The 55978-nt window shown below is 67.8% G+C and carries 54 protein-coding genes and 1 pseudogene (2 of these 55 running past the window's edge); 29 read left to right on the top strand and 26 right to left on the bottom strand.

All coding sequences use genetic code 11. From position 1 onward, the window contains the following. A protein-coding gene (locus tag AC6CHL_RS18270) for a sugar phosphate isomerase/epimerase family protein (RefSeq protein WP_498295670.1) crosses the window boundary here: on the bottom strand, positions 1 to 382 show its start. The gene continues 671 nt to the left of window position 1, outside the view; the window shows 382 of its 1053 coding nt (coding positions 1-382); the start codon lies at positions 380 to 382; the stop codon falls past the left edge of the window. 95 nt (positions 383 to 477) lie between these two features. Here AC6CHL_RS18270 and AC6CHL_RS18265 point away from each other — a divergent pair, with 95 nt between their 5' ends. The 4 genes from AC6CHL_RS18265 (at position 478) to AC6CHL_RS18250 (ending at position 3459) form a co-directional block, all read left to right on the top strand. Further along, positions 478 to 1485: a LacI family DNA-binding transcriptional regulator gene (locus tag AC6CHL_RS18265; protein ID WP_498295668.1), complete on the top strand. Its 1008-nt coding sequence runs from the start codon at positions 478 to 480 to the stop codon at positions 1483 to 1485. A 156-nt stretch (positions 1486 to 1641) separates the two neighbouring features. After that, on the top strand, positions 1642 to 2019 hold the full coding sequence (locus AC6CHL_RS18260; RefSeq protein ID WP_498295667.1) for a hypothetical protein: 378 nt from the start codon (positions 1642 to 1644) through the stop codon (positions 2017 to 2019). After that, entirely contained in the window at positions 2016 to 2303 is a 288-nt protein-coding gene (locus AC6CHL_RS18255) for a hypothetical protein (protein WP_498295665.1), read from the top strand. The genes AC6CHL_RS18260 and AC6CHL_RS18255 overlap by 4 nt, the downstream gene beginning before the upstream one ends. 130 nt (positions 2304 to 2433) lie before the next feature. Further along, complete coding sequence (locus AC6CHL_RS18250) at positions 2434 to 3459, top strand: AI-2E family transporter (protein WP_498295663.1); 1026 nt, start codon at positions 2434 to 2436, stop codon at positions 3457 to 3459. A 27-nt stretch (positions 3460 to 3486) separates the two neighbouring features. Here AC6CHL_RS18250 and AC6CHL_RS18245 read toward each other — a convergent pair whose 3' ends face one another. Beyond that, positions 3487 to 5466 (bottom strand): hypothetical protein, encoded by a 1980-nt coding sequence (locus tag AC6CHL_RS18245; protein WP_498295661.1) that lies wholly within the window; start codon positions 5464 to 5466, stop codon positions 3487 to 3489. 151 nt (positions 5467 to 5617) lie between these two features. On the opposite strand from AC6CHL_RS18245, the gene AC6CHL_RS18240 reads away from it, so the two are divergent. Beyond that, entirely contained in the window at positions 5618 to 5833 is a 216-nt protein-coding gene (locus AC6CHL_RS18240) for a hypothetical protein (RefSeq protein WP_159496031.1), read from the top strand. On the opposite strand, the gene AC6CHL_RS18235 is transcribed toward AC6CHL_RS18240, so the two are convergent. Both AC6CHL_RS18235 and AC6CHL_RS18230 read right to left on the bottom strand, forming a co-directional pair. Next, positions 5834 to 6895: an MBL fold metallo-hydrolase gene (locus tag AC6CHL_RS18235; RefSeq protein WP_137190002.1), complete on the bottom strand. Its 1062-nt coding sequence runs from the start codon at positions 6893 to 6895 to the stop codon at positions 5834 to 5836. Positions 6896 to 7007: 112 nt separating this feature from the next. Then, positions 7008 to 7577: a TetR/AcrR family transcriptional regulator gene (locus tag AC6CHL_RS18230; RefSeq protein WP_498295660.1), complete on the bottom strand. Its 570-nt coding sequence runs from the start codon at positions 7575 to 7577 to the stop codon at positions 7008 to 7010. Positions 7578 to 7742: 165 nt separating this feature from the next. Here AC6CHL_RS18230 and AC6CHL_RS18225 point away from each other — a divergent pair, with 165 nt between their 5' ends. The 6 genes from AC6CHL_RS18225 (at position 7743) to AC6CHL_RS18200 (ending at position 12062) form a co-directional block, all read left to right on the top strand. Then, entirely contained in the window at positions 7743 to 8249 is a 507-nt protein-coding gene (locus tag AC6CHL_RS18225; RefSeq protein WP_498295658.1) for a GNAT family N-acetyltransferase, read from the top strand. A 74-nt stretch (positions 8250 to 8323) separates the two neighbouring features. Continuing rightward, positions 8324 to 8773, top strand: a complete 450-nt coding sequence (locus tag AC6CHL_RS18220; RefSeq protein ID WP_498295657.1) for a DUF1801 domain-containing protein — start codon at positions 8324 to 8326, stop codon at positions 8771 to 8773. A 54-nt stretch (positions 8774 to 8827) separates the two neighbouring features. Beyond that, positions 8828 to 9346, top strand: a complete 519-nt coding sequence (locus tag AC6CHL_RS18215; RefSeq protein WP_498295655.1) for a DUF1801 domain-containing protein — start codon at positions 8828 to 8830, stop codon at positions 9344 to 9346. 146 nt (positions 9347 to 9492) lie between these two features. Further along, complete coding sequence (locus AC6CHL_RS18210) at positions 9493 to 10686, top strand: metallophosphoesterase (RefSeq protein WP_498295653.1); 1194 nt, start codon at positions 9493 to 9495, stop codon at positions 10684 to 10686. A gap of 27 nt (positions 10687 to 10713) precedes the next feature. Beyond that, positions 10714 to 11646, top strand: coding sequence for an alpha/beta hydrolase (locus AC6CHL_RS18205; RefSeq protein ID WP_447596201.1), 933 nt, complete (start codon positions 10714 to 10716; stop codon positions 11644 to 11646). A 2-nt stretch (positions 11647 to 11648) separates the two neighbouring features. Beyond that, positions 11649 to 12062 (top strand): hypothetical protein, encoded by a 414-nt coding sequence (locus AC6CHL_RS18200; protein WP_038689800.1) that lies wholly within the window; start codon positions 11649 to 11651, stop codon positions 12060 to 12062. A 10-nt stretch (positions 12063 to 12072) separates the two neighbouring features. Here AC6CHL_RS18200 and AC6CHL_RS18195 read toward each other — a convergent pair whose 3' ends face one another. Beyond that, positions 12073 to 13482 carry a DUF2867 domain-containing protein gene (locus tag AC6CHL_RS18195; RefSeq protein ID WP_498295651.1) on the bottom strand — a complete coding sequence of 470 codons (1410 nt, stop codon included), beginning with the start codon at positions 13480 to 13482 and terminating at the stop codon, positions 12073 to 12075. A 30-nt stretch (positions 13483 to 13512) separates the two neighbouring features. Beyond that, on the bottom strand, positions 13513 to 13827 hold the full coding sequence (locus AC6CHL_RS18190; protein ID WP_016922200.1) for a metalloregulator ArsR/SmtB family transcription factor: 315 nt from the start codon (positions 13825 to 13827) through the stop codon (positions 13513 to 13515). Between the two features lie 414 nt (positions 13828 to 14241). Between AC6CHL_RS18190 and AC6CHL_RS18185 the strand changes: the two genes are divergently transcribed. The 6 genes from AC6CHL_RS18185 (at position 14242) to AC6CHL_RS18160 (ending at position 19002) form a co-directional block, all read left to right on the top strand. Further along, complete coding sequence (locus AC6CHL_RS18185) at positions 14242 to 14685, top strand: hypothetical protein (RefSeq protein ID WP_498295649.1); 444 nt, start codon at positions 14242 to 14244, stop codon at positions 14683 to 14685. A 99-nt stretch (positions 14686 to 14784) separates the two neighbouring features. Next, positions 14785 to 15219, top strand: a complete 435-nt coding sequence (locus AC6CHL_RS18180; RefSeq protein WP_038689788.1) for a pyridoxamine 5'-phosphate oxidase family protein — start codon at positions 14785 to 14787, stop codon at positions 15217 to 15219. Between the two features lie 11 nt (positions 15220 to 15230). Beyond that, positions 15231 to 15971, top strand: a complete 741-nt coding sequence (locus AC6CHL_RS18175) for a DUF72 domain-containing protein (protein WP_498295647.1) — start codon at positions 15231 to 15233, stop codon at positions 15969 to 15971. Further along, the gene (locus AC6CHL_RS18170; RefSeq protein ID WP_498295645.1) at positions 15964 to 16692 is read left to right on the top strand and encodes a DNA-formamidopyrimidine glycosylase family protein; all 729 of its coding nucleotides are present in this window, start codon (positions 15964 to 15966) and stop codon (positions 16690 to 16692) included. Before AC6CHL_RS18175 ends, AC6CHL_RS18170 begins: the two co-directional genes overlap by 8 nt. Positions 16693 to 16887: 195 nt before the next feature. Then, the gene (locus tag AC6CHL_RS18165) at positions 16888 to 17559 is read left to right on the top strand and encodes a class I SAM-dependent methyltransferase (RefSeq protein WP_038689782.1); all 672 of its coding nucleotides are present in this window, start codon (positions 16888 to 16890) and stop codon (positions 17557 to 17559) included. A gap of 204 nt (positions 17560 to 17763) precedes the next feature. Continuing rightward, the gene (locus AC6CHL_RS18160) at positions 17764 to 19002 is read left to right on the top strand and encodes an MFS transporter (protein ID WP_038692427.1); all 1239 of its coding nucleotides are present in this window, start codon (positions 17764 to 17766) and stop codon (positions 19000 to 19002) included. A gap of 275 nt (positions 19003 to 19277) precedes the next feature. Here AC6CHL_RS18160 and AC6CHL_RS18155 read toward each other — a convergent pair whose 3' ends face one another. From AC6CHL_RS18155 to mqo, 11 genes are all read right to left on the bottom strand, one after another. Next, positions 19278 to 19997 (bottom strand): GntR family transcriptional regulator, encoded by a 720-nt coding sequence (locus tag AC6CHL_RS18155; RefSeq protein WP_038689779.1) that lies wholly within the window; start codon positions 19995 to 19997, stop codon positions 19278 to 19280. Positions 19998 to 20089: 92 nt separating this feature from the next. Beyond that, the gene (locus tag AC6CHL_RS18150; RefSeq protein WP_038689777.1) at positions 20090 to 21457 is read right to left on the bottom strand and encodes an SLC13 family permease; all 1368 of its coding nucleotides are present in this window, start codon (positions 21455 to 21457) and stop codon (positions 20090 to 20092) included. Positions 21458 to 21543: 86 nt separating this feature from the next. Then, on the bottom strand, positions 21544 to 22464 hold the full coding sequence (mdcH, locus tag AC6CHL_RS18145) for a malonate decarboxylase subunit epsilon (RefSeq protein ID WP_498295642.1): 921 nt from the start codon (positions 22462 to 22464) through the stop codon (positions 21544 to 21546). Continuing rightward, positions 22461 to 23318, bottom strand: coding sequence for a triphosphoribosyl-dephospho-CoA synthase MdcB (gene mdcB / locus AC6CHL_RS18140; protein WP_498295640.1), 858 nt, complete (start codon positions 23316 to 23318; stop codon positions 22461 to 22463). The genes mdcH and mdcB overlap by 4 nt, the downstream gene beginning before the upstream one ends. Then, positions 23315 to 23965 (bottom strand): malonate decarboxylase holo-[acyl-carrier-protein] synthase, encoded by a 651-nt coding sequence (gene mdcG, locus AC6CHL_RS18135; RefSeq protein WP_498295639.1) that lies wholly within the window; start codon positions 23963 to 23965, stop codon positions 23315 to 23317. Before mdcG ends, mdcB begins: the two co-directional genes overlap by 4 nt. Further along, a complete protein-coding gene (gene mdcE / locus AC6CHL_RS18130) occupies positions 23958 to 24662 on the bottom strand; it encodes a biotin-independent malonate decarboxylase subunit gamma (RefSeq protein WP_498295729.1) in 705 nt (234 codons plus the stop codon). Before mdcE ends, mdcG begins: the two co-directional genes overlap by 8 nt. Before the next feature lie 2 nt (positions 24663 to 24664). Then, a complete protein-coding gene (locus AC6CHL_RS18125) occupies positions 24665 to 25573 on the bottom strand; it encodes a biotin-independent malonate decarboxylase subunit beta (RefSeq protein ID WP_498295638.1) in 909 nt (302 codons plus the stop codon). Next, positions 25570 to 25890, bottom strand: a complete 321-nt coding sequence (mdcC, locus tag AC6CHL_RS18120; RefSeq protein WP_038689767.1) for a malonate decarboxylase acyl carrier protein — start codon at positions 25888 to 25890, stop codon at positions 25570 to 25572. The genes AC6CHL_RS18125 and mdcC overlap by 4 nt, the downstream gene beginning before the upstream one ends. Positions 25891 to 25901: 11 nt before the next feature. Further along, positions 25902 to 27545, bottom strand: coding sequence for a malonate decarboxylase subunit alpha (gene mdcA, locus AC6CHL_RS18115; RefSeq protein ID WP_498295637.1), 1644 nt, complete (start codon positions 27543 to 27545; stop codon positions 25902 to 25904). Positions 27546 to 27876: 331 nt separating this feature from the next. Beyond that, a complete protein-coding gene (locus tag AC6CHL_RS18110) occupies positions 27877 to 30069 on the bottom strand; it encodes a TonB-dependent siderophore receptor (protein WP_498295635.1) in 2193 nt (730 codons plus the stop codon). Between the two features lie 762 nt (positions 30070 to 30831). After that, entirely contained in the window at positions 30832 to 32529 is a 1698-nt protein-coding gene (mqo, locus tag AC6CHL_RS18105) for a malate dehydrogenase (quinone) (RefSeq protein WP_038689762.1), read from the bottom strand. Positions 32530 to 32736: 207 nt separating this feature from the next. Between mqo and AC6CHL_RS18100 the strand changes: the two genes are divergently transcribed. The 4 genes from AC6CHL_RS18100 to AC6CHL_RS18085 all read left to right on the top strand — a co-directional run bounded on the left by AC6CHL_RS18100 (position 32737) and on the right by AC6CHL_RS18085 (position 36148). Then, positions 32737 to 33855, top strand: a complete 1119-nt coding sequence (locus AC6CHL_RS18100; RefSeq protein WP_081797250.1) for a PAAR domain-containing protein — start codon at positions 32737 to 32739, stop codon at positions 33853 to 33855. Next, positions 33840 to 34343: a hypothetical protein gene (locus tag AC6CHL_RS18095; protein WP_038689760.1), complete on the top strand. Its 504-nt coding sequence runs from the start codon at positions 33840 to 33842 to the stop codon at positions 34341 to 34343. The genes AC6CHL_RS18100 and AC6CHL_RS18095 overlap by 16 nt, the downstream gene beginning before the upstream one ends. A gap of 189 nt (positions 34344 to 34532) precedes the next feature. Continuing rightward, positions 34533 to 35660 carry a PAAR domain-containing protein gene (locus tag AC6CHL_RS18090; protein WP_498295632.1) on the top strand — a complete coding sequence of 376 codons (1128 nt, stop codon included), beginning with the start codon at positions 34533 to 34535 and terminating at the stop codon, positions 35658 to 35660. Beyond that, complete coding sequence (locus AC6CHL_RS18085; protein WP_498295631.1) at positions 35636 to 36148, top strand: hypothetical protein; 513 nt, start codon at positions 35636 to 35638, stop codon at positions 36146 to 36148. Before AC6CHL_RS18090 ends, AC6CHL_RS18085 begins: the two co-directional genes overlap by 25 nt. A gap of 29 nt (positions 36149 to 36177) precedes the next feature. Here the strand turns inward: AC6CHL_RS18085 and AC6CHL_RS18080 are convergent, their stop codons facing one another. Both AC6CHL_RS18080 and AC6CHL_RS18075 read right to left on the bottom strand, forming a co-directional pair. Then, positions 36178 to 36762 carry a hypothetical protein gene (locus AC6CHL_RS18080; protein ID WP_498295630.1) on the bottom strand — a complete coding sequence of 195 codons (585 nt, stop codon included), beginning with the start codon at positions 36760 to 36762 and terminating at the stop codon, positions 36178 to 36180. A 309-nt stretch (positions 36763 to 37071) separates the two neighbouring features. Then, positions 37072 to 37977 carry a LysR family transcriptional regulator ArgP gene (locus AC6CHL_RS18075; RefSeq protein WP_137188886.1) on the bottom strand — a complete coding sequence of 302 codons (906 nt, stop codon included), beginning with the start codon at positions 37975 to 37977 and terminating at the stop codon, positions 37072 to 37074. Between the two features lie 135 nt (positions 37978 to 38112). On the opposite strand from AC6CHL_RS18075, the gene AC6CHL_RS18070 reads away from it, so the two are divergent. Next, positions 38113 to 38748, top strand: a complete 636-nt coding sequence (locus AC6CHL_RS18070) for a LysE/ArgO family amino acid transporter (RefSeq protein ID WP_038689752.1) — start codon at positions 38113 to 38115, stop codon at positions 38746 to 38748. A gap of 664 nt (positions 38749 to 39412) precedes the next feature. Further along, entirely contained in the window at positions 39413 to 41386 is a 1974-nt protein-coding gene (locus AC6CHL_RS18065; RefSeq protein WP_498295628.1) for an alpha/beta hydrolase family protein, read from the top strand. Positions 41387 to 41456: 70 nt separating this feature from the next. On the opposite strand, the gene AC6CHL_RS18060 is transcribed toward AC6CHL_RS18065, so the two are convergent. Both AC6CHL_RS18060 and AC6CHL_RS18055 read right to left on the bottom strand, forming a co-directional pair. Further along, complete coding sequence (locus AC6CHL_RS18060) at positions 41457 to 43232, bottom strand: peptide MFS transporter (protein WP_448133223.1); 1776 nt, start codon at positions 43230 to 43232, stop codon at positions 41457 to 41459. A 225-nt stretch (positions 43233 to 43457) separates the two neighbouring features. Next, entirely contained in the window at positions 43458 to 44609 is a 1152-nt protein-coding gene (locus AC6CHL_RS18055) for an acetyltransferase domain-containing protein (protein WP_498295626.1), read from the bottom strand. 223 nt (positions 44610 to 44832) lie between these two features. Here AC6CHL_RS18055 and AC6CHL_RS18050 point away from each other — a divergent pair, with 223 nt between their 5' ends. The 4 genes and pseudogenes from AC6CHL_RS18050 to AC6CHL_RS18035 form a co-directional block, all read left to right on the top strand. Beyond that, entirely contained in the window at positions 44833 to 46803 is a 1971-nt protein-coding gene (locus tag AC6CHL_RS18050) for an OPT family oligopeptide transporter (RefSeq protein WP_498295624.1), read from the top strand. A gap of 135 nt (positions 46804 to 46938) precedes the next feature. Continuing rightward, a complete protein-coding gene (locus AC6CHL_RS18045; protein WP_498295623.1) occupies positions 46939 to 49002 on the top strand; it encodes a dipeptidyl-peptidase 5 in 2064 nt (687 codons plus the stop codon). Positions 49003 to 49305: 303 nt separating this feature from the next. Further along, on the top strand, positions 49306 to 50550 hold the full coding sequence (locus tag AC6CHL_RS18040) for a DUF819 family protein (RefSeq protein WP_448133226.1): 1245 nt from the start codon (positions 49306 to 49308) through the stop codon (positions 50548 to 50550). A 185-nt stretch (positions 50551 to 50735) separates the two neighbouring features. After that, positions 50736 to 50876: pseudogene (locus AC6CHL_RS18035) on the top strand (DUF819 family protein); the annotation flags it as partial. A 259-nt stretch (positions 50877 to 51135) separates the two neighbouring features. Here the strand turns inward: AC6CHL_RS18035 and AC6CHL_RS18030 are convergent. The 5 genes from AC6CHL_RS18030 to AC6CHL_RS18010 are packed head-to-tail and all read right to left on the bottom strand — an operon-like array spanning position 51136 to position 54179. Continuing rightward, positions 51136 to 51621: a hypothetical protein gene (locus AC6CHL_RS18030; RefSeq protein ID WP_498295621.1), complete on the bottom strand. Its 486-nt coding sequence runs from the start codon at positions 51619 to 51621 to the stop codon at positions 51136 to 51138. Positions 51622 to 51666: 45 nt separating this feature from the next. Next, entirely contained in the window at positions 51667 to 51927 is a 261-nt protein-coding gene (minE, locus tag AC6CHL_RS18025; protein ID WP_017355894.1) for a cell division topological specificity factor MinE, read from the bottom strand. A gap of 2 nt (positions 51928 to 51929) precedes the next feature. After that, positions 51930 to 52739, bottom strand: coding sequence for a septum site-determining protein MinD (minD, locus tag AC6CHL_RS18020; RefSeq protein WP_038689737.1), 810 nt, complete (start codon positions 52737 to 52739; stop codon positions 51930 to 51932). A gap of 35 nt (positions 52740 to 52774) precedes the next feature. Further along, entirely contained in the window at positions 52775 to 53569 is a 795-nt protein-coding gene (gene minC / locus AC6CHL_RS18015) for a septum site-determining protein MinC (RefSeq protein ID WP_463600574.1), read from the bottom strand. A gap of 13 nt (positions 53570 to 53582) precedes the next feature. After that, positions 53583 to 54179 carry a GNAT family N-acetyltransferase gene (locus AC6CHL_RS18010; RefSeq protein WP_038689735.1) on the bottom strand — a complete coding sequence of 199 codons (597 nt, stop codon included), beginning with the start codon at positions 54177 to 54179 and terminating at the stop codon, positions 53583 to 53585. A 137-nt stretch (positions 54180 to 54316) separates the two neighbouring features. Between AC6CHL_RS18010 and AC6CHL_RS18005 the strand changes: the two genes are divergently transcribed. Continuing rightward, positions 54317 to 55507: a sensor histidine kinase gene (locus AC6CHL_RS18005; protein ID WP_038689733.1), complete on the top strand. Its 1191-nt coding sequence runs from the start codon at positions 54317 to 54319 to the stop codon at positions 55505 to 55507. Positions 55508 to 55518: 11 nt separating this feature from the next. After that, positions 55519 to 55978 carry the 5' portion of a response regulator gene (locus AC6CHL_RS18000; protein WP_038689731.1) on the top strand. 182 nt of this gene lie beyond the right edge of the window, so the window shows 460 of its 642 coding nt (coding positions 1-460); it begins with the start codon at positions 55519 to 55521; its stop codon lies off the right edge, out of view.

Below are 55978 nucleotides of genomic sequence, written 5' to 3'. Positions count from 1 at the left end.
GGCTGGCCTTGGCCGCCAGCAGCAGCTGTTCCACCGCCCAGGCCTGGCGGGCGGCCGGATCGCCGCGCTTGTCCGGCGGCGCGAAGCCGTCGAACAGGCTGTCATAGGCCGGATGGACGGCAACCAGCTGCCCCTGCAGGTGGGTGGACAGCTCGGTGATCTGCAGGCCATGCCCGGCCAGCATGCCGGCGACGTCGTCGCAGTAGGCCTGGCTGCGCGCCGCCTCGGCCAGATCGAACAGGTGGGGCGCGCTGGTCGGTACTTGTACGCCAGAATAGCCCAGCCCCGCGGCCCAGCCGGCCAGCGTGTCCAGCCGATCAAAAGGAGGTGTGTCGCCGATGAACTGCGCCAGGAACAGCGCTGGACCCTTGAGCGTTTTCAAGAGGATTCGCCCTCGATGCAATCGATTGCATTATCCTAGCAGGGGCATTCGAAAGAGCCGTTGTGCACTGCACAGCGGAAGGAAGAGGTAACCCCATGGCCACCATCTACGACATTGCAAAGCACGTCGGCGTCTCGGCCGGCACGGTGTCGCGGGCGCTGTCCCGGCCGGAGAAAGTGCTGCCGGCCACGCGCGCGCGCATCGAGCAGGCGGCCGCCGCGCTGGGCTATGTCCCCAACACGGTGGCCAGAACGCTCAAGACCCAGCGCAGCGGCAAGATACTGGTCACCGTGCCGGACATCGCCAACCCGTTCTTCGCCCAGATCCTGCAGGGCGCGGAGGACGCGGCGCAGGCCGTTGGCTACGCCGTGCTGTTGGGCGATACCCAGAACCTGCCCGAGCGCGAGGAACGCTACGCGCAGATGCTCCGGCGCAACGAGGCCGACGGTCTGATCGTGCTGGGGCATCGCCTCCCGCCTACGGCACGTGACATCGTCCAGCAGCAGGGCAGTGCCGCGCCGGTGGTCAACGGCTGCGAGTTCGATCCCGCGCTGGGCATTCCCAGCGTCCACATCGACAACGCGGCTGCCGCGCGCGCGGTGATGGACCACTTGTATGGCCTGGGACACGAACGCATCGCCGTGGTCGGCGGGCCGCCGGACAATCCCCTGCACCAGCAACGGCTGGAAGGGGTTCGGGCCGCCGGCAAGGCGCGCGGTCGCCTGCGTCACCTGAGCGTTGTGCCGGGTGACTTCTCGGTGGAGTCCGGCCATGCGGCCGGGATGGAACTGCTGGCCCGCGCGTCGGTGCCGACGGCGGTGTTCTGCTTCAGCGACCAGATGGCGCTGGGCGTGCTGGCGGCCTGCCGGGATCTGGGCATCGGCGTGCCCGATGACCTGTCCGTCGTCGGCTTCGACGACCTGGCGTCGTCGCGTTACCTCACGCCCCCGTTGACGACCATCCGGCAACCCATGCGGGAGATCGGCGCCCGCGCGGTCCACCTGCTGCTTGCCATCATCGAACGTGTTGATGTGCCGCTTCAGCAGACCCTGGAATTCAGCTTGATGGTGCGGGGCTCGACGGCTGCGCCGGTGAGCAGGTAATGGCAGGGGCCCAGGCGCGGTAGAGCCACCCCATGGGTGGCTGCTGTTCCGACCTGCACCACGTGGAGCTACCCGTGGGGCGGGGGCAGCACGATAAGATCACTCGAACAGCCACTACGGAACGGTGTGCAATCCCATGGAGAGGAGCGCAGAGCGATGGCACGACAGGTTGCTGCTTTCCTGACCCTGCTGGCCCTGTCACTGGCGGCCGCGTATTTTCTGCAGATTGCGATAGTGGCCAAGGGCCGGTTCGAATTCGGCGTGGCGGACATCGTCTCGTGCGAATCCGGACTGCTGTTCGCAGTGGCGGCAGGCTTGATTTCCAGGCGCTATGGTTTCGCCGTGGTGGTCGGCGTGACGTACGCGGCCTTCTGGGCATCGGCGATCTACCACCTGAATACATCCACCGGCGGCGGTTGGGTCTTGGAAATTCTTTCGGTGAACGCAGTGAACATTGCCGCATCGGTGCTCGCCGGTATCGCGGGCGCGTGCCTCGGGGTATTCCTTCGCAACCGCAACCGGGCGCGACCGTGAGTAGCCTGAAGCGACGCAGCGCTGCGCTTGGATGGAGCCTGCTGCTGGGTTGGATCGCCCTGCCGTGGCTACTGGCGCGGGCGGACCACCTGGCGTTGTTTGCGCTCCATCAGCTGTACCACCTTCCGCTCGCGGCGTGGATCGGCGCACCTTTCTTCCGTGCCGACAGCGAGGTGATGTTCGTTGTGCAGCCTGCGGGTCGGGTGTTGATAGGCCTGTTCTACCTGGCGATCGGCGGTGCAATCGCGCTGGTCGGCCAACGACGGAAAAAGCGCACCGGGTGACCACCTCGCAGGTAGCCTTGGCCGCCGGCGGGCAAGCGCGCTGCGCATGCCGGGTGGTGGGTCACGTGCGGGTCACCCGCCCTGCCATCGGCATCCACTACCATGGGCCGACCCCGCCGGATGCTCCCCCATGTCCCTTGTGATCCCCACGTTACCCAGGCCCCCCACCGCCCGCATCGCCGCCTGGTTGCTGATGCTGCTGGGCATGTGGCTGGCGTTGAAGCTGGGCCTGGTGGTGACGCTGCTGTCGGGCCTGCTGGTGTTCCAGCTGACCCACGTGCTGGCATCGGTGGTGGAAGGGCGGCTGCGGCCGGGGCGGGCGCGGGCCATCGCGGTGATCGTGCTGGCGGCGGTGATCATCGGCGTGCTGGTGTTGGCCGGCATCGGCGTGGCGGCGTTCTTCCGCAACGAGACCGGCGGCCCGGACGTGCTGCTGGCGCGCCTGATGGACATTCTCAATACCTCGCGCCACCAGGTGCCGGCGCTGCTGCAGCCCTATATTCCGGAAGACCTGACGGCGCTGCGCGCGGCACTGAACGACTGGGCCGCCGAGCACCAGCGCCAGTTGGGCGTGGCCGGCACGTCGGTGGTGCAGGTGAGCGTGCGGGTGCTGATCGGCATGGTGCTGGGCGCGATGATCGCGCTGTACGACGAACTGCCGCTGCCGAAGATGGGGCCGCTGGCGCAGGAACTGATCGGCCGCACCTCGCGGCTGGCTACTGCGTTCCGCCAGGTGGTGTTCGCGCAGGTGAAGATTTCCCTGCTCAACACATTGTTCACCGCGATCTTCCTGCTCGGCGTGCTGCCGCTTTTCGGGGTGCACGTGCCCCTGTCCAAGACCTTGGTGCTGATCACCTTCCTGGCCGGTCTGTTGCCGGTGGTGGGCAACATCATCTCCAACACCGTCATCACCATCGTGGCGCTGTCGGTGTCGTTCTACGTGGCCGTGGTCGCGCTGCTGTACCTGGTGGTGATCCACAAGCTGGAGTACTTCCTCAACGCGCGCATCGTCGGCGGCGAGATCCAGGCACGGGCCTGGGAGCTGCTGCTGGCGATGCTGGTGATGGAGGCGGCGTTCGGGTTGCCCGGGTTGGTGGCCGCGCCGGTGTTCTATGCGTACATCAAGCGCGAACTGCTGGACCAGCGCTGGATCTGAGCGCGACCGCGCAAACCCTGGGCGGCGCTACCGCCGGGTGATTTTGCTGCGGCGGTAGTCGGTGCGGTTGGCCTGGAAGCGGGCGATGCTCTGGCCCAGTTCGTCCAGCGCCCCGGCCGGCAGCCACAGCTGCTGGGTGCCGCGCGTCATCGCCGTGTACGCCGCACGCACCGGGTTGTGCGCGTAGCCCCGGCCGAAACCGGTGCGGAAGCAGCACATCGACATCGCCACCACCGCGAACTCGGTGTTCTTGGCATGCTCCACCAGCAGCAGTTGCAGCGTGGCGTCGTGGAACTCGGCCAGGCGCTGGCCCAGTTCGATGAAGCGGTCGCGGTTGTAGCCGCGCATGAACATGCGTGGGATCTGCGGCATGTCCTGCTCGTTGCATTCGGCCAGCAGCGCTTCCCAGCGCTGGCTGCTGCCGCCATGCGAGGTCATTTCGCGGTAGGCCTCTTCGCCGCGGTTCACCTCGCGGCCCACGCTGGTCAGCGTGTCGGGGTGGATGCCGAACGGGATGCCGGCGGCAGCCAGGCGCTGGGCTTCTTCCAGCAGCCGCCATGGGTTGCCGTAGACGCGCGCACCGTTGCCGGGAACCTCGTCCCAGCGGGTGTAGGTTCGGGTCAGCGTGGGCTGGTCGGCCGAGCCTTCGAACGGCCCGTCGAAGAAGCCGGTGGCGTCCAGCGCCACGGTCTCGTTGACCAGTTGCTCCACCAGCCGACCCTGGCGCACGGACTGGGCGATCTCCAGCTTCATGCCGGTGGCAAAGCGCGGCGCACGTCCCACCAGGCGCTGATTGGGGTCGCCCAGGCTGATCACCGACCCTTCGTAGCCGGACAGCAGGCCTTTCCAGGCCGGGCTCATGTCGTGGCCTTCATCGATCAGCAGCGTGCCCCACAGCGTCGGAATGCGCGCGCGATGGAGCGCCAGCCACTTGCCGATGTGGTCGACGTTGAGGCTGAGCAGGGGGGTCTTCTGCACGGCCGGGTCGAACATGCAGCGCCACACGTGCTCGGCGGCGGCGATGTAGGGGCCGGCATCGATCATCGCCCACGGCAACGCGCGGGCGAAGTGGCGCGGCTCCAGCCGCTCGGCGGGGGAGCGGCACCATGCGGCGATGCCGTCGAAGGCCACGCGCAGCACGCTGGTGGGGGCATGGTTGCCGATCGGCTGCAGGCCGATGCGCTGGGCGATATCCCGGAACGAGGCCTTGCTGATCTGGAAGGTCGGGCGGAACGCGGTGCCCAGAATGCCCTGGCGGAACGCGGCGCCGGCGATCTGGTTGGCGAAGCTGATCTGCGACAGGATCTCGATCGGCAGCGCGCCACTCAGCCGGCGCCGGAATGCCTGCACCTGGCTGGGGCGTGGCGCGATGTAGGTGTAACGCCGGGTCGCGCTGTCCAGCAGCTGCAGGATCAGGTGGGTCTTGCCCGCGCCTGCATAGGCGTCCAGGTCGATGTGTTCGTCATCGTTGGCCACGATCGCGCGCAGTGCACGGGCCTGCTCGGCGGTGTAATCGTGGGTGCGCTCGACATAGGCCGGTGCCTGCGCACTATCGATTCCGACGTCGTCGGGTTCTTCACCGGCGGCGTCGGTATAGAAACGGATGGTGTGCGGCTCCAGGGTCGTGCGGCAGGCCGCCTGGAACGGGTCGACCGGGTAGTCCGTCGGCGACATCCGGCAGAACTCGGCCACCACCGCGTCCGGGCCCAGCACCACGCTCTGTGCGGCCAACGCCTGCAACGCGTCGTTGAGCTGGCCAGGCATGCCGGCGGCCACGGCCTTGAACTGGGCATCGGCATCGTCGGGCTGCGCGGCAAACAGCGCGCAGGCCTGGTCGATCAGGCGGGTCAGCGCGGCGCTGTGATGGGCGCGCCCCTGGCACAGCGCTGCGGCGAACAGGCCGGCACGCTCCAGCGCGCTGGCCGGGATCTGCCCCACATCAAGGAACGCGGCAAGCGCTGTTTCGCTCAGCGGCAGGAAATACACGGGTTGGGTCGGCAGGGGCATTGCAGGGGCAGTCGGACGGCTGCCGGCACGGTAGCAGATGCACCCCGGCTGCGCGTGCAACCGGGGTGCGTTGGCTTATGCTGCGGCAGTGCCCGGCACCTGCCCGGGTCGCCGTGCCCCTTCCAGCATCACCCGGATCAAGGACCTGTCCATGTTGTTCTTCCTGCTGTTGCTGGCCATCACTGCGGTGAGTTTCTGGATCGTCTTCCTGGGCGGCGCCGAGCGCGTGCAGGGGCTGTTTTCGCTGCTCAGCTTCGACCTGGTCGACCTGTTCACCGAACCCCTGACCGTGCAGCAGGTGCGCCTGTGCACGGCGATCACCTGGTGCATCGCGGTGGTCATCATTGCGGTGGTCGGCCTGCGCTGATCACATCGCGCTGCCCACCGGGGTGATCCGGCGCGCGTCCTGTTCGGCCTTCACCTGGCGCCACCACGGCGTGCCGGGCTGCGGGGCGTCCAGGTCCAGGCGTTCGCCCATGCCCGGCGTTGCCAGCGGAATGGCGCGCTGCCGCGCCAGGGCGCTGACCCGTTCAAACGGCTCGTCCCACTGGTGCAGGGCCAGGTCGAAGGTGCCGTTGTGGATCGGCAGCAGCCAGCGGCCCCGCAGGTCCTGGTGGGCCTGCACGGTCTGCTCGGGCTGCATGTGCACGAACGGCCACTTGGCGTCGTAGGCACCGGTTTCGATGAAGGTGACGTCGAACGGCCCGTAGCGCTCGCCAATCTGGCGGAAGCCGTCGAAGTAGCCGGTGTCGCCGCTGAAGAACAGGCGCAGGCCGTCATCCAGGATCACCCACGACGCCCACAGCGTGCGGTTGCCGTCGCGCAGCCCGCGGCCGGAGAAGTGCTGGGCAGGGGTGGCCGCGAAGCGCACGCCGTCCACCTCGGTTTCCTGCCACCAGTCCAGCTGGCGCACGCGGTCGCGCGGCACGCCCCAGGCGATCAGCCGGTCGCCCACGCCCAGCGGGGTCAGGAACACATCGGCGCGGCTGGCCAGGTACTTGATGGTGGCGCGGTCGAGGTGGTCGTAGTGGTCGTGCGAGAGCAGCACGCCACGGATGGGCGGCAGGTCGTGCAGCGCGATCGGCGGGGCGTGGAAGCGCTTGGGGCCCATCCACTGCACCGGCGAGGCACGCTTGGAGAACACCGGGTCGGTCAGCCACCAACCGCCGCGCAGCTTCACCAGCAGGGTCGAATGGCCCAACCGGTACAGGCTGTGCTCGGGGGCACTGGCCAGCTCGGCGGCGGTGATCGCGCGCACCGGTGGGGGCGCGGGTGGCGTGGTGCCTGCGGGGCGGTCGAACAGGAATTCCCACAGCAGCTTGAGCGTACCGGTCACGGTTTCCTTGGGCTTGGGGGCAACGTTGGTGAAGTGGCCGTCGTGCATCTGCGGCGACTGGTCATTGGGGGCGATAGGCACGGTCAGGGTCATCCCGATAAGTACGGTGAGGGAGAAGGCAAGGGCAAGCAGGGGGAGGGTTCTCATGCGGTGCCTTCTGGTTTATGAGTGTGTACGCACTCATTTAATGGAGGAAAAAACGGGTTCATCGTTGGATGCCTTTCCAGAACATGTCGAACCCGGCCTGCTGCAGCGTGGCGGCGTGTGCGGGGTCGGCCGCCATCGCCTCCAGCGTGGTTTCCAGCAGGTTGATCAGCACCCGGCCCAGGTAGAACGGCAGCCGTTCGGGATCGATGTGGCTGGCCAGGCTGGTTTCCAGCGCCTGCAGCATGCTGCCGAACAGGCCCGCGCATTCGCTGCGGGTGTGCGCGCTGATGCGCTCGGACACCTTGAGCTGGCGCAGCGCCATGCGATCGATGGGGTAGGTCGAGCCCCATGCGATCAACGCATTCCAGGCATGCAGCACCAGGTCGCGGGCGTCGGCCTGGTCCGGGAAGTCCGCGCCGAGCACCATGGCCAGCCGGGTTTCCAGACGCACGAACAGCGCGTTGAGCAGCGCGTCCTTGGTCTCGAAGTAGGTGAACACCGTGCCTTCGGCCACCTTGGCCGCCCGTGCGATCTGCGCCGTGGACGCGCCAATGCCCTGCGCGGCCACCAGTTTGGCGGTAGCGTCGAGGATAGCGTCGCGTTTCTGTTCGCTGAGCGGGCGGGCCATGGGATTGAGTAAATGAGTGCTTGCTCATTTATAGGCGCGCGACCTTCCCGGCGCAAGTGCTGGCGGCCGCGCTGGCGGGTTTTGTTCAGCCACGCCGGTCCGGGAGCTTGATCGGCCGGTGGCCCCCGCGTGACCATGCCGGCCTGTTCACCTTGGGACCCTGAAATGGCGCCCGCCGCCCCGATCACCTTGCGCACCCCGCGCCTGCTGCTGCGCGCGCAGGCCATCGCCGATTTTCCCGCGTATGCCGCGTTCCTGGCGTCGCCGCGCGCAAGCGGGCTGGGCGGTCCGTTCGACCTGCGCGCGGCGTGGGGCATGTTCTGCCATGACCAGGCCTGCTGGCACTTCTTCGGCCACGGTGCGCTGATGATCGAGCACGCCGACACCGGCACCTGCCTGGGGCAGATCGGCATCAACGACGGCCCGCTGTTTCCGGAAAAGGAGCTGGGCTGGCTGCTGTATGCCGGCCACGAGGGGCGCGGCTATGCCACCGAGGCGGCGCAGGCCATGCGCGACTGGGCCTTCGGCACGTTGGGCGTGGCCACGTTGGTCAGCTACGTGGGGGCTGACAACCCCGGTTCGGCGCGGGTGGCCCAGCGGCTGGGCGGAACGCTGGATGCCGGCGCCCCGCGCAGCGATCCGCACGATCGGGTGTACCGCTACGCGCGCTGAGCCCTGCCCGCGTTGCCATCCCATGCGCTGGGGTCTATAAGGCGGTTCTGGTCTGCTTCCGGAAGGCGTCCACCATGCCAACGCGATCGACACCGTCTGCCACCACCCCGCCCGCCAACGCCGCGCCGCGCCTGTTGGCCGGCGGCAATCCGCAGATTGCCAAAGGCGAGGGCGACGCGCCCGTGCAGGCCTACATCGCGGCGATGCCCGGCTGGAAACGCGCCGTGGGTGAACGCCTGGATGCCCTGATCAGCGCGGCGGTGCCGGGCGTGCGCAAGGCGGTGAAGTGGAATTCACCGCTGTATGCCGCCGACGATGACGGCTGGTTCCTGAGCCTGCATTGCTTCACCGGGTACATCAAGGTGGCCTTCTTCCGCGGCACCGCGCTGAAACCGGTGCCGCCGGAGCCGTCGAAGAGCCAGGACACGCGCTACCTGCATATCCGCGAAACGGTGCCGTTGGATGAGGCACAGTTCAGCGCCTGGGTCCGCCAGGCCAGCCGCCTGCCCGGCGAGCGCATGTAACCGGCCCGCGTGCCGGTGGTGTCTTCCAACCGTCATCCCTGCCAGGACATTCCCATGACCACGGCCACCTCCAGCGTTACCCCGAGCGCATCGGCCGACCCGGAGGGTCCTTCGGCCGCGCAGCGGATCGACGCGAAGACTGCCGGCCTCGACGACTGGCGCGGCACCACTCTGGCACGCGTGCGCCGCATCATCCAGCAGGCCGACCCGGCCGTGGTGGAAACGGTGAAGTGGCGCGGCGTGCCGGTCTGGGAGCACGACGGCATCCTGTGCACCGCCGAAATCTATGCGCGCGCGGTCAAGATGACCTTCGCCAAGGGCGCCGCACTGGCGGACCCGGCCGGGCTGTTCAACGCGAGCCTGACGGGCACCACGCGCCGGGCGATCGATCTGCATGAAGGCGAGACCATCAACGCGACGGCCTTGAAGGCGTTGATCCGTGCGGCGGTGGCAGCGAACGTGGCGGCCACGACAGCGAAAACGCCGTCAGCGCGCAGACGTGCCGCAATAAAGACGCCAGCGGACACGCGTGCAGCGGCGCCCACCAGCAGGTCACGCACTCCGCGGCGATAGGGGGTCGCACGCCGGTCGCGAGGCGCATCGCGGCCCACATGACAGTGGCGCGGTGGCAGCCACCGGCGGATTCGGCAAAGATGGGGGCTGCCTTGTCGCCGTGTAGCGGCGATGTCGGCTCTCCCCCATTGAAACTGGATCTGCCTGTGCTGAGTGTTGTTGGTGTGTTGCTTGCGCTGTACGTGGTGTGGCGTGTGGTGTGGCCGTTGCGGGTGTCGCTGTCGCTGCGCGGCCCGCTTGGATTGCTGGTGGTGTCGCTGGCCCTGCATCACCGCATCGTGGCCCGGTTCGCCGGCACCATGGCCTCGCCGGAACTTCCCAAGCCGGTCATCGCGGTGCTGGCCACCGGCTTCACCGCGCTGCTGATCGGCGCGCTGGCGGTACTGCTGCTGGATATCCTGCTGCTGGGCGCGCGCCTGTTGCGCCGCCCCCGTGCCACCGCCGCACTGCGCACCCCATGGCTGCGGCCAGCCGCGATGGGCGCTGCACTGGTGGTATCGGCCTATGGCATCTGGCAGGGTATGGCCGTGCCGCAGACGCGGCAGATCGAGGTGACCCTCGATGGCCTGCCGGCACAGTTCGACGGCTACCGCGTGCTGCAGCTCACCGACATCCACGCCAGCCGCCTGCTCACCGGTGGCTGGGTGGCCCAGGTGGTGGCCAACAGCAATGCGCTGTCGCCGGACCTGGTGGTGATCACCGGTGACCTGATCGACGGCACGGTGGCGGCACGTGCCGCCGACTTTGCCCCGCTGGCCGGGCTGCGCGCCCCTGATGGTGTCATCGCCATCACCGGCAACCACGAGTACTACGCGCAGTACGCCGACTGGATGCAGGCGTTCCGCGCGCAGGGCATGCAGGTGCTGGAGAACTCCCACACCGAGGTCCGCCGCGACGGCGCCGTGCTGACCATTGCCGGTGTCACCGACCCGGTGGCCGTGCGCTATGGCCTGCCCATGCCGAACCTGGCCGCCGCACTGGCCGGCGCCGATCCGCGCGCCCCGGTGATCCTGCTCGACCACCGCCCGGGTGCGGCGCGCGCGAACGCCGCGCACGGCGTTGCACTGCAGTTGTCCGGGCATACCCACGGCGGTCACATCCTGGGCATGGACCAGCTGGTCAAGCACGCCAACGGTGGCTACGTGTCCGGGCGCTACACGGTGGACGGCATGACCCTGTATGTCAGCAACGGCGCCGGTTTGTGGGCCGGATTCGCGGCGCGCATCGGCGTACCGTCGGAGATCACGCTGATTACGCTGCGCCAGGGCGCGGCCGGCCGCACCGCAGCTGAACGCCCCGGCTTGGCAAGCCCGCAGGGAATTGCGACGCTTGCGCGCTGATACGGCGGAAGAACGCGGATGAAAGCAATGCGCAACGTGCTGGGAACGATGATGGTGCTGGCCACCACCGGTGGCTGTGCGCTGCACGGCGATGCGCTGCGCAGTGCACCTGCGGCGGCGGTGCCGGCGGCAGGCGTGGTCCTGCCCGATACCGAGAGCTGGAGCGTGCATGATCCGGCCGGGCGCGACTACCCGATCTGGGTGGCGCTGCCGGCCAGTTACGCGCAGCACCCGGAGCGGCGCTACCCGGTGCTGTTCGTCACCGACGCGCTGTACAGCTTTCCGCTGGTGCGCAGCGTGCGCAACCTGGTGGGGCAGGGCGGCGCCAACCTGGAAGATTTCATCCTGGTCGGGCTGCCGCCGCAGCAGGGGCTGACCTCCAAGCAGAGCCGCTCGCGCGACTACACGCCCACCCAGCCGCAGCGCACTGCCGACGACGACTACAGCAACGACGTGGTCTACGGCGGTGCCGCGCACTACCGCGATTTCCTGGCCACGCACGTGTTGCCCGCGGTGGACGCGCGCTACCGCACCGATCCGGCACGGCGCAGTTTCGCCGGGCATTCCTACGGGGGTCTGTTCGGCACCTATGTGCTGCTCACACGCCCGCAGATGTTCCAGACCTACATCCTGTCCAGCCCCTCGCTGTGGTTCGACGGGCACTATATCGACCGCCTTGAACAGGACTACGCGCAGCAGCACCGCGCACTGCCGGCCCGGGTACTGCTGGCGATCGGTAGTGAAGAGACGCCCACGCCCGATACGGTAGATGGCCCGCGCAACGACATGGTGCGCGATACGCAGGCCTTCGCCGATCGCCTGCGCCAGCGCGGCTATCAAGGCTTGCAGGTGGACAACCGGGTGGTCCCGGCCGAAGACCACCTCACCGTGTACCCCAGCACGCTGACCCGCGCGCTGCTGCAGGTTTACCCGGGCACCGGACCGTACAACGGCGGCTGAGCATGCAGACCGTGCGCACCGTGCCGTTGTTTGATGCCCGCTGCAGCCACTGCGGTGAGGCGTTTGCCCATCCCAGCCTGGGCGATGCGGTGTACGGCGCGCTGATGCTGTGCAGTGTGGACGGACGCCAGCACGCGATCGTGGACGGCTTCAGCGCGGTGCCGGCGCAGGTCGCCGCGTTGCTCGCGGACGATCAGGACACCGCGCTGTGGCCGGTGCTGGCCGCGTTGGCCGATCCCCCCGCAGGCTCGTCCTGGTCGGTGGAACTGCATTGCCCGCACTGCGGTCAGCCTGATCCGGCCTTCCAGGAAGGCACGCGCCGCGGCATGGCGGACATTCCGCTGGCCCGCTTCGGCCAGTGGGCAGCGGGCGACCTGGCCGCGCAGGTCGCACGGCTCGCGGATCACCAGCGCTGAGCCCACCCGATCAGGCCAGGGCGGTGTCCTGCAGCGATATCGCGGTAGCCAGTTCCGGTGCCAGCGCGTGTGCCACGGCCATGCGCAGCATCGCCGGGCTGACGTGGCGGCGGTGCACCCGGTTGATCGCCGCCATGTACAGGCGGCCGAACGCGTTGAGCGTGCGCACCCGGGTGCCCAATGCGATCACCGCCGCACCATCGTCGAGCACCTGCACGCGCACGCACGAGCGGAACTGCAGGTGGCGGTCGTCGGCACCGAGCAGGACTTCGGCGCTGCGATCGGCGGCGTCGGTGGCCTGGGCATGCACCGGGAAGCGACCGGCGAAACGCTCGCCGGGTCCGTCGGACAGCAGCGAGGACACCGGGCAGCCCAGCGGCGAGGTGCGCAGCCGCAAGGGGGTCACCAGCACATTGCGCAGGGCCATCAGCCGGCCCACGCCCGGCGGTGGGTTGCGGACGAATCCCTCCAGCACCGCTTCCAGCAGCGCACGCGCCGAGTGCCCGCCGAGGCTGTGGGCGGGCAGGGTGAGACAGGTGTAATCCTGGTGGTCGAAGCCCTGCGGCAACGCCTGCTGCAGCAGTGAATCGGCCGGCGCTGCAGGTTGCGTGGCCAGCCTGCCGCATGCCGCGCGCTGCCCGATGTAGCCATGGGCAGGGCGCAACCATGCCAGGCTGCTGCGCACCCGGCCGACCAGGTTGCGGCTGCCGGCGCACCAGCGGGCCAGCACCGACGCGGCCGGTGCGCGCAGCGACAGCGTCACCCGCGGAAGCTGGTCCAGGTCGGTCTGGTCAAGCAGCTGCTGCAACGCCGGCGGCAGGGTGTCGGTCAGCGAAGGAATGTCGGCGGCGCCTGCATCGATGCGCGCACGTTGCGCCTCGCTCAATGCGCCACTGCGCTCATCGGCATGGCAGGACAGCGCGAACAGCGCCGGGTGCCGGGGATGACGCGACACGAACTGGTGCCAGGTACCGCTGCCGAAGCGCACGGTGAACAGGCAGTCGGGCGGCACGTCGATGCAGCGCAGGGCGCGCACGAAGGCGGCCGGGTCCTGCTGCAGCTGTGCATCGGACACGGTGGAAAAACGCAGCTGGGCGCCGCCGCTGCCGGCAATGGCGGTGAACATGCGCGGGCCGGCATGGCGATGGAACGGATGCCCCTTGCGGCCTACCGAGAACGAGTACAGCGACGAGGCATCGCCGTGCGCCAGGTGCATGCCGCCCAGTCGCGCAGAGGGTTCATCCAATGCGTCGACGAAGCGCGGATGCTGCGCCTGGCGCAGGCCCGCATCGCGCAGCAGCGCATCGCCGGCACCGATCCCAAGCTGGGCGATCAACGCCACCTCAACCGGGCTGCCATCGCCGCAGGAGGGCAGGCTGATGCTGGGAAACGAACGACTCACGTGGGCGGTGTCCAGCATGCCGATCTCCTTGTCGTTGGGTCGCTCAGCTCACGCGGTGGGTTTGCGGCGGGCACGGGCGCGGCTTTCTCGCTGCAGCGGGCCGCCCACCGGACAGACCTCGGCGGCCCACGCGAACAGGGTATTGGCCAGCGTGTCGGGCACCTGCCGGAAATACACGAACTGGCCGCGCTTCTCGCGCTCGATCAGCCCGGCGTCTTCCAGGATGCGCAGGTGGCTGGACAGCGCCGGCTTGCTGAAATCGAAGCGCTCGCCCAGCTCGCCCGCGCTCAACTCGCCGCCATTGAGGTAGGCCAGGATCTGCCGGCGTGCGGTGGAGGCGAGGGCTTCGAAGATGCGGTCCATGGGTGGTAATTAACTAATTCGTTAACTGATGGTGTTCCGCCAGCGCACTGATGTCAAGCGCCTTTTCAAGCGCGACCTGGGCGTTACCTGTCCCTGCCAGCGGAGTCTTGTGCGCGCCCGCGGCAGCAACACGGGCGTGCCTACCTCGCTGGCCGACCTCAAGGGCGAAGACCCGTGGCAGGACCTGTGGTTCCACTCCAACCCGTGTTCATCGACGCGCGCCCCCGGTAGGGCCACGCCATGCGTGGCTGTGGGACCATTCGCGCATAATCAGCCCGACGCATGCGCGAAGAGGTGCGTGCGCAGGCCAATGGCGTGATGCCCTGCGGTTCTCGGCCTGGCGTTGTGCGTCGCCTGCCCGGTGAATGTAGCGCAGGCGTTCTCTCCCGATCCTCGTCCAACCAGGAATCAGACATGAAATACCTGTGGAGCCTGATCATCGCACTGTGCGCATTTCCAGCCTCGGCGACCTCCATAGTGCCGAAGTCCCTGGAGGAGATGGTCGCAGAGTCGGATCACATCGTGGTGGCCACCATCCGCGCGGTGGACATGGTCAATGCGCGTGGAGTGCCCGTCCTTGCCCCTGACGCGCGTACCGGTCCCGGCGAATCCAACCAGATGCGCCTGCAGCTGGAGATCAGTGAAGTATTGTCGCCGCGCGACGGTGCCATACCCGTTGCGGTGACCGTGCCGCTATGGAAGATGTGGCACTACCGTCTGGGCACGATGCAGGAAGAACTGGTGGGATCACGCGGCATCTTTCTGCTGGTCGGCCCGCAGCATGCGCCGGTGTATCCGATCGGTTTCCAGCGCTCACCGGAGGAGCGTCAGGCCATTCTCGCCTTGCTCCGGAACTGAGCGCCCGCGCCCGCGCGTGAAGGGTATGACAGGAACCGTGCACGGCGCGGTCACCGTGGCGCGCCGACGCTGGCACCCTGTCCCCAACCCGGATCCGCCATGACCACGCTGACCCTGCCCGAACTGGCCAAGAAGATGGCCAACATCGACTTCACCATGCTGCAGACCCATGCCGACAGCGGCGAGATCGCGGCGCGGCCGATGAGCAACAACGGTGATGTGGACTATGACGGCGACAGCTGGTTCTTCACCACCGAAGACACCGACATGGTCCGCGAGATCACGCACGACCCGAAGGTGGCGCTGAGCTTCACCGGCAGCAAGTCGCTGCTGGGCAAGCCGCCGCTGTTCGTGGCAGTGCAGGGCAGGGCGACCCTGATCCGTGACAAGGCGGTGATGCAGCAGCACTGGGTGAAAGACCTGGAGCGCTGGTTCGAGCAGGGCGTGGACAGTCCTGGGCTGGTCCTGATCCAGGTGGCTGCGGCGCGCATCCACTACTGGGATGGGGAAGACCAGGGCGAAATTCTGCGCTGAAGGAGGCCCGCATGGCCGCGTCGCGTATGCCGAAGATCGGGTGTGCCGGCTGGTCGATCCCCAGCCGCTACGCCACGCACTTCGGGCCCGGCGACAGCCTGCTGGCGCGCTATGCCACGCGCTTCGACGTGGTGGAGATCAACTCCTCGTTCTACCGGCCGCACCAACGCACGACCTACGCGCGCTGGGCGGCCACCGTACCGGCCAACTTTCGCTTCTCGGTAAAGTTGCCCCGGACCATCTCGCACGATTCCGGGCTGGTCGGCGTCGGCCCATTGCTGGACCGCTTCCTCGACGAGGTGGGCGGACTGGGGCGCACGCTGGGCGCCTTGCTGCTGCAGTTGCCGCCATCGCTGGTACTGGACACGCGCCGCGCCGGGAGCTTTTTCCGCGCGCTGCGTCGACGCACCCCGGCGCCCGTGGTCTGCGAGCCCCGTCATGCCAGCTGGTTCAGCACGCAGGCCGATGCGCTGTTGCAGCGGCACGCGATTTCCCGGGCCGCAGTGGATCCGGCGCGCGTTGCCGCCGGCGCGCTTCCGGGTGGCGCGCGGGGATGGCACTACTGGCGCTGGCACGGTTCGCCGCGCATGTATTACAGCGATTACTCCGATGCCGCATTGGCCCAACTGGCGACACAGGTCGTGCAGCAGCCCGGGCAGGCGCAGGCACCGTGGGTGATCTTCGACAACACCGCCCATGGCTATGCGATCGCCAATGCCCTGCGCCTGAAGGAGATCGCCACGCATGCCTGAAGGTCCCTCCATCGTCATTCTGCGCGAAGCCACCGCCAAGTTCCGCGGCAAGACCGTGCGCCGCGCACTGGGCAACAGCAGCCTGGACCTCACCCGCATGGAAGGGCGGCGGGTGCTGGCGCTGCGCAGCTGGGGCAAGCATTTTCTGATCCAGTTCAGCGGCTTCAGCCTGCGCGTGCACATGCTGATGTTCGGCAGCTACCGCATCGACGAACGCAAGCCCTCACCGCCGCGCGTGTCGCTGCAGTTCGACAACGGCGAATTGAATATCTACGCCTCGTCGCTGAAGTACATCGAAGGGCCGCTGGAGGACACCTACGACTGGCGTGGCGACGTGCTCTCGCCGGACTGGGATCCGCGCCTGGCCCGGCGCCGGCTCAAGCAGCAGCCGGACACCCTGATCTGCGATGCGCTGCTGGACCAGGCGCTCTTTGCCGGGGTCGGCAACATCATCAAGAACGAAGTGATGTTCCGCACCCGCGTGCATCCAGAATCGACGGTGGGCAGCATCCCGCCGCGCACGTTGGGCAAGGTGATCGCCGACGCGCGCACCTACAGCGAGGCCTTCCTGGCCTGGAAGAAGGCCGGCACGCTGCGCCAGCACTGGCAGGTGCACACCAGACGGACGTGTCCGTGCTGTGGCGGGCCGCTATCCAAGACCTACCCGGGGCGCAGCAAGCGGCGGACCTTCTTCTGCCCCAACTGCCAGGTGGAGTACTGACACAACGGGCGTATGGGCCGCCGTAGAAGGCATCAGACGGGTGAAACTGCCGGTGGGCAGGCTGCTGTAGGATGGCTGCGTCACACGCCATTACGCGCGTCCTGCGCGGTCCGCACCTGACCGCCCGCTTCGCTCCATTTTCCGGGTACGGCGTCCAACAGGGCCGCCGTGCTCCCCGTGTCCAACGGAGCGCACATGCCGGGCTATACCACCCGCATTCTCACCATCCCGGTCGGGGGTCACGACTTCCGTATCCGCGCGCTCAGTGATCTGCAACAGTTCGCCGATCCCACCGGTCGCGCCCAGCGCGCCGGCATCCATTCCTCGTTGTGGAGCCTGTTCGGCCAGATCTGGCCGGCCGGTCGCGTGCTGGCCGAAACGATGCACAGCTTCGACGTGGCCGGCAAACGCGTGCTGGAACTGGGCTGCGGGCTCGGTCTGGCCAGCCTGGTGCTGGCCCATCGCGGCGCCGACGTGGTGGCGAGCGACCACCATCCGCTGGCCGAATCGTTCCTGGCCTACAACGCCGGGCTCAATGACCTGCCCGCGCTGCACTACCGCGATCTGCCGTGGGAACTGCCAGATACGACACTCGGTCGCTTCGATCTGATCATCGGCAGCGACGTGCTGTACGAGCGCGGCCACGCGCTGCAGATCGCCCGCATGATGGAGCGCCACGCACGGCCCACCGCCGAACTGCTGCTCACCGATCCGGGGCGCGGCAACGTGGGGTCGTTCTCGCGTGCCATGGCCGCGCAGGGCTACACCGTGGACGAGGCCTACGGCTTGTTTGATGACGAAGGCGATGCGCCGGGGCGCGGGCGGCTGCTGCGCTACACGCGCGAGGCGGCCTCCCAGGCGGCGTGAGGCAATCCGGCGGCTTCTGCGCGGTCGCGATGTGGTGACTGCGTGAGCCTGCTGCGCGGTCGCATATCGTAGGCTCGGCGGCATTCCAGTGCAGGTGGGAGTCGTGATGCCGTTGAGTCTGTCCCGCTGTCGTGTCGACAGCGCACCCGCGCGTTGGCGGTGCCGGTGAGCGCGCCGTCGCCGGCACCGGCGCGTACCCGTTCGATGATCGTGGCCGGGTTGTCGACCGTGGTGGAGTGGTACGACTTCACCTTGTACCTGTACCTGGCCACGGTTCTGTCGCGGGTGTTTTTTGGCGGCGGCGACAACGCCCTGCTGGCCACGCTGGCGGGGTTTGCGGTGTCCTACCTGATGCGCCCACTGGGCGCGCTGTGCTTTGGCCACCTCGGCGACCGCTTCGGGCGGCGCTACATGCTGTTGGCCTCGATGCTGCTGATGACCCTGGCGATGCTGGCCACCGCGCTGCTGCCCACCTTCGACAGCATCGGCGCCAGCGCCGGGGTGCTGCTGTTGCTGCTGCGCTGCCTGATGGCGTTTTCGGTAGGCGGCGAATACACCGGCGTGGTGGCCTACCTGCTGGAGACCGCGCCCGCCCGCCGGCGCGGCCTGGTCACCTCGTTGGCCTCGGCGGCCAGTGAGGTCGGCGCGCTGCTGGCGGTGGCGCTGTCGGCGTTGACCGTGGCGGTGTTGAGCACCGCGCAGCTGGACGGGTGGGGCTGGCGCATTCCGTTCTTCGTCGGCGCGGCGTTGGCCGGGGCGATCCTGCTGGCACGCTCGACCATGCACGAATCGCCCGAGTTCGAGCGGCAGCAGGCGGCCGGCACCGTGCCCACCTCGCCGATCCGCGACACCTGGCGCTACCACCGGGGCGCGGTGGCCCGCACCTTCGCGATCTCCGCACTCGGTTCGATCACCTATTACGTGGGCATCACCTACGTGCCGGCCTTCCTGGGATCGGCCGGTGAGGTGGGGGAATCGGAGGCGCTGTGGCTGTCCACGGTGGCCGCGGTGGCGGTGATCGTGGTGACCCCGCTGGCCGGCGCATTGTCTGATCGGATCGGGCGGCGACCGGTATTGATCGCCCTGGCGCTGTTGTCGGCGTTGCTGCCGTTGAGCATGTTCAGCCTGATGGCCGGGGGTAATACCTGGTTGATTGGCGGCGCGGCGGTGGTGCTGGCCTGTCTGGCCGGTGGCGTGAGCGCGGTGGCTGCACCGGCCACCGCCGAACAGTTTCCCGGCGAAGGCCGCCTCAGCGGTTTGGCGCTGGGGGTCACCATGGCCACCGCGTTCTTCGGCGGCGCCACCCCGCTGCTGGCCGAGCTGCTGGTGCGCCACACCGGCTGGGCCGCCGTGCCCGGCGCGATGATCGCCGTGGTGGCGCTGCTGGTGTTGCCGGTGATGTGGACCCTGCGCGAAACCCGTCCGCCGCGCACACCCGAGTAGGTACCGACCGTTGGTCGGTACACCGCAATGCACCCTGGAACATCGCGCGCACCTCGGAACATCGCGCGCACCCCGGAACATCGCGCGCACCCCCGAACATCGCGCGCACTGGTAGTGCCGGCCGCTGGCCGGCTCTGCACCATGTTGGATCGTGAGGAGCCGGCCAGCGGCCGGCACTACCGGGGAGGCGGGTCTGCGAGGAGCCGGCCAGCGGCCGGCACTACCGGGGAGGCGGGTCTGCGGGGAGCCGGCCAGCGGCCGGCACTACCGGGGGGTCAGGTCCCACCCTCGGTGGGCAACGGCGCGGGCACGTTCAGCAGGCCGCCCGAGGCGACGTAGGCGGCCAGCGCCTGGCCCTGGCTGAGCAGGTGGCGTTCCATGGTGCGTTCGGCCGCCTCGGCATCGCGCTCACGGAAGCACGCCAGCAATTCACGGTGTTCGGCCAGTGATTGCGCGGTGCGACCCGGTGCCAGCAGCTGGCGGCCGCGGTGCATCTTCAGGATGCGGTGCAGGTCATGGGTGATGCGGATCAGCCACGGGTTGCCGGCGTAGTGCTGCACGGTCTCGTGGATGCGGTAGTTGTTGCGGTAGTACTCGGCAATGTTGCCCTCGGCGGCCGCGGCCTCCATGGCTGCATGCAGCTCTTCCAGCAGTTGCACGCCCGCATCGTCGATATGTTTGACGGCCTCGTGGGCGCAGCGGCCTTCCAGCATCGCCATCACCGGGAACAGCTGGTTCAGGTCTTCCAGGGTCAACCGGGTCACCCGGCACCCACGCCCGGCATCGATCTGCACCAGGCCTTCGGCGGCCAGCAGCTTCAGCGCCTCGCGCAGGGGAGTGCGGCTGATGCCCAGCTCCTCGCACAGCGCCGGCTCGTCGATCCACTCGCCCGGGGGCAGGCGGTAGTCGTAGATGCGCTCGCGCACGTGCTCGGCCACCTCTTCGTACAGCGGGGCGCGTTTCTTGGTCGAGCGTGGTGCGGGAGCAATGGCCATGCGGAATTGTAATCCCTCCGTTCGTTGACCGGCCCTGACAGCATGCTTCCGGGCGGAAAGCCCCCTGAGTCAGGGGGCGACAGCACGTGCCCTTACATCCAGCCCGGCACCACGAACACCAGCCAGGCCAGCAGCGGGCCGAAGGCGACCACCAGGCCGCTGTAGATGAGGAACTGGCGGAACAGCGATTCACGCTCTTCCTTGGCGGCCGAGGCCACCACCAGCGCACCGTTGGTCGAGAACGGGCTGACATCCACGATGGTCGAGGAGACCGCCAGCGCGCAGATCACGCCCGCCGCGCCCAGGTGCCCCTGCATCAGGAACGGCACCGCCAGCGGGATGGTGGCGCCCAGCACGGCCGCCGACGAGGCGAACGCCGAGACGATGCCGCCCACGTAGCAGACCAGCAGCGCGCCCAGCAGCGGAATGCCGATCTGCGATACGCCGTTGCCGATGAAGTCGACCGCGCCGGCTTCCTGCAGCACGCCGATGTATGTGACCACGCCGCAGATCAGCAGCACCGTGGACCAGCTGATGCCGTCCACCGCGCCCTTCTGGCTCTTCGGCGACAGCAGCGCCAGCGCCACCGCAACGGTGATCGACACCAGGCCAACGTTGAGGTTGTAGATCAGCGCGGCCACGCCCAGCCCGAGCAGGCCGATCAGGGTGAACACACGCTCGCGGGTGATGCCCACCGCCTCCAGTGCATCGGGGTCGTTGGACAGCGTGCCGCCACCGGCCGACACCAGCGCACCGTGGCCTTCGATCGCGAACTGCCGCGACGACGCCTGCGGCCCGCCGGCCATCGCCAGCTCGGCCGTACCCACGCCACCGCCCACCGACACCGCACCGCGCCGCAGCAGCGCCACGCCGCCGAAAGCGAAGAAGCAGATCGTGGCCATCATGAAGTTGAAGCCCAGGCTGGTCAGGAACACCGCCATCTCGGTCACTTCCAGCCCGGCCTTCTGCACCACGCCGTTGGTGATGCTGCCGTACACGCTGATCGGCGAGAAACCGCCGGCCTGCGCGCCATGGATGACCAGCAGGCCCATCAGCAGCGGATTGATCTTGTACTGCTTGGCAAACCGCAGCGCCACCGGACCGATGATTGCCACCGCGGCCGGTCCCAGCGCACCGAATGCGGTGAGCACAGCGGTCACCACGAACATCACCCACGGAATGGCCACGATGCGCCCACGCACCGCACGGACCGCCCAATGCACCAGCAGGTCGATGGTGCCGTTCTTCTGGGCGATGGAGAACAGGTAGGTGATGCCGACCAGGGTCAGGAACAGGTCCCCGGGGAATCCGCCCAGCACCTCTTTGCCTTCCATGCCGACGAACACACCGCCGATGATGAAGGCCAATGCAAACGCGACCGCACCCATGTTGATCGGCAAGGCGGTGGCGACGATGAACATGATCACCAGGCCGATGATCGTTGCGACTTGTGGACTCATGCGCCCTCCCAGACACTTGACTCGCATACAGCAAGGATGGAAACCCGCCATCCCGGGTTACGGCGTGCTACAGGCAACTCCCACCTTCATTGCTGCCGGCCCAGCGCGGCATGTACCCACGCCGCCGCGCCCTCCAGCTGCTGGAACTCTTCCACCGCGCGCACTTCGCAGCACGGGTACGCGCTGGCCACCATGCGCGCCAGCGCCGTGCCGGGACCCAGCTGCAGGAACACCCGCGCGCCGCGCTCGAATGCCTGGCGCATCAGCTGCGCCCACTCGATGGTCTGCGCCAGTTGCGCGGCCAGACTGTGTTCCAACGCGGCACGCGTGCGCACCGGACGTGCATCGATGCCCGCCAGTACCTGCAGCTGCGGCGCCTGCAAGGGCGCCTGCGCGAGTACCTGGGCGAAGCCGTCCGCGGCGCTGGCCAGCAGCGGGGTATGGGCCGGCACATGCACCGGCAGCACGCGCACGTCGGCACCCTGCTGCACGGCGGCAGCGGCCAGCGCATGCAGCGCGAGCAGACGCCCGCCCAGGATGAAATGATCAGCGCCGTTGGCAATGGCGATGTACGCGCCGTGTGTCTCGCACAGCGCCTGGACAGCGGCACGCGGCAGGCCCAGCACCGCCTGCATGCCCGCGTCGGGCGGGCTGGCGGCATCCATCAGCTGCGCGCGTTGGGACGCCAGCGCCAGGCAGGTGGCCGCACTGAAGCTGCCGGCAATCGACTGCGCCGCCAGTTCACCGATGCTGTAGCCGGCCACCAGCGCAGGCGGCGGCAACCGCTCGCGCAGGCCCTGCCAGTGCGCCAGGCTGGCCGCGCAGAGCAGCGGCTGGGCCACCGCGTTGTCGAACCGATCGTCTGCCGCCGCCGCTGCGGTGACATCGCGGCCCAGCAGTGCGGAGGCGGTGTCGAGCACCTCGCATGCGGCGGGCAGGTCGCGCACCCGGTCGAACATCGCCGGATGCTGCGCACCTTGGCCGGGGCAGAGCAGGGCCAGGCTCATACGCGCTCCTGCTGCAGCAGGAACCAGCTGCAGGCCAGCAGATCTGCGCTGCCACCGGGGCTGAGCCGGCGCGCCACGAAGGCATCGCCAAGCTGCTGCAGGCGGATACGCCAGTGCGGTGCAAAGGCGCCGCCGTCGGCGATGAAGCTCGCCGCCTGCGCACGTGCCCACGCCAGTCCCTGCGCACCGCCGCGATGCAGCAGGTTGAGGTCATCGGTGTGGGCCAGCAGGTGCATCAAGGTGTGGCACAGCGCGGCCTCACGCGGCAGCCCGGCCGCCAGCGCGTTCCGCAGCACGGGCACGCCGATGTCACGCAGCAGCGGATAGCCGGCGATGGCCTGCTCACGGACCCCGGCGATGCCGTGCTGTGCACGTGCGCGTTGGCCGGGGCTGTTTGGATCCAGCGGGGCCACGGCCAGCGCCCGCGCCCAGCGCTGCACCGCCACGCACACGGCGTCGGCGGTGATCACGCCGCGGCGCTCGCGCCGGCAGGCGGCCGCCGCGGACACCAGCAGGCCCAGGCTGAAGATCGCGCCGCGATGGGTATTGATGCCGCCGGTGGCGCGCAGCATCGCCGCTTCGGCGGCGATGCCATGGCCGCGCAACACGGAGAAGGGAGCGCTGTCAGCGCCGGCCTGGGCCACGTGGCGGAAATAGTGGCGCAGCGCGAACAGGCTGCGCAGGAAGCTGCCGGCATCCATGTCGGTGTGGCTGCCGCAGTCGAACGGCGTCACCAGCCCCGGCTTGGGCGCGCAGGCCAGTTCGGCGTGCAGGCTGACGATGGCCAGCCGTCCCAGGCGCGCGCAGTCGACCTGTGCAGCCGCCGGGGGATGCGCCTGTACCACGGCGTTCATGCGGCAACACCGGAGGGCACGAACAAGGTGTCGCGCGGGGCCAGCATGGCGCCGTCGATGCGCTTGACCAGCACCTCCCGCGCGCTGCCGGCATACTCGCGCCAGTTCACCGCCGCGCCGCCGGGCAGGCACAGCTCGCCATCCACGCGCCGACCCTCGCGCACTTCCCACGCCTGCAGCCGCTGCACCAGGCGGTCGGCCACTTCCGGCGTGTGCACCTGCCACAGCAGATCAATGTCCGACTGGGCGTGCACATAGGGCAGCCCGGTGAGGGCCTGCCAGGCAAACGCGCCAAACACCCGTGCCGGTGCGATCGCGTCCAGTCCCTGCAGCGCCATGTACCACTCGGCGCTGATCAGGCGGTCGGGGCGGGCGATCAGCGCGTGCAACGCCAGCGGCGGCTGCTGCCGCGCGATGTCCTGCAGCGGCACGCGCAACGCCAGCCGCTGCTTGCCTTCGTTCGGCGGCAGCGGCACGCCCAGGCGCACGCGCGGATCGGGATCGTCGGCGGCGCGGCGCGCCACCACCGCCGGCCAGCCCTGGGCGAACCAGGTGGCCAGGCGCGGGTCCTGTGCGGGCACGTCGGCGCGCCAGTGGGCCTGCGCGGACATCCACACCAGCGTGTGGCGGGCAGGCTGCTCAGGCATCGCCGGCCACCACCGCCGCAGCGACCGACGCGGCCAGGGTACGACCGCCGCGTTGCGCGCCGAGGACCGCGCGGCGATCCCCGTCGGCCGGCGTGCGCAGTGCCTCCAGCAGGGCCTGGGCCAGGTCGTGCTCCCACACCGTGTGCACCGCGCCCATGGCCACGTAGTTCTCCACGCCGGGCGCGAACACCGGTGAGCTCTGGCTCAGCGCCTGCAGCTTTTCCAGGGGTTGTTTGGTGACGCGCGCCATGGCGCGCAGGTCCATCACCCGCACCTGCGCGTCGGGAAGGGCGTGGATGTGGTCGGCCATCAGGCCGAAGGACAGGAACCCACCGCTCACCGATTCGCCGTACACCAGGGTGACCAGCGGCGCGCCGCGGCGGCGGGCCAGGTCCAGCGTCTGCGCCAGGTGGGCGAAGTAGCCGTTGATGCCCAGCAGTTCATCGCGGCGGGCCAGGCGCTGGCCGGCGGTGTCGACCAGCATCACGATCGGCCGCCGGGGATGGGCGGCGGTGCTGGCGAGCACGGCGGCGGCCAAGGTGAGCGCATGGTCCACGCCGACCTCAAGCTTGTCGGTGGTGCCGATCACGGTCACCTCGCCCTCGTCGGTGCTGGCGCTGCCGGTCAGCACCGCATCGTTCACCGCGACGGCGTGCCCGCGCGGGAACAGCGCATCCAGCAGCGTGTTCAAGGGCATGCTCATGGCAGTCTCCGGGCGGCGGTGGCGGCAAGGAAGGCGTCGGTTTCCAGCAGCGGCAGCTGCTGCGGATCGGCAATGCCCTGCAACGCCCAGATGTCCAGCCCATCCCGGCAGCCGCCCCAGGCCTGCACCCGTGCCTGCAATGCGGCATGGCGGGCCTGCAAGGCGGCCAGTGCCGCATCGGTGTCGGTGCTGTCGGTATCGGGCACCAGTGCATCGAAGGCGGCCTGCGCGAAGGCGTTGATCGCATCGGTCACCAGCACCTGGGCCTGGTCGATCAGGTAGCGGTGCTTGCCGCCGGTGACGCGCCACACCAGGGCGCGGTCGCGGGCGTCGAACTCTTCCACGCCCCGCACCGTTTCGATCACCTCCGGCCCGGACAGCGACAAACGCCCCTCTTCGGACATGATCACCGTGGTGCAGCAGCGCGCCACGATGCCCATGCCGCCGAATGCGCCGTTGCCGCTGCCGATCAGGGCAACCACCGGCACCCCGGCGGCACGCGCGGCCAGGGTGGCGCGCATGATCTCGGAAATGGCGATCAGCCCGGCATTGGCTTCGTGCAGTCGCACGCCGCCGGTATCCAGCAGCAGCAGCACGCCGTCGGGGCGCTGTTCGGCGGCACGGCGCAGCAGGCCGGTGAGCTTGGCGCCGTGCACCTCGCCCACGCCGCCGCCCATGAAGTGGCCTTGCTGTGCGGCCACCAGCACGTGCTTGCCGCGCAGCAGGCCTTCGCCCACCACGATGCCGTCGTCGAACGCGGCGGGCTGGTCCAGCTGCGCCAGGTGCGGGCTCATCGCGCGCCGGGCCGGGCCCAGCAGTTCCTTGAACGAGCCTGCATCGAGCAGGCCGGCGATGCGCTCGCGCGCATCGGCTTCGTAATAGCTGTGGCGGTGGGCGATGCTCATGGCTGGGCTCCACTGCGCAGGGTCTGCACCGCCTGGTCCAGGCGCAGGCTGACCACGGCCGGGGTGGCGCCGGCATCGTTGATCGATACCTGCACGTCACGCAGCGGATGGCGCTGTGCGAAGTCGCCGATCACCGCGGCCCAGATGGTGCCGAAGCCCTTGGCGGCGGTGACGATGTGGACCGCCATCGCGCCGTCCAGCGCGGCCGGTTCCAGCAGCACTTCGAGGTTGCCCGACGCCAGCACGCCGACCAGTACCGCCTCGGTGGGAAAGCGCACGGCGGTGGTGCCGTCGAATCGATATGTGAGGGTTTCCATGGGCCTGTCCCTTACCAGTTGCGGAAGCGCTTGGGCGGGTCGTACAGGCCGCCGGACCAGCGCACCAGGTCTTTCACCGAGCGCGCGGCCAGCAGGTCGCGGCTGGCATCGCGTACGTTGATGCCCAGGTCGTCGGGGCGTTGGATCACGCCGCGGTCGCGCAGGTTCTCGACCATGGCGCGGTCGCGGCCCAGGCCCACCGCGGTGTAACCGGCCACGCCACGGATGGCCTGTTCGCGCTCTTCGGGGGTGCGGCACAACAGCAGATTGGCGATGCCTTCTTCGGTGAGCACGTGGCTCACGTCGTCGCCGTAGATCATCACCGGCGGCAGGGGCATCGCGGCGCGTTCGGCCAGCTCCCACGCATCCAGGCGATCGACGAACGCCGGCGCCATGTGCTCGCGGAAGGTTTCCACCATCTGCACCACCAGCTTGCGCCCGCGCGGCATGTCGCCAGGGCGTGCGGCCTGCTGGCCGGCCTTGAGCCAGGCATCGCTGGCATGGCGGCGACCGCGTGCATCCGAGCCCATGTTGGGCGCGCCACCGAAGCCGGCGATACGGTCGCGGGTGGCGGTGGAACTGTTGCCCTGCAGGTCGATCTGCAACGTGGAGCCGATGAACATGTCGCAGGCATACAGGCCGGCGGTCTGCGAGAACGCGCGGTTGGAACGCATCGACCCATCGGCACCGGTGAAGAACACATCGCCGCGCGCAGCGATGTACTTCTCCATGCCCAGTTCGGAGCCGAACGAATGCACCGATTTGACGAAGCCCGACTCGATGGCCGGGATCAGCGCCGGGTGCGGATTGAGCGCCCAGTGCTGGCAGATCCTGCCCTTCAGCCCCAGCGATTCGGCATAGGTGGGCAGCAGCAGTTCGATCGCCGCCGTGTCGAAGCCGATGCCATGGTTGAGGCGGTTGACCCCGTACTCGGCGTAGATGCCCTTGATGGCCATCATCGCCATCAGCACCTGGATCTCGGAGATCTGTGCCGGGTCGCGGGTGAACAGCGGTTCGATGTGGTTCGGGCGCGGCGCCTGCACCACGAAGTTGACCCAGTCGGCGGGGATGTCGACGCGGGGCAGGGTATCGACGATCTCGTTGACCTGCGCGATGACGATGCCGCCCCCGAAGGCGGTCGCTTCGACGATCACCGGGGTGTCTTCGGTATTCGGGCCGGTGTAGAGATTGCCGTGCCGGTCCGCCGCCTGCGCGGCCACCAGCGCCACCCGCGGGGTGAGGTCGATGAAGTAGCGGCCGAACAGTTCCAGGTAAGTGTGGATGGCGCCGATCTGGATGCGCCCTTCGGCGACCAGGTTGGCCAGCCGCACCGACTGCGGCCCGGAGAAGGAGAAATCCAGCTTCGAGGCGATGCCGCGCTCGAACACGTCCAGGTGCGCGGGCAGCGACAGCACCGACTGCACCATGTGCAGGTCGTGCACCCGCGCCGGGTCGAGGTCGGCCAGGGCCTGGGCGAGGAAGTCGGCCTGCTTCTGGTTGTTGCCCTCCAGGCAGACCTTGTCGCCCGGTTCGAGCAGGGCATGCAGCAGCGCGGCGACATCGCCGGCCGCCACCTCACGGCCCCTGGCCCATGGCGCGGCGCGTTCCAGCCGCACCTGGCGGCCGCGCTCCAGTGTGTCCCAGCTCGGGTTCATCGACGGACTTCCGATTGGCGTTGAGATAATTACGCCATAATTATGGAGCCGTGCGCAACCCGCAGCGCAGCAAAAAAAAGGCCCGCCGAGCGGCGGGCCTGTTCAGGTTGATGGCGTGGCACGCCGTAGCGCCGGGCTCTGCCCGGCCGGTGTCCGCAGCCGGGCAGAGCCCGGCTCTACGTGTGTGGTCCGCAGCCGGGCAGAGCCCGGCTCTACGTGCGTGGTCCGGGTAGTGCCGGCCGCTGGCCGGCAACCGGGCAGAGCCCGGCTCTACGCGGGTGGTGCGGGTAGTGCCGGCCGCTGGCCGGCAACCCCATGACCCCCGGCAGCCTCAGAACGTCCAGCGCAGGCTGGCCGCCACGAAGCGCGGTTCGCCGTAGTTGTTGTAGTCCAGGTTGGCCCAGTAGGTCTTGTCCAGCGCGTTGCGCACGCTCAGGGTGGCCGTCCAGTTGTCGGTGAGGCGGTAGTTGGCGTTGAACTGCACCAGCGCATACGCCGGCTGGTTCACCGTCACCGTGCCACCCAGCGGGTAGGGGATGTTGTAGCCCTGCACCTTGCTCTGCCACTGCACGCCGCCGCCCACGCTCAGGCGCGACAGCGCGCCGCGCAGCTGCACCTGCGTGTTGAGCTGCAGCAGGTCTTCGGCCGGGTTGGCGTACAGCTGGTCGGTGGCCGCGCGGGTCACCTTGACGTGGGTGAAGCCGGCATTGACCGTCCAGCCCGGCAGGATCTCGCCGTTGATGTCCACTTCCCAGCCGCGCGCCTTGGTGCCGTTGACGCCGATGTAGGCCGAGCTGCCGTCGCTGAGCGAGCCGTCCGGCACGCTCATGTCGCGCATCGCGTAGTTGTCCTGCTTGGCCTCGAACACCGCCGCGTTGGCGGTCAGGCGGCCGTCGAACCACTGGCTCTTGATGCCCGCTTCCAGGTTGGAGCCCTGCACCGGCGCCAGCAGGTTCTCGTTCTTGTCCTTGAAGTTCTGCGGATTGAAGATTTCGGTGTAGCTGCCGTAGACCGAGAACTGCGGGGTGATGTCATACACCAGGCCCACGTACGGCGTCACTTCGTCCTTCACCTTGTAGGCGCCGCTGGTGGCGGTATACGCACCGGCCACGTTGTAGGCGCGGGTCAGCGTCTCCCAGCGGCTCAGGCGCGCGCCGGCGATCAGCGACAGCGGATCGGCCAGGCGCAGGCGGGTGGCCAGGTACACGCCGCTCTGCCGGGTGCGCGCCACGCGGCGGGCACCGGTACGGGTGTAGGTCACTTCGGAAATGTCGCCGTCCCACGACCGGATGTTGGGGATGTAGTAGCAGCGCTCGGTGCCGCAGCGCGCCCAGTAGGTGGGGTAGTTCAGGGCGAGGGTGTTGGTGGTGCTTTCCAGGTCGGACCACTGCCCGCCCAGGGTCACGTCATGCTCGCGGCCGAACAGATTGAAGGTGCCGCTCAGGTAGGCATCCACGTTGCGCCGGGTGTCTTCCGAATCGCCGGCGGCCGTACGCAGGTAGATGCCCGCGCCGGTGGTCGGGTCCGGGTAGCCGGTGCCATACAGGCGCACGTTCTGCACGTTGCCACGGGTGTAGGCGGTGTTGACCTTGAGCAGCCAGTTCTCGCCGAAATGCTGTTCCAGGTTGGCGAACACGGTACTGGTTTCGCGCTGCCAGTAGCTCCACTTCGGGGCCACGTTGGTCGAGCGCGGCAGGTGCGCGAAGTTGCCCTGGCTGTCGAAGAACGGCACGGTGCCCCAGGTCGAGCCGACCGGGTTGTTGTCCTGGGTCTGGTAGCCCACGGTCACGGTGGTGCTGTCGGTGAGATCACCTTCGAGCACGGCCATGCCGGCCATCTTGTTTTCCTTGTAGCGGTCGTAATAGAAATCACGATCGGTGTAGGCGGCCACCACGCGGCTGCGGAAGCGGCCGTCGGCGGTCAGCGGCGCGGTCACGTCCGCTTCCATGCGGCGATAGTCCCAGCTGCCGGCGCTGACCGAGAAGGACGCGTCGAACTCCTTGCCCGGGCGCTTGCGCAGCAGGTTGACCGTGGCCGAGGGCACGCCGGCGCCGCTGAGCAGGCCGTTGGCGCCGCGGATCACTTCCACGCTGTCGTAGAAAGCGGTGTCGTATTCCTGGTTGGTCGAGCCGCTGTAGGTGGGAATGCCATCCACCTGGAAGTCGGTGATGGCAAAGCCGCGCGCGTAGTACAGCGGGCGCTGGGTGTCATAGAAGGACACGCTGACGCCGGTGACGTTGCGCATCACGTCGTTGAGGCTGAACAGCGATTCGTCCTGCAGCCGCTGCAGGCCGATCACGCTGGACGACTGCGGGGTTTCCTGCAGGCTGATGGGCAGGCGCGTGGTGCTGGACGGCGCAGCGCGCTCGCCCAGCACGCTGACCTTGTCCAGGGTTTTGGCATCGCTGGCGTCGGCGGCGGTGTCGGCCTGGGCCAGGGGCGAGGCCAGCGACAGCACGGAGAGCAGGGCCAGGCCCAGCGGGGCGCGGCGGAGGGGGCGGGGCGAAAGATCGCGGAGGGACATGCGCAGGTCTCGAATCGGTCTCGGGAGGGAAACAGCGGGCGGCAGGCACAGCACGCCGGGCGCTCGGGGCGCCAGGCGGTAGATCCTTCTGGGGTGGGAGCCAGCGGGTGGCGCCATTGCGGCCGTGGGGCGTGCAGCAGGCCCGGCGGCAGTCCATTGAGGCCGTCCCGGCCCGCGCCGGCAGCGCAGGGGTACGTAAATGTAAAGCGTTCTCATTCGCTTTACAAATACTGAATGCGGCTGGAGCCCCTCTGAGGGGAGCGTGGTGTTGCAAGAGCCGCCGCGGAGTGAGCACGACGCTACGCGGGTGGCCGGGTGTGCCAGGTGACGTTTGGATCGGCGTCTCCGATCGGGGCGGTCGCGAGCGTGAGGGCCCCGTAGTGGCCGGTAGGCCCCTGGTGCAAATGTCCCCCGGCCGCGGTCGCGGCCTCCTCCTTTATTTTGCCCAGGAGCCTACCGGCCACTACGGGGCTCGGCTTGCGGTGCGCAGGTGGACGCCACGCTTTTGGGAGGTGGTCGGCGGGTCGGGCGCTGGGCCCCGATGCGCTTGGAGGCGAAATAAAGGGGGAGGGGGCGGCCGCAGGCCGACGCCGGAGGACATTCGCCGGAAAAAGTATCGGGGCCCAGCGCCCGATCCGCCACCAACCGCGCCCGCAAAAATTCAAAGCACGCTTCTACTTACCCCGCTTGATCAGGGGCGAAGAACGCAAAAAAAATCCGGCCCACGATGGGGCCGGATCTGATTCACGCACGCGGCAGGTGTTACAGCGCCTGCAGCTCCTCGTTGGCGTTGCGGCTCTTCTGCTTCTGCGCCGGCGCGTTGGCCGGCGGCGGGGTCAGCATCACCGCCGGCGAGGTCTCCACCGGCACGTCCAGGTAGGGCAGTTTCAGCGTATCGCTGGTCTGGCGGCGGATCTCGTTGGTCAGCGCCGCGCTCTCGTTGAGCTTGCGCCCATAGGACGGCACGATCTGCTGCAGGCGCGCTTCCCAGCCGGCAGCCATCTGCTGCGGGAACGCCTTCTTCAGCAGGTCCAGCATGATCGGCGGCGAGGTCGAGGCACCCGGCGAGGCACCCAGCAGCGCGGCCAGCGTGTGGTCCTTGTCGGTCACGATCTCGGTGCCGAACTGCAGCACCGGACCCTTCTCCGGATCGCGCTTGATGATCTGCACGCGCTGGCCGGCGGTGACCAGCTTCCAGTCCTCGCGCTTGGCGTTGGGGAAGTACTTCACCAGTTCGGCCTGGCGGTCGGCATCGTTCAAGCGCGCCTGGCCCATCAGGTACTTCACCAGGTCCAGGTTCTCCGCGCCCACGTCCAGCATGCCGGCCACGTTGTTGTGGTTCACCGACGAATACAGGTCGAACCACGAACCGTGCTTGAGGAACTTGGTGCTGTACAGGGCGAACGGACCAAACAGCACCACCGGCTTGCCGTCCAGCTTGCGCGCATCCAGGTGCGGCACCGACATCGGCGGCGACCCGGTTTCGGCCATGCCGTAGGCCTTTACCGAATGGCGTCCGGCAACGGCCGGGTTCTGGAAGGCCAGGAACTGGCCGCCCACCGGGAAGCCGGCGTAATCCTTCGATTCGGGAATGCCCGACAGCTGCAGCAGCTTCAGCGCCGCACCACCGGCACCGATGAACACGAAGCGCGACTTGATCGTGGACTCGGTGCCGGACGTCAGGTCCTTCACGGTCACGTTCCAGGTCTTGTCATCGTTCTGGCGCAGCGCGCCCACTTCGTGCTGCAGGTGCAGCTGGAAGTTCGGGCTGCGCTGCAGGCCGGCGGTGAGCTGGCGGGTGATCACGCCGAAGTTGACGTCGGTGCCCAGCGGCATCCACGTCGCGGCCACCTTCTGCTTCGGGTCGCGGCCTTCCATCAGCAGCGGCGCCCACTGCTTGATCTGCGCGGCGTCTTCGGAGTACTGCATGCCGTAGAACAGCGGGTTCTTCACCAGCGCCTGCTGGCGCTTGTGCAGGTAGGCAATGTTGTCATCGCCCCAGACGAAGCTCATGTGCGGGGTAGGGTTGATGAAGTCCGACGGCTGGCTGAGCCGGCCCGCCTTCACCTGGTGCGACCAGAACTGGCGCGAGATCTCGAACTGCTCGGCGATGCCCACCGCGCGCTTGGTCTCGATGCTGCCGTCGGGCAGTTCCGGGGTGTAGTTCAGCTCGGCGAAGGCCGAGTGGCCGGTGCCGGCGTTGTTCCAGCCGTCCGAGCTCTCCAGCGCCACGCCGTCCAGGCGCTCATACACCTGGATGTTCCAGTCCGGCTGCAGCTCCTGCAGGAACGTGGCCAGGGTGATGCTCATGATGCCGCCACCGACCAGCACGACGTCTACCGGCTTGTCGTTGCCGGCGGCCGGGACCGAGCGCTGATGCAGCGGCCAGTACAGGAACACGGCCGCCACCAATAGCAGCAGCACGAACAGGCCGAGGACGACCTTCGCGAGTTTTTTCATGGGAATCTCAAAGGGGGGAGATATGGAAAGGATGCCGCCGTTGGCGCGCAAGCCTGTGAAGACGGGCTCAAAGCGGCTTCCTGGCACGGATTTTAGCCCTTTCTGGTACGGATTTGGTGCAACGCAGCATCCGACGGGGTGCCGGTGGCAGGGAGTCTCCGGTTAAACTGACAAGGCTGAATACGTCGAAATAAAGATAGGTACGCAATGGCAAGGATGCTGGTCGTGGTCGGTGACCACCTCCATCTGGGCGGTACGGTAGTAGCCGGTTCCCCGTTCACGGATATCGACGGGCGCGCCGTCGCCCGGGTCAACGACCCGGTGGTCTGCAAGGTGCATGGCCCCGGGGTGATCGCCAGCGGCGACGCCACTCTCATCATTGACGGCAACCCGGTGGCCCGCCACGGCGACAAGGCCAGCTGCGGCTGTACGCTGCTGGCTGGCCAGCAGGCGATGGTCAGCGTGGATGCCGGTGGCAGCGGCGGGGCCAAGGGCAGCAGTGGCGGCGCAGGCAAGGCGGCGGTGATCGCTGCGGCGGTGTCGCTGGCCGGGGCGGTGCTGAAACAGACGGCCACCGCGTCGCCGCCGTCGCAGACCCCGCCGCCGCCGCAGTGCTGGCTGCGCGACCATGAAGCGCAGATCGCAGTGGATGCCGATGGCCGCTACTTCGAAACCCTCGACCCGCAGGGCACCAAGTACGAAGGCCCGTTCCCGGTGTCCTACCACATTGCCGTGCCGGCCAAGTCCGGTGGCGATGTGGTGGTGTCGATCAAGGCACGCGTGACCGCGCTGGCCGGGGTTACGCCGGGCGATGTCACCACCGCCAAACTGCGCATGATGGAAGGTGTGGCCAGCCACTGGAACGGCAAGTTCACCCTGGCGGTGAACGACCCGCAGTGCGGCACGCGGTCCTTCCCGATCCGCTACGAGATCCACTGGGTCGATGCAGGGCAGGATTACACGCTGCTGCTGCACAAGGACTACGATCGCGAGATGGTCGATCCGCCCACGGTCTACGTTGCCACCACCACGGATGGGTGGACCTACGCGCACGAGTTCGCCCACTGCCTGGGCCTGCCCGACGAGTACTCGGAGAACGAGGACGACGCCCCGGACACCGTGCGCTACATACGCCCGGATGGCAGTGTCGATCCGGCCACGGTGGAGGCGCTGGCGTTCCGCGACAGCACCGATGCGCTGGCCACCATCATGTCCACCTACCATGCCACCCGTACCCACCCCAGGCACGCCTGGAACATAGGTCGCGAGGTGCAGGAACTACTCCGCCGCGACCTTGGCCGGGAGATAACATGCACCGTTTCCTGATTCCGCTGATTGCCCTGTTTGCCGCCTCACCCACGTTTGCCCAGACCCCGGAACCCGCCCCCATGATCGAACTCCACGCCCGCTGCATCGATGATGCCCAGTGCCGTTTCCTTGGCGATGACGTGCGTGTCGAGCTGGAGCTGCGCAACAGCGGCCGCAACAACGTGTCGCTGCCCGTGGCCTTCCTGCGCAAGCGCGGCCCGGCCGTGCGCCTGGTGGACCGCCATTCGGGCAAGGAAAAGCAGTTGCGGCGCAATCCTGTCGACGGCCTGATGCTCAAGGACCTGGAGACGCTGGCCCCGGGCCAGTCGGTGCGCTTCACCTGGCCGATCACCCCGAAGGAAATCACCGACTTCGCACTGCGCCCGATCGATCTGGACGCGGTGTTCGGTTTGAACATCACGCCCGAGCGCAAGGGCGCAGACGCCACCATCATCCGCGCCAAACTGCACATCGTGGACGGCCGGGTGGGCGAGGGCGCGCGCTGAGGCGCCGCTCCCTGTAAACATGCGGCGGCATGCACCGCATGCCGCGCACGAATGGCCGATGGCGTCATCCCGCCATACGCCTGAAAGGCTGCGGACGCCCGCCAGGGCTGCAAGGCAGCTGCGCACCCGCGTCCAGCGCGTCAGCGCTGCCTAGACTTTTTCCCCTTCAACGTTGGATGGGGGGAGTGCATGGCGAGGATGCTCGTGGTGGCCGGCGACCGGCTTCATCTTGGCGGAGCCGTGGTGTCAGGCTCGCCATACACCGATATCGACGGAAAGGCAGTGGCCCGGGTGAATGACCCGGTGGTGTGCGCGGTCCATGGACCAGGCGTCATCGCCAGCGGTGATGTGACCCTGATCATCGATGGCCAGCCGGTCGCCCGCGAGGGGGACAAGGCGAGTTGCGGCTGCATGCTCCTGGCGGGGAAGCAGTGGCTGGTCTCAGTGGAACATGGTGCCGCAGATGCCAACCCGGGCGTCCAGCCTGCGCCACACGCGCACATGGACGTCGCCAGCGGAGCCGCCGCGGGTCACTACTCCTCCACGCTGACGCCAGCGGCGCCTGATACGACGCCGCTGTCGGATCCCCGGTGCTGGATGCGGGACTACCGCAGGCACATCTCAGAAAATGCCGAGGGGCGGTACTACCAGACGTATGACCCCACCGGCAGGAAAGTGAGCAAGCCTTACTACGTCAAGTTCCATGTCGAGGTTCCCGCAAAACGGGGCGGCGATTTAGTGGTCACGGTGAAGATGTTGGTGATCCGACAGGCCGGAGTGGAGGCAGTGCATGCACAAACTGCCCGTGAGCGCATGGACGCAGGCGTGGATACTTACTGGAATCGTCGGTACGCCCTCGAGGTGAATGATCCGCTCTGTGGCGTTCGCTCCTTCCCGCTGAGGTATCAGGTGGAATGGGTGGCGCATGGACAGGATTGTGTCGTTGCACTGCATGGGGCGCTCGAGCGCGAGAATGTGGATGCTTCCGTCCTCAGTGCGTCCACGACCACCGACGCATTTACCTATGCCCATGAATTCGCCCACTGCATCGGCATTCCGGACGAATACGGCTACATTGTCGATAATGACTATTACGTCCACTATTTTCGTCCGGATGGAACGGTCGATGGCGAGGTGATCCAGGCAGGAGAGCCCCGCGAGATGGACGATCCGCTCGCCACGCTCCTGTCGGGCTATGAGGCCTTCAGGTATGAAGCCGTTCCGAGGCACGCCTGGAACGTCGCCCGGGAAGTTCAGGAGCTGCTACGCGATGAGACCGGACGGGAAATAGCATGCGAGATACGATTGCGGCGTTGATTCTATTGGGGGCGTCTCCTGCGGTAGCGGGCGAGACGGCTCGGCTGTCGGATGGCGTCGCGCTGAGCGTGCGGTGTCTTGATGACGCCGCCTGCCGCTTCCACGGCAGCGACCTGAGGGTGGAACTGACACTGCGCAATACCAGGGATGCCCCGGTCGAATTGCCCATCGCGCACTTCCGCCGGCGCGGCCCAAGTGTGCTGCTGACCGATGTGCAGAGCGGCAGAACGCTGCAGCTGAGAACCAACCTGGCGGGCGCGCGCCAACGCCAGAACCCTCAAACGCTGGCCCCCGCCGAATCGGTGGCGTATACGTGGCGGATATTTGCCACCGAGATCAACAGCATGGCGTCGCGTCCGGTTGACCTCATCGCCGAATTCTCGGTGAATCTCGCCGCGGGCGCCCCTGGGAAAAGCGCAGACGTTGTCCGGCATGAGATCCATGTCCACGGGGACGATGGTGGAGCGTTACCCCTATCTGATCGGTAGCCGCATGCCGCCGAGAGCCGGGCGCTGGCTCAATCGCTCCCCAGCGTGAAGTACTCCGCTGCGAAATACCCGCACTGGTAGCCCAGCGCCGCCAGTGCCAGCCACAGGTGGCCCCGCCGGGTTTTCATCGTCATGCCCAACGCGGCAATGGCCAGCATCAGCACGGTATGCACCCAGTACGCCTGGCCCAGCATCTGCCAGCGGCTGTGGCCTTTGATCGCGGTGTCCACCAGGTCCAGCACGGTGATCAGCGCCAGCACCCCGAAGAATCCGCCGCGCCGCTGCAGCAGGTAGTTTTCCAGGCTGCCGAACTCGCGCACGTCGTCGGGGAACAGCAGGGTGCACAACATGAACCACGAGGCGCAGTAGCCGATGACGAACAGGTAGGTCTCGACGTTCCAGTGCCGCACCTCGCCCAGGCGGAACTCCCACCACCAGAAGGTGACCACCGACACCAGCGCCCACACTACCCAGCACAGGTGGATCCACGACCAGCCACGTCGTTTCGGGTGCTCGATGATCGAGGCCAGCCCGCGCAGCAGGGTGGTGATGCTCAGGCCCAGGATGATGCTGAGCACCACCCGGATATGCAGGTAGACCAGATCGCTGTCCATTGAGGCCCCCGTGGCTGGATTGCGCTGATGCTGCGCTGGGCGGGGTGGTCGGGTCGTGTAGGGCTTGGGTACGGCCCTGGTCAGGCAGCCGACCAACGGTCGGCTCTACCGGGGTGTGAACGGTGGATTTGTGCAGCCGACCAACGGTCGGCTCTACCGCGGGGTGTGAACGGTGGATTTGTGCAGCCGACCAACGGTCGGCTCTACCGGGGGTGTGAACGGTGATTTGTGCAGCCGACCAGCGGTCGGCGTTGCACGGGGGCGTTGGATTTCTGCAGCCGACCCGCGGTCGGCGTTACGGGCTGGGGGTCATCGCTTCTTTCTTACCAGCGCCGCCGAGGCGGCCAGCACGGCCCGGGTGAGCAGGGCCATTGTCTGCACATCGCCCTTCCAGTGCTGCCAGTACAGCGGCACGTCTTCCCACGCGCGCTGCTTCATGTAGACCAGCCGGCCAGCTTCCAGGTGGCGCTTGACCAGCGGCAGCGGGTTCATGGTCCAGCCCAGCCCGCCCAGGTTGGCCTGCACGAAGGCGCGGGTGGAGGGAATCCACCAGGTCGGGGCGGTCAGCGGCAGGTCCTCGCCGGCCAGGCGCCGGGCGAAGCGCGCCTGCAGGTCGTCCTTTCGGTTGAACACCAGCACCGGGGCCTGTGCCAGCGACTGCGCGTTGACCCCCTTGGAGAAGTGCTTTTCGTGGAAGGCCGGGGTGCAGGTGGCGGCATAGCGGATGCTGCCCAGCGCGTGGATCTGGCAGCCCTGCACCGGCTCATCCAGCGTGGTAACCGCGCCCAGCACCGCGCCCTGGCGCAGCAGCGCCACGGTGTGGTCCTGGTCTTCCAGGCGCAGGTCCAGGGTGGTCCCGGTCTGCGAGGCGAAGCTGCGCGCCGCCTCGGGGAACCAGGTTTCCAGGCTGTCGTGGTTCACCGCCACCGGGATGCTGGCCTGCGGCAGGTCTTCGTCGGCCAGGCCCATCCGGTGCAGGGCGTCGTGCTCGAGCAGGGCGGTCTGCTCGGCCAGCTGCACCAGCACCTGGCCCTCGGGGGTGGCCACGGCCGGCGAAGACCGCTTGACCAGCAGCCGTCCCACCCGGTCTTCCAGCGCCTTGATCCGCTGCGACACCGCCGAGGAGGTGACATTGAGCGACTGCGCGGCGCGCTCGAAGCTGCCCTCGCGGACCACGGCGGCAAGGGCGCGAAGCTGGGCGTGGTCGATCCGCATGGTCTTAAGCCTGGCTAATGGTGGTTAAGCAAGTTTAGCTCTACTTTTCCATGTTGCGGCGCGACAATATGCGCCATCCGGTGCTGTACGCCTTGGCGAGGCACCGCCCCCACAAGCAAGACAAGGCGGTATCCCATGTTCTCCTTCATCTCCGGCGGCCCCGGTCTGGCCGCGTGGTTCAGTGGTGCGGCAACCGGCATCGGCCTGTTCGCGGTGGTGGGTGCACAGAGCGCCTTCATCCTGCGCCAGGGCATCCTGCGCAAGCACATCGTGCCGGTGGTGGCCACCTGTGCGGCCATCGATGGCATCTTCATCTTCGCCAGCGTGGCCGGCCTGCGCACGCTGACCCAGGCGCTGCCGTGGCTGACCACCGTGGTGCTGTGGGGCGGCGTGGCCTTCCTGGCGTGGTACGCCTGGCAGTCGGCGCGGCGCGCGCTGGCCGGTGGCGGCGGCATGCACGTGGACGACGGCGACAGCACCTCGCGCCGCGCGGTGCTGATGTCGGCGGTCGGCTTCTCGCTGATCAACCCGCATTTCTGGCTCGACATGATGGTCATTGGCGGCATCGCCGAAAACTTCGGCAATGCGCGCATGGCCTTCGCGGCCGGCGTGTTCACCGCCAGTTGCCTGTGGCTGACCGCCCAGGGCCTGGGCGCGCGCCTGCTGGCCCCGCTGTTCACCAAGCCGAAGACCTGGCGCATCCTCGACGGCACCATCGCAGTGATCCTGTCGATCCTCGCCTTGACCCTCGCGTTCCGCGGCATGCATTGAACTCTCTCCTCAATGTATTCCTGGAGTGGCACCGCTTGCGGTGCCATTTTTTTTTCTCCCATCTGAGGGGAGCGTCTTGCAGCAAGGGCCGTCGCAGAGTGCGCACGACGCGACGCGGGTGGCCGGGTATGCAGGCGCCTATTGGATCGGCTGGCGTCTTCGATCAGGCTGGTCGCGAACGTGAGGACCCCGTAGCAGCCGGTAGGCCCCAGGTGCAAATGTCCCCCGGCCGCGGGGCGGCCTCCTCCTTTATTTCGCCCAGGGGCCTACCGGCTGTTACGGGGCTCAGCTTGCGGTGAGCAGGGGAAGCCAGGCTTTTCTGGCGCTGTCGGTGGGTCGGGCGCTGGGGTCCCATGCCCTTGGAGGCGAAATAAAGGGGGAGGGGGCGGCCGCAGGCCGACGCCGGAGGACATTCGCCGGAAAGGGCATGGGACCCCAGCGCCCGACCCACCGACGGCTGCGCCTGGAAAGCGTCAATGTACGCTTCTGCTTGCCCTAAGACGGGCGAAGAACCGTTTTTTGTCCCCATTCGAAGGGAGAAGCACCATCCTCCCAGGGCAAGAGCGACACCGCCTGCCGGAATTGACGCTCACTGGCACCCGCGCGGCGCTTACGCCTAGAATCGGCCACCCGGACAGGGTGTCCGGACGTACAGGGGATAAGGATGCGCACGACGACGTGGGTGGCGTTGATCGCCATGGGGATGCTGGCCGGGCAGGCCAGCGCAGTGGATCTGGAGCACTACCTCAAGCGTGACCAGTTCACCGATATCAAGATCTCGCCCGATGGCGAGTACTACGCGGCCACCGTGCCGATGGAAGACCGCACCGCACTGGCCATCCTGCGCCGCACCGACGGCAAGATCGTCGGCTCGTTCGTGCCGCCGCCCAAGAACCATGCCACCGCGTTCGACTGGGTCAACCGCGAGCGCGTCCTGATCGGCCTGGCCGAGAAAATGGGCTCGCTGGACCAGCCGCGCCTCACCGGCGAGCTGTACGCCATGAACGCCGACGGTGGCCGTGGCGAACTGCTGGTCGGCTATCGCGTGGAAGGCAGCGGTCCCGGCACGCGCATCCAGCCCAAGAAAGTCGAAACCGTGGCCGCCTTCATGTTCGATGAGCTGGCCCAGGACGACCGCAACGTGCTGGTCTCGATCTGGCCGTTCGCCGAAGACCCCTTCACCCGCGTTGATCGCCTCGACGTACAGAGCGGGCGTCGCACCACCATCGCCCGCTCGCCGGTGCGGCGCGCCGACTTCACCAGCGACAACGCTGGCCAGGTGCGGTTCGCCCACGGCGCCGGTGCCGACAACGTCAACAAGCTGTACTACCGCGAAGCCAGTGGCGACACCTGGAAGCTGGTCAACGACGAAGCGGTCAATGGCCGGATCGAACAGGCGATCGGCTTCTCGGCCGACAACAGCCTGGCCTACTTCACCAGCGAACAGGACAAGGGCCCCGACGTGATCGTGTCGTGGGACCCGGCCACCGGCAAGCGCACCCCGCTGCTGCGCGACCCGCAGGTGGACCCGAGCCGGATCATCCGCCGCCCCGGCACCTCGATTCCAGTGGGCGCGCTGTACCTGGGCGACAAGCCGCGCACCCGCTTCTTCGATGAAACCTCGGCCGACGCGCGCCTGTACCGCAGCCTCGAAGCGGCGTTCGGTGGCGATGCCATCTACATCACCTCCAGCACCCGCGACGGCAAGCAGCTGCTGGTCCAAGCGTGGTCCGGACAGAACCCCGGCGACTTCTACATCTTCAACACCGACGCCAAGAAGGCCGAGCACCTGATCAGCCGTAGCAGCTGGGTCGACGCTACGATGTCGGCCAAGGTCACCCCGGTGGCATTCAAGGCGCGCGATGGCTTGGACATCAACGGGTTCCTCACCGTGCCCGCTGGCAAGGCCGGCGCCAAGCTGCCGCTGGTGGTGCTGCCGCATGGCGGCCCGTTCGGCATCTTCGATGACGGCAGCTATGACATCGAACCGCAGCTGCTGGCCGCGGCCGGGTATGCGGTGCTGCAGGTGAACTTCCGCGGCTCGGGCAACTTCGGGCGTGCGTACCGCTCGGCCGGTGCGCGCCAGTGGGGCGGGGCCATGCAGGACGATGTCACCGACGCCACCCGCTGGGCGATCGCCCAGGGCCATGCCGACCCCGCGCGCATCTGCATCTACGGCGCCAGCTACGGCGGCTACGCCGCGTTGATGGGGGCGGCCAAGGAGCCGGCGCTGTACAAGTGCGCGGCCGGCTATGTGGGCGTATACGACCTGCCGATGATGTTCACCAATGGCGACATCCAGAGCCAGGGCTCGGGCGAAACCTACCTGAAGGAATGGCTGGGCAACCCGCAGCAGCTGGGCGCGATGTCACCGGTCAACCTGGCCGCGCAGATCAAGGTGCCGGTGTTCCTGGCGGCCGGCGGCGAAGACAAGCGCGCGCCGATCCAGCACACCAAGCGCATGGAAGCGGCCTTGAACAAGGCTGGTGTGCCGGTGGAATCGCTGTACTACCCGACCGAGGGTCATGGCTTCTACACCGACCCGCACCGCCGCGAGTACTACACCAAACTGCTGGCGTTCCTGTCCCGGCACCTGGGCGGAGAAACCGCCGCTGCCAGCAAGCCGGCCCAGCCCTGAGCCGACGCACAGCGCAGACACAACAACGGCACCGCGAGGTGCCGTTGTTGTTGATGGCCCCGCACGCGGCTTACTTCACCCCGTGCATCATCTTCTTCAGCAGCGGCGAACAGGCCAGCGCCACGGCCGCGCAGCCCAGGCCGATCCACATCAGCAGCCAGAACAGGTGTTCGTAGCTGGCGGCGGCGCTGGCGATGTTCATCGTCTGGCCTTCGGGCACTTCGATCGCGGCCAGCTTGCCGAACAGCGCGGCCAGCGTTTCGGAGAACGCCGTGGCCAGGAACCACGTGCCCATCATCAGGCTGACCACGCGCGGCGCAGCCAGCTGGGTCACCGCCGACAGGCCCACCGGCGACAGGCACATCTCGCCGATCTCCAGGATCAGGTAGGCCAGTACCAGCCACCACACGCTGGCCATCTGCCCGGTCGCGCCCACCTGCTGCGCAGCCAGTGCCAGCGGCACGAACGACAGCGCGGCGAAGATCAGCCCGAACGACGACTTCACCGGCTTGGACGGGTCCAGCCGACGCCGGTCCAGCCAGGCCCACAACGTGGCGAACAAGGGCGCCAACACCACCAGGAACAACCCGCCCAGGTAGGTCAGCGAACCGGCGGTCTGCGGAATCACCAGGCAGTCGCGGACCAGCATCACCAGCATCAGCACGACGATGCCGACGAACAGGTTGCGCGGTGCCGTCGAGCCGGGGTTGCGCTCGGACAGCCGTGCCGCCACCACGAAGCCCAGCGGCGCCAGCAGCAGCGAGGCGATCGACCACGGCAGCGGCGTGCCGCCCTGGATCACCAGCGACGGCACCAGGTCCTTGGTCAGCAGGCGGTCGGTGAAGGTCACCCACGAACCGTAGGTCTGCTCGTACAGGGTGAAGAACACCAGCGCCATGAAGATCAGCGCCATCAGCGCGATCATCTGCTGGCGCTGCACCGGCGTGCAGCGGGTGCCGGTGAACCAGGCGAACCACACCAGCACGCCGCCCAGCACCACGATCATCAACATCAGCGCCAGGCTGATTTCACCGCCCAGCGCGAACGCGCCATTGGCCGCGGCCCACATCAGCGCTGCCACCGGCACCACCCCGAGCACGGCCACCGCATAGATCAGCCATTCGCGGCGGATGCCCAGCACGCGCTGGCGCAGGGCGGGCACGTCGGTGGGCTCGGCGTGGCCCTGCAGGTACTTCTGGCCCCACAGGAACATGCCCAGGCCGATCACCATGCCGATCCCGGCGGCACCGAAGCCGTACTTCCAGCCGTAGGCCTCGCCAAGGAAGCCACACACCAGCGAGGCGAACAGCGCACCCAGGTTGATGCCGGCGTAGAACAGCGAGAAGCCCGAATCGCGGCGCGGATCGTTTTCCGGGTACAGCTTGCCGACGATGGTGGAGATGTTGGGCTTGAGGAAGCCTACACCCATGATGATCAGCGCCAGCGACAGATAGGTGATGCCCAGCGCGGCGTCATCGCGGACCACCGCGCCATCGACGCGGACGGCGGCATGCCCTTCGAACGCCATGCCCAGGTGCCCCAGCACCAGCAGCACGCCGCCGAACACCACCGCCTTGCGCATGCCCAGCCAGCGGTCGGCCAGCAGGCCGCCGAACACCGGAATGCAGTACACCAGCCCGCCATACGCCCCCAGCAGGTCCAGCCCGGCCTTGTCGCCGAACAGGTGGTACTTGGTGAGGTACAGCAGCAGCAGCGCCTTCATGCCGTAGAACGAGAACCGCTCCCACATCTCGGTGAAGAAGCAGACGTAGACGCCCTTGGGATGGCCGAGGAAGTCGTCGGTAGCGGTGGACGTGGCGGAGGCGGGCAGGGCGGCTGCGGTCATCGAGGGATCGGGCAGGGCGGACAAGGGGGCGAGTATAGGCCGGGGGCGAAGGGACAGCCGTGCCGCGTCTGGCCGCTCCGCCGTGGTGGTGTCGGCCGCTCCGCTCCCGTAGTGCCGGGCGCTCCGCTCTCGTACTGCCGCCCGCTCCGCTCTCGTAGTGCCGGCCGCTCCATTGTCGTAGTGCCGGCCGCTGGCCGGCAGCCTCACCATCCCGGCATCGCGCGCTTACAGATAGCGAAGCCAGGCCAGATCCCGCCGCCGCGCCTTGAACCGCGCGAATGTTCTGGTCGGCCAGTACAGCGCCAGTGCCAGCACCGCGGTGATCACCCACAGGCTCGCTACGTGGTCCACGGCGAAATACGCGCCGTGGGTGTGCCCCCAGCGGGCTTCGGCCAGCACATACAGCAGCTTCAGCACGTACAGGTGCAGCAGGTAGAAGAACATCGGGGCCGCGCCGATGTCGGCCAGCGGCGCCAGCGCCCGGGCCACGCGCGGCTGCTCGTACAGGCGCAGTAACAGCAGGCCGATGCCCAGGGTCAGCAGCAGGAACAGCAGCGACGGCGGGTACTTGGTGACATTGAAGACGCTCATCAGCGTGCTGCCAAATGTGGCGAAGGACTGCCACGGGCTGTCGCCGTAAAGGTTCACCGCCCGCAGGATGACGAACGCCAGCAGCGCACCGGCGCCGGCCATCCACAGGCGACGCTGGCGCAGGAGGGCATCGCCGCCGCGCGCGAACCACGGCCCGATCACCCAGCCCAGGGCAATGACGCCGATCCACGGCAGCACCGGGTAGGAGGTGCGCAGGCGCAGCCCGTCGGTCACAGCGATCCAGTCGCGCTGGTGCAGCACCTTCCACAGCACGGCCAGCGCCCCGTCGCCCTGCACGCGGACGCCATCGAGCAGGTTGTGCCCGGCAATCACGGCCAGCGCCAGCACCGCCAGCAGCCCGCGTGGCAGCCACAGCAGCCCGGCCAGCGCGATCATGCTGATACCGATCGCCCAGATCACCTGCAGGTACATCACGCTGGGCGGAAACTGCAGCGTCCACGCGAAGTTGACCACCAGCAGTTCCAACACCACCAGGAACAGGCCGCGCTTGAGCAGGAAGGACGACGCGGCCCGGCGCCCATCCGGCTTGCCACTGGCGTACAACCAGGCCGACAGGCCGGTGAGCAGCACGAACACCGGCGCACACAGATGCGCCAACAACCGGCTGACGAACAGCGCCGGCTCGACCTGGTCCACCGCCATCGGGTCGCCGACCTGCTGGTGCATATGGAAGGTTTCGCGCACGTGGTCGAGCAGCATCAGCACGATGACGGTGCCACGCAGCTGGTCGATGGAGGTCAGGCGGGAGGTGGGGGGATACGTCACAGCAGCGCCAGTTGCTCGGTGCGATAGGATATAACATAACTAAAGTGGACGGGCCCGGCCTTGGACGTTGCCGAGTCCGGCGTGTCGCGGCTGCGGCGGCACGCGTAGGTCAACAGGGGCCTCGATCGGGTGGTGCAAGGTTGCCGGCCAGCGGCCGGCACTACTGGACTTGCCCGTACATGAACGCTAGCGTGGCAGGGATTTTTTGCCATCAGGGGCATCCATGAACAACGACGCTGCGCCCAAGCAGCTCACCCTCCGCGCGGTGGTGCTTGCCATCGTGCTGGCGGTGGTGCTGTCGGCCGCCAACGCCTATCTCGGTCTGTTCGCAGGCCTGACTATCGCCACCGCGATTCCCGCGGCCGTCATCTCCATGGGCGTGCTGCGCCTGCTGGGCGGTGGCACCATCCTTGAAAACAACATCGTCCAGACCGGCGCTTCGGCCGGCTCGTCGATCGCCGCCGGTGTCATCTTCACCATCCCCGCGCTGGTGATCATGGGCTACTGGCCGGACTTCAAGTATTGGTGGGTGCTGGGCATCGCCGGCCTCGGTGGCCTTCTGGGCGTGCTGTTCTCGGTGCCGCTGCGGCGTTCGATGATCGTCGAAGACCCGCTGCCCTTCCCGGAAGGCAAGGCGGCCGCCGAAGTGCTCAAGGCCGGTGAAAACCCCGGCCCGGGCCTGAAGATCCTGGCCGTGTCGGCCGTGATCGGTGCGTTCGTGAAGGTCGCTGCCGCCAGCGGCATGCGCCTGATTCCCGATGCCTGGGCGCAGTCGGCCTACATCGGCAGTTCCAAGATCACCGCCTTCATCGGCACCAACCTGTCGCCGGCGCTGCTGGGCGTGGGCTACATCGTCGGCCTCAACGTCGGCATCGTGGTGGTGTCCGGCTCGATCCTGTCCTGGCACATCGCCATTCCGCTGTACCAGGCGTTCTTCATGGACAGCGACCCGGCGCTGGCCGCCTCGATCGTCAGTGCGTCCTCCACCGATGCGGCCTTTGCGATCTGGAGCGCCAAGATGCGTTACCTCGGCGTCGGCGCGATGCTGATCGGCGGCGTGTGGACCCTGATTTCGCTGCGCAAGTCACTGCTCAGCGGCGTCAAGAGCGGCTTTGCCGCCGCGCGCAAGAGTGGCGGTCCGGCCCTGGCCGAGACCGAGCGCGACCTGCCCATGAAGTGGATGCTGGTGGCGCTGGTGGTGTTCACCCTGCCGCTGCTGGCGCTGTATCAGGCCATCGTGGGCCAGTGGCACGTGTCGATCCCGATGACCATCATCATGATCGTCGCCGGCTTCCTGTTCGTCTCGGTGTCGGCCTACCTGGCCGGCCTGATCGGCTCGTCCAACAACCCGGTCTCGGGCATCACCATCTCCACCATCCTGTTTGCCTCGGCCGTGCTGGTAGTGCTGCTGGGCAAGAGCGGCCTGACCCCGGTCGGCGTGGGCGGTGCCCCGCTGGGTGCGGTGGCGGCCATCATGATCGGCGCGGTGGTGTGCTGCGCCGCCGCGGTCGGCGGTGACAACCTGCAGGACCTCAAGGCCGGCTACATCGTCGGTGCGACCCCGTGGAAGCAGCAGTTGATGCTGGGCATCGGTGCGTTCTCGTGCGCATTGATCATGGCGCCGGTGCTGAACCTGCTGGCCACCGCGTACGGCATCGGTGCGCCGACCGCCGCGCACCCCAACGCGCTGGCGGCGCCGCAGGCCAACCTGATGGCCTCGGTGGCCAAGGGTCTGTTCGGTGGCCAGTTGCCGTGGACCTTCATCGCCATCGGTGCGGGCATCGGTGCGCTGATCATCGCCTTCGATGGCTGGCTGAAGTCGCGCGGTTCCCGTTTCCGCGTGCCGGTGCTGGCCGCAGCGATCGGCATCTACCTGCCGCTGGAGCTGATGGTGCCGATCTTCCTGGGCGGCCTGATCTCCTACCTGGTCGAGCGCTTCCACAAGGTGCGTGCCGAGGACGAAGAAGGCCGCGACCGCGTGCACAAGCCGGGCGTGCTGTTCGCCGCCGGCCTGATCACCGGTGAAGCGCTGATGGGTATCGCCATTGCGATCCCGATCGTGCTCAGCGGCCGCGCCGATGTGCTGGCCTTGCCGTTCGCCCTGCCGGGTGCCGACTGGATCGGCCTGGCCGTGCTGTTCCTGGTGGGCTGGCTGATCTACCGCACCGGCAAGCGGTCCGGCGGCAAGGTCTGACCGACTGGTGTGATGCCCGACAAACCCCGCCCCGGCGGGGTTTGTCGTTTCCGGGCGGCGCCATGACCGATGGCCTTTGCAACGGCTACCCCCTCGGCCCTACCATCGGCGTTTTGCCGTTCCGCGGAGAACCCGATGAAACTTCGTTACGCCCTGCTGCCGTTGTGCCTGCTGACCGCACTGCCGTCGCTGGCCGCCACGCGTGGCCTGGATGTGCGCGACATGATCGCGCTGGATCGGGTTTCGGCCCCGCTGCTCACCGCCGACGGTGGCAACGTGGTGTTCGCCAAGCGCGTGGTCGGCGCCGACAGCAAGGCCAGCACCGGCCTGTTCATCCGCAACCTGCGCACCCGCGACGCCGCCCCGCCCAAGCCGCTCACCCCGGCCGGCTGGAACGTCAACTCGGCCGCGCTGTCGGCCGACGGCCAGAGCGTGTACTTCCTGAGTGCCAAGGGCGGCAGCCAGCAGCTGTACGTGCAGCCGATCAGCGGCGGCACCCCGCGCCAGCTGACCGATTTCCCGGTCGACGTGGACGGCTTCCACATCTCCCCGCAGGGCGACCGCGTGGTGTTCAGCAGTGGCGTGTTCCAGGCCTGTGGTTCGGACCTGGCCTGCACCAGCAAGAAGCTGGACGCGCACAAGGCGCGCAAGAACACCGGCGAAGTGTTCGACAACCTGTTCGTGCGCCATTGGGACACCTGGAACGATGGCCGCCGCAACACCCTGTTCGTCGCCCCGCTGCCGGCGGCCAAGGGCGCGGCGGTGAAGGGCGCCTCGGCGATCAGTGCGACCCTGGATGGCGATGCGCCGTCCAAGCCGTTCGGCGGCAATGACGACTTTGCCTGGGCACCGGACGGCAAGACCGTGGTGGCGTCCATCCGCGTGGCCGGTAAGCAGGAACCGTGGTCGACCAACTTCGACCTGTACCAGCTGGACGTGGACGGCAAGCAGGCGCCGGTCAACCTGACCGCCGCCAACCCGGCCTGGGATGCCGGCCCGGTGTTCAGCGCCGACGGCAAGACCCTGTACTACCGCGCCATGAAGCGCCCGGGCTTCGAAGCCGACCGCTTCGGTGTGATGGCGCTGGACCTGGCCACCGGCAAGACCCGCGACATTGCCCCGACCTGGGACCGCTCGGCCGGCGAGATCGTGCTGAGCGCCGACGGCAGCAGCTTCTACACCGCCGCCGATGACCTCGGCGAGCATCGCCTGTTCAACATCGACATCGCCAGCGGCAAGGCCACGGTCGTCGCCGAGGGCGGCAGCATCGGCTCGCCGGTGATCGCCGGCACCACCCTGGCGTACACGAAGAACAGCCTCAAGAGCGGTGACCAGATCGTGGTGGCCGGCGCCGACGGCAGCAGCCCGCGCGAGATCACCCCGAGCGCGGCGCAGATGCTGCCCGACGTGGCCTTCGGCGATTACGAGCAGTTCCAGTTCAAGGGCTGGAACAACGAAACCGTGCACGGTTACGTGGTCAAGCCGTACAACTACCAGGAAGGCAAAACCTACCCGGTGGCCTTCCTGATCCACGGCGGCCCGCAGGGCAGCTTCGGCAATGGCTGGAGCTATCGCTGGAACCCGCAGACCTATGCGGGCCAGGGCTACGCGGTGGTGATGATCGACTTCCACGGGTCCACCGGCTACGGCCAGGCGTTCACCGACGCGATCAGCCAGCACTGGGGCGACCGCCCGCTGGAAGACCTGCAGAAGGGCTGGGCCGCGGCGCAGAAGCAGTACGCCTTCCTCAACGGCGACAAGGCCTGTGCGCTCGGCGCCAGCTACGGCGGCTTCATGGTCAACTGGATCGCCGGTAACTGGAATGCGCCGTGGAAGTGCCTGGTCAACCATGACGGCGTGTTCGACCAGCGCATGATGGGCTACGCCACCGAAGAGCTGTGGTTCACCGAGTGGGAGCAGGGCGGCACGCCGTACCAGAAGGCGGCCAACTACGAGAAGTTCAATCCGGTCAACCACGTGTCCGACTGGAAGAAGCCGATCCTGATCATCCACGGCCAGCTCGACTACCGCATTCCGGTCGAACAGGGCCTGGCCGCGTTCACCGCCGCACAGCGCCAGGGCATCGAGTCCAAGTTCCTGTACTTCCCGGACGAGAACCACTGGGTGCTCAAGCCGCAGAACAGCGTGCAGTGGCACGACACCGTCAACGGCTGGCTGAAGCAGCACATCGGCGAATAAGCCGGATGGACGCGCCGCCCCATGGGGCGGCGCTTCTTCATGGCACCGGGTCTCGTTGGCCGCGGTATCACCGGTGATCGGCCGCGGTGTAGCCGGTGATCGGCCGCGGTATCACCGGTGATCGGCGGCTGTGTAGCCGGTGATCGGCCGCGGTGTAACCGGCCATCGTCGGCGGTGTAACCGGTAGAGCCGACCGTAGGTCGGCTGCCGTAAAAGAGCAGCCGACCAACGGTCGGCTCTACCGGTGATTGTTTTCCCGAAACGTGTGGAATCGCACGCCCCTCCTCCAGGTACTCCACACCCGTGAAAGCTCCCGCCCTGATCCAGAACGACATCGTCGTCTTCGGCCTGATCGCCGCCACCCTCGGGGCCGTGTTCTGGACCGCCTCGCGCGAGCAGGGGCTGTGGAAGCGCTTCTATACCGTCGTGCCGGCGTTGCTGCTGTGCTACCTGATCCCGGGCATCTACAACACGTTCGGGCTGATCGACGGCCAGAACACGCACCTGTACAACCCGATCGCCCGCGACATCCTGTTGCCGGCGGCGCTGGTGCTGCTCACCCTGGCGGTGGACATCAAGGGCATCCTGCGGCTCGGGCCGAAACTGATCGTGATGTACCTGGGCGCGTCCTTCAGCATCATGCTGGGCGCGGTGGTGGCGTTCCAGTTGATGAAGTGGCTGCACCCGGACACGGTGGCCGGCGACACGTGGGCCGGCATGGCGGCGCTGGCCGGCAGTTGGATCGGCGGCGGCGCGAACATGCTGGCGATGCGCGAGGTGTTCGACGTCAACGCCACCACGTTCGGCCAGTTCGCGGTGGTGGACGTGGGCGTGGGCTATGTGTGGATGGCGGCGCTGATTTTCCTGGCCGGGCGGTCGGCGAAAATCGATGCGCGCAGCGGGGCCGATACGTCGGGCATCGACGAGCTGAAGCTGCGTATCGAGAAGTTCCGCAGCGAGCATGAGCGGGTGGCGAGCCTGACCGATCTGATGCTGATCGTGGCAGTGGCCTTCGGCACGGTGGGGCTGTCGCACGCGATCGCGGGGCCGCTGTCGGCGTGGTTCAAGGGCCATGTGTCCTGGGCGTCGCAGTTCAGCCTGGACGCGCCGTTCGTGTGGGTGGTGGTGATTTCCACGACGTGCGGGTTGGCGTTGAGTTTCACGCGCGCGCGCAACCTGGAAGGGGCGGGGGCGTCGAAGCTGGGCTCGCTGCTGCTGTACTTCCTGATTGCCTGCATCGGGATGCAGATGGATCTGCTGGCGCTGCTGGACCGGCCGTGGCTGTTCCTGCTCGGCATCATCTGGATCGCGGTGCACATCGTGTTGCTGTGGGCATTGGCGCGGGTGCTGAAGGTGCCGTTCTTCTACTTCGCCATTGGTTCGCAGTCCAACATCGGCGGGCCGGCGTCTGCGCCTGTTGTTGCGGCGGCCTTCCATCCTTCGCTTGCGCCTGTTGGGGTGCTGCTGGGGACGATGGGGTATGCCACTGGGACGTATCTGGCGTACATCGTGGGCATCACCCTGCGCGCGATGGCGGGGCAGGGCTGATCCGGGTAGTGCCGGCCGCTGGCCGGCAATCTCCTGGACAAGTGACGCATCGCCTGGTTGCCGGCCAGCGGCCGGCACTACCGGGGATCAAGGCCGCCAGGAATGACCGCGCGTGCGGATTTACGCAGGAAGAAGGCCGCGTTCGAGCAACCACGCTTTGGCATCTTCCGCATCCTGCTCGAACCGCTGCGCCTGTTGTTGCGGCGACCTTCCATCCGTCGCTCGCCCCGGTTGGGGTGCTGCTGGGGACGATGGGGTATGCCACTGGGACGTATCTGGCGTACATCGTGGGCATCACCCTGCGCGCGATGGCGGGGCAGGGCTGATCCGGGTAGTGCCGGCCGCTGGCCGGCAATCTCCTGGACAAGTGACGCATAGCCTGGTTGCCGGCCAGCGGCCGGCACTACCGGGGATCAAGGCCGCCAGGAATGACCGCGCGTGCGGATTTACGCAGGAAGAAGGCCGCGTTCGATCAACCACGCTTTGGCATCTTCCGCATCCTGCTCGAACCGCGCCGAGTGAACACCTTGGCGCCTACAGGGTTGGCGCGTCGCCACGCGCCCAGGACTAACCGCGCGTGCGGATTTACGCAGGAAGAAGGCCGCGTTCGATCAACCACGCTTTGGCATCTTCCGCATCCTGCTCGAACCACGCCCGGGTGGAACCGAGGCGGTACGTATACCCCCACGCGTCCATGTCCAGCATCAGGCGGTCGCTACCCACGCCGGGCAGTTGCCCGGCCAGCACGATCTGCAGGTAACAGGTGGCGTCTTCTTCGGGGACCGAATCGGTGGCGTCGGTGTGCACCAGCGCGCGTCGCTCCGGTGGCAGCACGATCAGGTGGCAGGCCTCGTGCAGCATCGAGTGCACCGGCGTGTCGTCGCGCACGTACACATCGCTGCCGATGATGCCCGCCTCCGGCTCGCCCCAGTAACTGCCTGGAATCGGCGCGGCGGCGGCTACCCGGTGCAGCCGCAGGTCGTGCGCGGCAAGCAGGGCAACGGCATCATCAAAGTGGATATCGCCGACGCAGGTAACCTGCACATCGGCGGCGGCAACGTCGGTCGTCATGGCATGCATTCAACCGCCCCTCCCGTCCGGAAGGGGCGACAAGGCTCAGGGCTGCTGCGGGCCTTCCGGCAAGGCGACGGAAATATCGAGCACATCGTGCTCCCCGTCCTTCACCAGATCGACCTTCACCGCATCCGCGTCGATGTTCACGTACTTCTTGATCACTTCCAGCAGCTCACGCTGCAGAAGCGGCAGGTAGTCTGGGCCACCGCGATGGCTGCGCTCCTGCGCAATGATGATCTGCAGGCGGTTCTTCGCCGTTTCGGCCGTCGTCTTCTTCCGGTTCAGGAAATCGAACAGTCCCATGCTTACCCTCCGAACAGCTTGCTGAAGAAGCCTTTCTTCTCCACGGTGGTGAAGCGCATCGGACGCTCTTCGCCAAGAATGCGGCCAACCGCATCTTCATACGCCTGGCCCGCCGCCGATTCGGGGTCCAGGATCACCGGCTCGCCCTTGTTGGACGCATTGAGCACGTCGCCCGACTCGGGCACCACGCCAATGGCCTTCAGGCCCAGCACTTCCTCAACGTCGGTGATGCTCAGCATCTCGCCACTTTCCACCCGGGCCGGGCTGTAGCGCGTGAGCAACAGGAACGCCGGCACGTTCTGGCCCGACTCGGCCTTGTGCGTCTTCGAGTCCAGCAGCCCGATGATCCGGTCCGAGTCGCGTACCGACGACACTTCCGGGTTCACCACCACCACCGCACGGTCGGCGTAGTACATCGCCAGGAACGCACCCTTCTCGATACCGGCCGGCGAGTCGCAGATGATGTACTCGAAACCGTCCGCGGCCAGGTCCTTCAGCACCTTGCCCACGCCTTCCTGGGTAAGCGCATCCTTGTCGCGCGTCTGCGAGGCTGCCAGCACGTACAGGTTGTCGAAGCGCTTGTCCTTGATCAGCGACTGCTTGAGTGTCGCTTCGCCGTGCACCACGTTCACGAAGTCGTACACCACCCGGCGCTCGCACCCCATGATCAGATCCAGGTTGCGCAGGCCGACGTCGAAGTCGATCACCGCCACCTTCTTGCCGCGCCGCGCCAGGCCGCATGCCAGGCTGGCGCTGCTGGTGGTCTTGCCCACGCCGCCCTTGCCGGAAGTGACTACGATGATTTCAGCCAAAGGACTTCTCCTGATTCATATGGTTGGGCGCCGGATCAGTCCAGCGCCGCGATCTTGATCTGGTCCTGCTCCAGCCACACCTGCACGGCCTTGCCGCGCAGCGTGTCCGGAACATCGTCCAGTACCTTGTAATGGCCGGCAATGGCGACCAGTTCAGCATGGAATTCACGGCAGAAGATACGTGCCGTGGTGTTGCCTTGGGCACCGGCCAGGGCACGGCCCCGCAGCGTACCGTAGATATGGATGCTGCCATCGGCGATCACCTCGGCCCCGGCGCCCACCGTGGCCATCACCGTCAGGTCGCAGTTCTCTGCGTACAGCTGCTGGCCCGAGCGCACGTTGCTGGTCTGCATGCGGCCCGGCTGCGGTGCCTTGGCCGGGGTGGCAGGTACGGCGGCCGGCGTGGCCGCGCGTGCACGCCGTGCCGGTTCCGGCGCAGGCGCAGGCGCAGGCGCAGGGGCGGGCGGCGGCGGGGCGACCGGGACCGCGTCCAGCTCGGCGCGTTCGTACTGCGCGCGGAACTTGGCCAGCAACGGCAGCCCCAGCTGCTGCGAGAGCAGCTCGGTCTCGGTGGTGCCGTAGGCCAGCGCCACCGGCAGCACGCCGGCGCTGCGCAGCCCATCCAGCAGTGCCTTGGCCGTGGCCACGTCCGGGATCTGGCTGAGCCCGCCGAAATCCAGGATCACCGCGGCGCGCCCGAACAGCTTCGGCGCACGCGCCACGCGGTCGTGCATCTCGCGGGTGAGGCGTTCCACATCCAGGGTGCGGATGCGCAGGTTGGCAATCCCCACCTGGCCGATCTTCAGTTCACCGGCCTGTTCAAAATCCATGTTCGCCGCCACCTCAGGTCCCCGTCGGCCGGTGCGCACGCAGCGGCTCGCGACGATGGCCCACCCAGGGCACGTCGGGCAGCTGGTCGCCGTAGGTAGCGTGTACCCACTGGTAACTGCACAGGTCCTTGAGCAGCATGCTGGCGCGCACGTCGACGTGGGCCATGTTGTTCTGCCCGACCTCGCGGAAGCCGAAGCTGCCATGGAACAGCAGCGCCGCGTCGGCGCCGTGGTCCAGGAACACCTCGCAGGTCATCTGCGGGTAGCGCAGCTCGGCGTAGCTCTGTGCATCGGCATAGAACGCACGGCCGACGCCACCGCCGCGACGGCGGCTGGCGACCACGATGCGGTCGATATAGAAGAATTTGCTGTCCAGCTGCTGCTGGAACCAGGCGAAGTTGCTGCTGTCGTGCTGGCTGTCGCTGCCGAAGCCGATCAAAAAGCCGGCCAGGTTGCCGTCGCGCTCGGCGACGCGGAAATACTCAGCGGTTTCATAGAACAGGCGCAGGCGGGCGGCATCCAGCGGCAGGATGGCCAGGCCGGCGTTGTTGTTCAGGGCCAGGACGGAATCGAGCTCGTGCTCGCGCACGTCGCGGATGACAATCGACATTGTGACTCCGTGGGGTAACGCGGTTGGTCCATCAAGGGACCCTCATCGGATTATTGCACGGGTGGCGGGCCCGGGCGAATCGCCGCCCATGACTTATGTGGGAGTGCAGGGGCGCAGGTTCAGCCTAAGATGCGTCCATGTTGGGATACCTGAGCCAAACCCGAGTACTGCGACTGGCCGGCCTGTTCACCTGGGTCATGGTCGGCCTGCCCGTGGTCTATTCCCAATACGAGTCGCTGCTGCGCCACCGCGGCGACGGCCTGGACAGCTGGGCGGTCTGGCTGTTCACCGCCTACCTCACCTTCGGTGCCTGCTACTTCTGGCTGACCCGCGGCCTGCGCGATGGCGGCGGCCATTCGGCCTGGTACGACCGGGTGGTGCTGCTGCTGCTCACCACCTCGGCGCTGGGCGTGAGCTACCTGAGCGGGTCGGGCCTGGGCAGCATCCTGATGATGGTGGCCGCCGGGGTCATCCCCTGGATGCTGCAGGTGCGCGGCGGGGTCCTGTGGCTGTTGCTCAGCCAGCTGGCGGTGCTGCCGGTGTACTACCTGATCCTGCGCATGCCGCTGTTCGAGGCGCTGATGCAGTCGCTGCTGTATGGCGGGTTCTCCATGTTCATCTTCGTGACCAGCCTGGTCGCGCGGCAGCAGACCGACGCCCGTGAAGAACAGCGCCGGCTCAACACGGAGCTGCGCGCCACCCGCGTGCTGCTGGCCGAGAGCGCCCGGGTCAACGAGCGCACCCGCATCTCGCGGGAACTGCACGACCTGCTGGGCCACCACCTCACCGCGCTCAGCCTGAACCTGGAAGTGGCCGGCCACCTCACCGACGGCCAGGCCCAGGAGCATGTGCACCAGGCCCATACCCTGGCCAAGCTGCTGCTCACCGACGTGCGCGAGGCGGTCAGCCAGATCCGCGACAGTGGCGCCATCGACCTGGCCGCCGCGCTGCGCCCGCTCACCGAACAGGTGCCGTCGCTGGCCATCCACCTGGACATCGCCGAACCGCTGAACGTCGAAGACCCCGAGCGCGCCCATGTGCTGCTGCGCTGCACCCAGGAAATCATCACCAACGCGGTGCGCCACGCCAACGCGCGCAACCTGTGGATCCAGGTCCGGCGCGAAAGTGGCGGCGAAGTGGTCATTCAGGCGCATGATGACGGGGTGGGCGCGGACGGCATCGTGGTCGGCAATGGCCTGCGCGGCATGCGTGAACGCTTGTATCAATGTGGCGGTGAGCTGCAGATTGAAACCCGCCGGGGTCAGGGCTTCCGCCTGCGCGCCTCGGTTCCCGGCGCGCCAGTGCTGATGCTGGCCCCCGTTACTTGAGGAGTTCGTTGATGATTCGCGTCTGCCTGGTCGACGACCAAACCCTGGTGCGGCAGGGGATCCGCTCGCTGTTGGCGCTCGACGACGGGATAGAAGTGGTCGCCGAGGCCGCCGACGGCCGCCAGGCGGTCGAGGTGGTCCCGCAGATCCGTCCGGACGTGGTGCTGATGGACATGCGCATGCCGGTGATGTCCGGGCTGGAGGCGCTGCAGATGCTGTCCCGGCTGGGCCAGCTGCCCCCGACCATCATCCTGACCACCTTCGACGACGACCAGCTGGTGCTGGCCGGGCTCAAGGCCGGTGCCAAGGGCTACCTGCTCAAGGACGTCACCCTGGAACAGCTGGTGGGCGCGATCCGCACCGTGGCAGACGGCGGTTCGCTGGTGCAGCCGGCGGTGACCCAGCGGCTGCTGTCCGGGCTGGAACACATGCGCAATGAATTCGTCAGCCTGGACCGGCCGGACCCGCTGA

The sequence above is a fragment of the Stenotrophomonas sp. GQ19 genome (assembly GCF_059758695.1).
This window is presented reverse-complemented; position numbering and strand designations above follow the sequence as displayed.

Coding starts and splice junctions, on each gene's coding strand:
- AC6CHL_RS18265 (WP_498295668.1), top strand. CDS start 478: ATGGCCACCATCTACGACATTGCAAAGCACGTCGGCGTCTCGGCCGGC.
- AC6CHL_RS18260 (WP_498295667.1), top strand. CDS start 1,642: ATGGCACGACAGGTTGCTGCTTTCCTGACCCTGCTGGCCCTGTCACTG.
- AC6CHL_RS18250 (WP_498295663.1), top strand. CDS start 2,434: ATGTCCCTTGTGATCCCCACGTTACCCAGGCCCCCCACCGCCCGCATC.
- AC6CHL_RS18245 (WP_498295661.1), bottom strand. CDS start 5,466: ATGCCCCTGCCGACCCAACCCGTGTATTTCCTGCCGCTGAGCGAAACA.
- AC6CHL_RS18240 (WP_159496031.1), top strand. CDS start 5,618: ATGTTGTTCTTCCTGCTGTTGCTGGCCATCACTGCGGTGAGTTTCTGG.
- AC6CHL_RS18235 (WP_137190002.1), bottom strand. CDS start 6,895: ATGACCCTGACCGTGCCTATCGCCCCCAATGACCAGTCGCCGCAGATG.
- AC6CHL_RS18230 (WP_498295660.1), bottom strand. CDS start 7,577: ATGGCCCGCCCGCTCAGCGAACAGAAACGCGACGCTATCCTCGACGCT.
- AC6CHL_RS18225 (WP_498295658.1), top strand. CDS start 7,743: ATGGCGCCCGCCGCCCCGATCACCTTGCGCACCCCGCGCCTGCTGCTG.
- AC6CHL_RS18220 (WP_498295657.1), top strand. CDS start 8,324: ATGCCAACGCGATCGACACCGTCTGCCACCACCCCGCCCGCCAACGCC.
- AC6CHL_RS18215 (WP_498295655.1), top strand. CDS start 8,828: ATGACCACGGCCACCTCCAGCGTTACCCCGAGCGCATCGGCCGACCCG.
- AC6CHL_RS18205 (WP_447596201.1), top strand. CDS start 10,714: ATGCGCAACGTGCTGGGAACGATGATGGTGCTGGCCACCACCGGTGGC.
- AC6CHL_RS18200 (WP_038689800.1), top strand. CDS start 11,649: ATGCAGACCGTGCGCACCGTGCCGTTGTTTGATGCCCGCTGCAGCCAC.
- AC6CHL_RS18195 (WP_498295651.1), bottom strand. CDS start 13,482: ATGCTGGACACCGCCCACGTGAGTCGTTCGTTTCCCAGCATCAGCCTG.
- AC6CHL_RS18190 (WP_016922200.1), bottom strand. CDS start 13,827: ATGGACCGCATCTTCGAAGCCCTCGCCTCCACCGCACGCCGGCAGATC.
- AC6CHL_RS18185 (WP_498295649.1), top strand. CDS start 14,242: ATGAAATACCTGTGGAGCCTGATCATCGCACTGTGCGCATTTCCAGCC.
- AC6CHL_RS18180 (WP_038689788.1), top strand. CDS start 14,785: ATGACCACGCTGACCCTGCCCGAACTGGCCAAGAAGATGGCCAACATC.
- AC6CHL_RS18175 (WP_498295647.1), top strand. CDS start 15,231: ATGGCCGCGTCGCGTATGCCGAAGATCGGGTGTGCCGGCTGGTCGATC.
- AC6CHL_RS18170 (WP_498295645.1), top strand. CDS start 15,964: ATGCCTGAAGGTCCCTCCATCGTCATTCTGCGCGAAGCCACCGCCAAG.
- AC6CHL_RS18165 (WP_038689782.1), top strand. CDS start 16,888: ATGCCGGGCTATACCACCCGCATTCTCACCATCCCGGTCGGGGGTCAC.
- AC6CHL_RS18160 (WP_038692427.1), top strand. CDS start 17,764: ATGATCGTGGCCGGGTTGTCGACCGTGGTGGAGTGGTACGACTTCACC.
- AC6CHL_RS18155 (WP_038689779.1), bottom strand. CDS start 19,997: ATGGCCATTGCTCCCGCACCACGCTCGACCAAGAAACGCGCCCCGCTG.
- AC6CHL_RS18150 (WP_038689777.1), bottom strand. CDS start 21,457: ATGAGTCCACAAGTCGCAACGATCATCGGCCTGGTGATCATGTTCATC.
- mdcH (WP_498295642.1), bottom strand. CDS start 22,464: ATGAGCCTGGCCCTGCTCTGCCCCGGCCAAGGTGCGCAGCATCCGGCG.
- mdcB (WP_498295640.1), bottom strand. CDS start 23,318: ATGAACGCCGTGGTACAGGCGCATCCCCCGGCGGCTGCACAGGTCGAC.
- mdcG (WP_498295639.1), bottom strand. CDS start 23,965: ATGCCTGAGCAGCCTGCCCGCCACACGCTGGTGTGGATGTCCGCGCAG.
- mdcE (WP_498295729.1), bottom strand. CDS start 24,662: ATGCCCTTGAACACGCTGCTGGATGCGCTGTTCCCGCGCGGGCACGCC.
- AC6CHL_RS18125 (WP_498295638.1), bottom strand. CDS start 25,573: ATGAGCATCGCCCACCGCCACAGCTATTACGAAGCCGATGCGCGCGAG.
- mdcC (WP_038689767.1), bottom strand. CDS start 25,890: ATGGAAACCCTCACATATCGATTCGACGGCACCACCGCCGTGCGCTTT.
- mdcA (WP_498295637.1), bottom strand. CDS start 27,545: ATGAACCCGAGCTGGGACACACTGGAGCGCGGCCGCCAGGTGCGGCTG.
- AC6CHL_RS18110 (WP_498295635.1), bottom strand. CDS start 30,069: ATGTCCCTCCGCGATCTTTCGCCCCGCCCCCTCCGCCGCGCCCCGCTG.
- mqo (WP_038689762.1), bottom strand. CDS start 32,529: ATGAAAAAACTCGCGAAGGTCGTCCTCGGCCTGTTCGTGCTGCTGCTA.
- AC6CHL_RS18100 (WP_081797250.1), top strand. CDS start 32,737: ATGGCAAGGATGCTGGTCGTGGTCGGTGACCACCTCCATCTGGGCGGT.
- AC6CHL_RS18095 (WP_038689760.1), top strand. CDS start 33,840: ATGCACCGTTTCCTGATTCCGCTGATTGCCCTGTTTGCCGCCTCACCC.
- AC6CHL_RS18090 (WP_498295632.1), top strand. CDS start 34,533: ATGGCGAGGATGCTCGTGGTGGCCGGCGACCGGCTTCATCTTGGCGGA.
- AC6CHL_RS18085 (WP_498295631.1), top strand. CDS start 35,636: ATGCGAGATACGATTGCGGCGTTGATTCTATTGGGGGCGTCTCCTGCG.
- AC6CHL_RS18080 (WP_498295630.1), bottom strand. CDS start 36,762: ATGGACAGCGATCTGGTCTACCTGCATATCCGGGTGGTGCTCAGCATC.
- AC6CHL_RS18075 (WP_137188886.1), bottom strand. CDS start 37,977: ATGCGGATCGACCACGCCCAGCTTCGCGCCCTTGCCGCCGTGGTCCGC.
- AC6CHL_RS18070 (WP_038689752.1), top strand. CDS start 38,113: ATGTTCTCCTTCATCTCCGGCGGCCCCGGTCTGGCCGCGTGGTTCAGT.
- AC6CHL_RS18065 (WP_498295628.1), top strand. CDS start 39,413: ATGCGCACGACGACGTGGGTGGCGTTGATCGCCATGGGGATGCTGGCC.
- AC6CHL_RS18060 (WP_448133223.1), bottom strand. CDS start 43,232: ATGACCGCAGCCGCCCTGCCCGCCTCCGCCACGTCCACCGCTACCGAC.
- AC6CHL_RS18050 (WP_498295624.1), top strand. CDS start 44,833: ATGAACAACGACGCTGCGCCCAAGCAGCTCACCCTCCGCGCGGTGGTG.
- AC6CHL_RS18045 (WP_498295623.1), top strand. CDS start 46,939: ATGAAACTTCGTTACGCCCTGCTGCCGTTGTGCCTGCTGACCGCACTG.
- AC6CHL_RS18030 (WP_498295621.1), bottom strand. CDS start 51,621: ATGACGACCGACGTTGCCGCCGCCGATGTGCAGGTTACCTGCGTCGGC.
- minE (WP_017355894.1), bottom strand. CDS start 51,927: ATGGGACTGTTCGATTTCCTGAACCGGAAGAAGACGACGGCCGAAACG.
- minC (WP_463600574.1), bottom strand. CDS start 53,569: ATGGATTTTGAACAGGCCGGTGAACTGAAGATCGGCCAGGTGGGGATT.
- AC6CHL_RS18010 (WP_038689735.1), bottom strand. CDS start 54,179: ATGTCGATTGTCATCCGCGACGTGCGCGAGCACGAGCTCGATTCCGTC.
- AC6CHL_RS18005 (WP_038689733.1), top strand. CDS start 54,317: ATGTTGGGATACCTGAGCCAAACCCGAGTACTGCGACTGGCCGGCCTG.